55 protein-coding genes and 1 tRNA gene (1 of these 56 running past the window's edge) are annotated in these 57671 nt (G+C 66.5%); 24 read left to right on the top strand and 32 right to left on the bottom strand.

The window, feature by feature from the left end; all coding sequences use genetic code 11:
* The 4 genes in view from scpB to der are tightly spaced (at most 2 nt apart) and all read left to right on the top strand, a layout consistent with a single transcriptional unit that may run on beyond the window.
* Positions 1-339: the 3' portion of an SMC-Scp complex subunit ScpB gene (scpB, locus tag BN976_RS31465; protein ID WP_011780480.1), read on the top strand. Its footprint begins 387 nt before the window's first position; 339 of the gene's 726 nt are visible here — the last part of the coding sequence; its start codon lies beyond the left edge, outside the window; the stop codon is at positions 337-339.
* A 2-nt stretch (positions 340-341) separates the two neighbouring features.
* Positions 342-1085 carry a pseudouridine synthase gene (locus BN976_RS31460; RefSeq protein WP_036377632.1) on the top strand — a complete coding sequence of 248 codons (744 nt, stop codon included), beginning with the start codon at positions 342-344 and terminating at the stop codon, positions 1083-1085.
* The gene (cmk, locus tag BN976_RS31455) at positions 1082-1768 is read left to right on the top strand and encodes a (d)CMP kinase (RefSeq protein WP_036377629.1); all 687 of its coding nucleotides are present in this window, start codon (positions 1082-1084) and stop codon (positions 1766-1768) included. Before BN976_RS31460 ends, cmk begins: the two co-directional genes overlap by 4 nt.
* Positions 1765-3177: a ribosome biogenesis GTPase Der gene (gene der / locus BN976_RS31450; RefSeq protein WP_011780477.1), complete on the top strand. Its 1413-nt coding sequence runs from the start codon at positions 1765-1767 to the stop codon at positions 3175-3177. Before cmk ends, der begins: the two co-directional genes overlap by 4 nt.
* Positions 3178-3224: 47 nt before the next feature.
* Here der and BN976_RS31445 read toward each other — a convergent pair whose 3' ends face one another.
* Complete coding sequence (locus tag BN976_RS31445) at positions 3225-3539, bottom strand: spore germination protein GerW family protein (protein ID WP_011780476.1); 315 nt, start codon at positions 3537-3539, stop codon at positions 3225-3227.
* Between the two features lie 89 nt (positions 3540-3628).
* Here BN976_RS31445 and BN976_RS31440 point away from each other — a divergent pair, with 89 nt between their 5' ends.
* Both BN976_RS31440 and BN976_RS31435 read left to right on the top strand, forming a co-directional pair.
* Positions 3629-4411 (top strand): sulfite exporter TauE/SafE family protein, encoded by a 783-nt coding sequence (locus tag BN976_RS31440; RefSeq protein WP_011780475.1) that lies wholly within the window; start codon positions 3629-3631, stop codon positions 4409-4411.
* A gap of 210 nt (positions 4412-4621) precedes the next feature.
* The gene (locus BN976_RS31435) at positions 4622-5536 is read left to right on the top strand and encodes a sulfite exporter TauE/SafE family protein (RefSeq protein WP_011780474.1); all 915 of its coding nucleotides are present in this window, start codon (positions 4622-4624) and stop codon (positions 5534-5536) included.
* Here the strand turns inward: BN976_RS31435 and BN976_RS31430 are convergent.
* Entirely contained in the window at positions 5516-7000 is a 1485-nt protein-coding gene (locus tag BN976_RS31430; RefSeq protein ID WP_036377624.1) for a cryptochrome/photolyase family protein, read from the bottom strand. The genes BN976_RS31435 and BN976_RS31430 overlap by 21 nt on opposite strands.
* A 103-nt stretch (positions 7001-7103) precedes the next feature.
* On the opposite strand from BN976_RS31430, the gene BN976_RS31425 reads away from it, so the two are divergent.
* From BN976_RS31425 to BN976_RS32285, 4 genes are all read left to right on the top strand, one after another.
* A tRNA-Pro gene (locus tag BN976_RS31425) sits at positions 7104-7180 on the top strand.
* 121 nt (positions 7181-7301) lie between these two features.
* Positions 7302-8513, top strand: coding sequence for a tyrosine-type recombinase/integrase (locus BN976_RS31420; protein WP_051558687.1), 1212 nt, complete (start codon positions 7302-7304; stop codon positions 8511-8513).
* Between the two features lie 147 nt (positions 8514-8660).
* Positions 8661-8930: a helix-turn-helix domain-containing protein gene (locus BN976_RS31415; protein ID WP_036377694.1), complete on the top strand. Its 270-nt coding sequence runs from the start codon at positions 8661-8663 to the stop codon at positions 8928-8930.
* A 273-nt stretch (positions 8931-9203) separates the two neighbouring features.
* The gene (locus tag BN976_RS32285; RefSeq protein WP_158498066.1) at positions 9204-9809 is read left to right on the top strand and encodes a helix-turn-helix domain-containing protein; all 606 of its coding nucleotides are present in this window, start codon (positions 9204-9206) and stop codon (positions 9807-9809) included.
* A gap of 41 nt (positions 9810-9850) precedes the next feature.
* Here BN976_RS32285 and BN976_RS32280 read toward each other — a convergent pair whose 3' ends face one another.
* From BN976_RS32280 to BN976_RS31345, 13 genes are all read right to left on the bottom strand, one after another.
* Positions 9851-10489 (bottom strand): hypothetical protein, encoded by a 639-nt coding sequence (locus BN976_RS32280; protein ID WP_051558684.1) that lies wholly within the window; start codon positions 10487-10489, stop codon positions 9851-9853.
* A gap of 90 nt (positions 10490-10579) precedes the next feature.
* Positions 10580-11383 carry a hypothetical protein gene (locus BN976_RS31400; RefSeq protein ID WP_036377622.1) on the bottom strand — a complete coding sequence of 268 codons (804 nt, stop codon included), beginning with the start codon at positions 11381-11383 and terminating at the stop codon, positions 10580-10582.
* A gap of 77 nt (positions 11384-11460) precedes the next feature.
* Complete coding sequence (locus BN976_RS31395) at positions 11461-12600, bottom strand: hypothetical protein (protein WP_051558683.1); 1140 nt, start codon at positions 12598-12600, stop codon at positions 11461-11463.
* 132 nt (positions 12601-12732) lie between these two features.
* On the bottom strand, positions 12733-13113 hold the full coding sequence (locus BN976_RS31390; protein WP_145978022.1) for a hypothetical protein: 381 nt from the start codon (positions 13111-13113) through the stop codon (positions 12733-12735).
* Positions 13114-13234: 121 nt separating this feature from the next.
* Positions 13235-13990, bottom strand: a complete 756-nt coding sequence (locus BN976_RS31385; protein ID WP_036377618.1) for a S1 family peptidase — start codon at positions 13988-13990, stop codon at positions 13235-13237.
* A 107-nt stretch (positions 13991-14097) separates the two neighbouring features.
* Positions 14098-14574, bottom strand: a complete 477-nt coding sequence (locus BN976_RS33075) for a DUF3310 domain-containing protein (protein WP_036377615.1) — start codon at positions 14572-14574, stop codon at positions 14098-14100.
* On the bottom strand, positions 14571-14795 hold the full coding sequence (locus tag BN976_RS31375) for a hypothetical protein (protein WP_036377612.1): 225 nt from the start codon (positions 14793-14795) through the stop codon (positions 14571-14573). Before BN976_RS31375 ends, BN976_RS33075 begins: the two co-directional genes overlap by 4 nt.
* A 354-nt stretch (positions 14796-15149) precedes the next feature.
* Positions 15150-15515, bottom strand: a complete 366-nt coding sequence (locus BN976_RS31370; protein ID WP_235622208.1) for a hypothetical protein — start codon at positions 15513-15515, stop codon at positions 15150-15152.
* An 82-nt stretch (positions 15516-15597) separates the two neighbouring features.
* The gene (locus BN976_RS31365; RefSeq protein ID WP_036377609.1) at positions 15598-16725 is read right to left on the bottom strand and encodes a MinD/ParA family ATP-binding protein; all 1128 of its coding nucleotides are present in this window, start codon (positions 16723-16725) and stop codon (positions 15598-15600) included.
* An 82-nt stretch (positions 16726-16807) separates the two neighbouring features.
* Entirely contained in the window at positions 16808-19144 is a 2337-nt protein-coding gene (locus tag BN976_RS31360) for a hypothetical protein (protein ID WP_036377606.1), read from the bottom strand.
* 2 nt (positions 19145-19146) lie between these two features.
* The gene (locus tag BN976_RS31355; protein ID WP_036377603.1) at positions 19147-21864 is read right to left on the bottom strand and encodes a putative type IV secretion/conjugal transfer ATPase; all 2718 of its coding nucleotides are present in this window, start codon (positions 21862-21864) and stop codon (positions 19147-19149) included.
* 16 nt (positions 21865-21880) lie between these two features.
* On the bottom strand, positions 21881-22195 hold the full coding sequence (locus BN976_RS31350) for a hypothetical protein (protein WP_036377600.1): 315 nt from the start codon (positions 22193-22195) through the stop codon (positions 21881-21883).
* 76 nt (positions 22196-22271) lie between these two features.
* Positions 22272-22601 carry a hypothetical protein gene (locus tag BN976_RS31345; RefSeq protein WP_234811958.1) on the bottom strand — a complete coding sequence of 110 codons (330 nt, stop codon included), beginning with the start codon at positions 22599-22601 and terminating at the stop codon, positions 22272-22274.
* Between the two features lie 349 nt (positions 22602-22950).
* On the opposite strand from BN976_RS31345, the gene BN976_RS31340 reads away from it, so the two are divergent.
* A complete protein-coding gene (locus tag BN976_RS31340; protein ID WP_109489700.1) occupies positions 22951-23745 on the top strand; it encodes a hypothetical protein in 795 nt (264 codons plus the stop codon).
* Between the two features lie 26 nt (positions 23746-23771).
* Here the strand turns inward: BN976_RS31340 and BN976_RS31335 are convergent, their stop codons facing one another.
* From BN976_RS31335 to BN976_RS31325, 3 genes are all read right to left on the bottom strand, one after another.
* The gene (locus BN976_RS31335) at positions 23772-24386 is read right to left on the bottom strand and encodes a metallophosphoesterase family protein (RefSeq protein WP_235622207.1); all 615 of its coding nucleotides are present in this window, start codon (positions 24384-24386) and stop codon (positions 23772-23774) included.
* Positions 24387-24564: 178 nt separating this feature from the next.
* Positions 24565-24840, bottom strand: a complete 276-nt coding sequence (locus BN976_RS31330) for a hypothetical protein (protein WP_036377599.1) — start codon at positions 24838-24840, stop codon at positions 24565-24567.
* Positions 24841-24939: 99 nt separating this feature from the next.
* Complete coding sequence (locus BN976_RS31325) at positions 24940-25854, bottom strand: hypothetical protein (RefSeq protein ID WP_036377597.1); 915 nt, start codon at positions 25852-25854, stop codon at positions 24940-24942.
* Positions 25855-26013: 159 nt separating this feature from the next.
* Between BN976_RS31325 and BN976_RS31320 the strand changes: the two genes are divergently transcribed.
* The 4 genes from BN976_RS31320 (at position 26014) to BN976_RS31305 (ending at position 32431) form a co-directional block, all read left to right on the top strand.
* The gene (locus tag BN976_RS31320) at positions 26014-27636 is read left to right on the top strand and encodes a hypothetical protein (RefSeq protein ID WP_036377595.1); all 1623 of its coding nucleotides are present in this window, start codon (positions 26014-26016) and stop codon (positions 27634-27636) included.
* Between the two features lie 8 nt (positions 27637-27644).
* Positions 27645-27827: a hypothetical protein gene (locus BN976_RS31315; RefSeq protein ID WP_145978021.1), complete on the top strand. Its 183-nt coding sequence runs from the start codon at positions 27645-27647 to the stop codon at positions 27825-27827.
* A gap of 112 nt (positions 27828-27939) precedes the next feature.
* Positions 27940-29757, top strand: coding sequence for an AAA family ATPase (locus tag BN976_RS31310; protein ID WP_036377590.1), 1818 nt, complete (start codon positions 27940-27942; stop codon positions 29755-29757).
* A gap of 151 nt (positions 29758-29908) precedes the next feature.
* Positions 29909-32431: a zinc-ribbon domain-containing protein gene (locus tag BN976_RS31305; protein ID WP_084182490.1), complete on the top strand. Its 2523-nt coding sequence runs from the start codon at positions 29909-29911 to the stop codon at positions 32429-32431.
* 122 nt (positions 32432-32553) lie between these two features.
* On the opposite strand, the gene BN976_RS31300 is transcribed toward BN976_RS31305, so the two are convergent.
* Genes BN976_RS31300 through BN976_RS31285 form a run of 4 tightly spaced genes read right to left on the bottom strand, consistent with a single transcriptional unit; the run spans position 32554 to position 36176 of the window.
* Entirely contained in the window at positions 32554-33954 is a 1401-nt protein-coding gene (locus tag BN976_RS31300) for a cytochrome P450 (protein WP_084182488.1), read from the bottom strand.
* 22 nt (positions 33955-33976) lie between these two features.
* Positions 33977-35206, bottom strand: a complete 1230-nt coding sequence (locus BN976_RS31295; protein ID WP_051558680.1) for an MAB_1171c family putative transporter — start codon at positions 35204-35206, stop codon at positions 33977-33979.
* Positions 35203-35715: a hypothetical protein gene (locus BN976_RS31290; RefSeq protein ID WP_051558679.1), complete on the bottom strand. Its 513-nt coding sequence runs from the start codon at positions 35713-35715 to the stop codon at positions 35203-35205. Before BN976_RS31290 ends, BN976_RS31295 begins: the two co-directional genes overlap by 4 nt.
* Positions 35715-36176 carry a helix-turn-helix domain-containing protein gene (locus BN976_RS31285; protein WP_036377588.1) on the bottom strand — a complete coding sequence of 154 codons (462 nt, stop codon included), beginning with the start codon at positions 36174-36176 and terminating at the stop codon, positions 35715-35717. The genes BN976_RS31290 and BN976_RS31285 overlap by 1 nt, the downstream gene beginning before the upstream one ends.
* Positions 36177-36674: 498 nt before the next feature.
* On the opposite strand from BN976_RS31285, the gene BN976_RS31275 reads away from it, so the two are divergent.
* Complete coding sequence (locus BN976_RS31275; protein ID WP_131805449.1) at positions 36675-36962, top strand: hypothetical protein; 288 nt, start codon at positions 36675-36677, stop codon at positions 36960-36962.
* 91 nt (positions 36963-37053) lie between these two features.
* Here BN976_RS31275 and BN976_RS31270 read toward each other — a convergent pair whose 3' ends face one another.
* The 5 genes from BN976_RS31270 to BN976_RS31250 all read right to left on the bottom strand — a co-directional run bounded on the left by BN976_RS31270 (position 37054) and on the right by BN976_RS31250 (position 43082).
* Positions 37054-37476: a hypothetical protein gene (locus BN976_RS31270; protein WP_051558678.1), complete on the bottom strand. Its 423-nt coding sequence runs from the start codon at positions 37474-37476 to the stop codon at positions 37054-37056.
* A 142-nt stretch (positions 37477-37618) separates the two neighbouring features.
* A complete protein-coding gene (locus BN976_RS31265) occupies positions 37619-39574 on the bottom strand; it encodes a hypothetical protein (protein WP_199559040.1) in 1956 nt (651 codons plus the stop codon).
* Positions 39575-39767: 193 nt separating this feature from the next.
* The gene (locus BN976_RS31260; RefSeq protein WP_051558677.1) at positions 39768-40712 is read right to left on the bottom strand and encodes a helicase associated domain-containing protein; all 945 of its coding nucleotides are present in this window, start codon (positions 40710-40712) and stop codon (positions 39768-39770) included.
* A 179-nt stretch (positions 40713-40891) separates the two neighbouring features.
* On the bottom strand, positions 40892-42331 hold the full coding sequence (locus tag BN976_RS31255) for a hypothetical protein (RefSeq protein WP_235622205.1): 1440 nt from the start codon (positions 42329-42331) through the stop codon (positions 40892-40894).
* Between the two features lie 118 nt (positions 42332-42449).
* Positions 42450-43082, bottom strand: a complete 633-nt coding sequence (locus BN976_RS31250) for a RuvC family protein (RefSeq protein WP_235622201.1) — start codon at positions 43080-43082, stop codon at positions 42450-42452.
* 972 nt (positions 43083-44054) lie between these two features.
* Between BN976_RS31250 and BN976_RS33695 the strand changes: the two genes are divergently transcribed.
* From BN976_RS33695 to BN976_RS31245, 3 genes are all read left to right on the top strand, one after another.
* Positions 44055-44261 carry a hypothetical protein gene (locus BN976_RS33695; RefSeq protein ID WP_145978020.1) on the top strand — a complete coding sequence of 69 codons (207 nt, stop codon included), beginning with the start codon at positions 44055-44057 and terminating at the stop codon, positions 44259-44261.
* Between the two features lie 423 nt (positions 44262-44684).
* A complete protein-coding gene (locus BN976_RS33690) occupies positions 44685-45059 on the top strand; it encodes a hypothetical protein (RefSeq protein WP_145978019.1) in 375 nt (124 codons plus the stop codon).
* Between the two features lie 365 nt (positions 45060-45424).
* Positions 45425-47242 carry a hypothetical protein gene (locus BN976_RS31245; protein WP_145978018.1) on the top strand — a complete coding sequence of 606 codons (1818 nt, stop codon included), beginning with the start codon at positions 45425-45427 and terminating at the stop codon, positions 47240-47242.
* On the opposite strand, the gene BN976_RS31240 is transcribed toward BN976_RS31245, so the two are convergent.
* Together BN976_RS31240 and BN976_RS31235 are read right to left on the bottom strand one after the other, a co-directional pair.
* Entirely contained in the window at positions 47243-47635 is a 393-nt protein-coding gene (locus BN976_RS31240; protein ID WP_036377575.1) for a hypothetical protein, read from the bottom strand. It lies immediately after the preceding gene.
* On the bottom strand, positions 47632-48027 hold the full coding sequence (locus BN976_RS31235) for a hypothetical protein (protein ID WP_036377572.1): 396 nt from the start codon (positions 48025-48027) through the stop codon (positions 47632-47634). Before BN976_RS31235 ends, BN976_RS31240 begins: the two co-directional genes overlap by 4 nt.
* Positions 48028-48241: 214 nt before the next feature.
* Between BN976_RS31235 and BN976_RS31230 the strand changes: the two genes are divergently transcribed.
* Complete coding sequence (locus BN976_RS31230; RefSeq protein WP_036377569.1) at positions 48242-48580, top strand: histone-like nucleoid-structuring protein Lsr2; 339 nt, start codon at positions 48242-48244, stop codon at positions 48578-48580.
* Positions 48581-48612: 32 nt separating this feature from the next.
* On the opposite strand, the gene BN976_RS31225 is transcribed toward BN976_RS31230, so the two are convergent.
* A complete protein-coding gene (locus tag BN976_RS31225) occupies positions 48613-49347 on the bottom strand; it encodes a helix-turn-helix domain-containing protein (RefSeq protein ID WP_145978017.1) in 735 nt (244 codons plus the stop codon).
* Positions 49348-49572: 225 nt separating this feature from the next.
* Here BN976_RS31225 and eccD point away from each other — a divergent pair, with 225 nt between their 5' ends.
* From eccD to BN976_RS31205, 4 genes are read left to right on the top strand one after another with little or no spacing between them, the layout of a single operon-like run.
* Positions 49573-51060 (top strand): type VII secretion integral membrane protein EccD, encoded by a 1488-nt coding sequence (eccD, locus tag BN976_RS31220; protein ID WP_036377566.1) that lies wholly within the window; start codon positions 49573-49575, stop codon positions 51058-51060.
* On the top strand, positions 51057-52466 hold the full coding sequence (mycP, locus tag BN976_RS31215) for a type VII secretion-associated serine protease mycosin (protein ID WP_036377563.1): 1410 nt from the start codon (positions 51057-51059) through the stop codon (positions 52464-52466). The genes eccD and mycP overlap by 4 nt, the downstream gene beginning before the upstream one ends.
* On the top strand, positions 52466-54697 hold the full coding sequence (locus BN976_RS31210; protein WP_235622200.1) for a type VII secretion protein EccE: 2232 nt from the start codon (positions 52466-52468) through the stop codon (positions 54695-54697). The genes mycP and BN976_RS31210 overlap by 1 nt, the downstream gene beginning before the upstream one ends.
* A complete protein-coding gene (locus BN976_RS31205; protein ID WP_145978016.1) occupies positions 54694-56451 on the top strand; it encodes a type IV secretory system conjugative DNA transfer family protein in 1758 nt (585 codons plus the stop codon). The genes BN976_RS31210 and BN976_RS31205 overlap by 4 nt, the downstream gene beginning before the upstream one ends.
* Before the next feature lie 88 nt (positions 56452-56539).
* Here the strand turns inward: BN976_RS31205 and BN976_RS31200 are convergent, their stop codons facing one another.
* On the bottom strand, positions 56540-56860 hold the full coding sequence (locus BN976_RS31200; protein ID WP_036377557.1) for a hypothetical protein: 321 nt from the start codon (positions 56858-56860) through the stop codon (positions 56540-56542).
* An 11-nt stretch (positions 56861-56871) separates the two neighbouring features.
* Positions 56872-57671, bottom strand: an 800-nt coding sequence (locus BN976_RS31195; RefSeq protein ID WP_457920259.1) for an ATP-dependent DNA ligase, incomplete at its 5' end; no start/stop codon positions are given.

The raw sequence follows: 57671 nt of genomic DNA, 5'->3' as shown, positions 1-57671 counted from the left end.
ATCGCCTACCGGCAACCGGTCACCCGGGCACGTGTCAGCGCGGTCCGCGGCGTGAACGTCGACGCGGTGATCCGCACGCTGCTCGCCCGCGGGCTGATCACCGAAGCCGGCACCGACTCCGACTCCGGGGCGGTGACCTTCTCGACCACCGAGTTGTTCCTCGAGCGGCTCGGATTGACCTCGCTGACCGACCTTCCGGACATCGCGCCGCTGCTGCCCAACGTCGACGTCATCGACGACCTCAGCGAAACCCTCAGCGAGGAGCCGCGTTTCATGAAGCTCAACGGCACCTCGGGTCCCGGGGCAGCGCCGGCATCCTTCGACGTGGACAGAGACTGAGCATGACCGACAACGACGGAATCCGACTTCAGAAAGTGTTGTCGCAGGCGGGAATTGCGTCTCGGCGAGTCGCGGAGAAGATGATCCGGGACGGCCGGGTCGAGGTGGACGGCCGGATCGTCACCGAGCTGGGCACCCGGGTGGATCCGGCGGCCTCGGTGATCCGGGTGGACGGTGCCCGGATCACGGTCGACGACACCCTCGTGTACCTGGCCATCAACAAACCGCGCGGGATGCACTCGACGATGTCCGACGACCGCGGCCGGCCGTGTGTCGGCGACCTTGTGGAGCACCGGGTTCGCGGCAACAAGAAGCTGTTTCACGTCGGGCGCCTGGACGCAGACACCGAGGGGCTGCTGTTGCTGACCAACGACGGGGAATTGGCGCACCGGTTGATGCACCCGTCATTCGAGGTGCCCAAGTCCTACGTCGCGACCGTGCTCGGCTCGGTGCCCAAGGGGTTGGGCCGCAAGCTGCGTGAGGGAGTCGAGCTGGAGGACGGACCCGTCCAGGTCGACGATTTTGCCGTCGTCGACACGACGCCGGGCCGGACGCTGGTGCGGTTGACCCTGCACGAGGGCCGCAAACACATCGTGCGGCGGCTGCTGGCCGATGTCGGGTTCCCGGTGCAGGAATTGGTGCGCACCGACATCGGCACGGTGTCGTTGGGCGATCAGCGCCCCGGCAGCATCCGGGTGTTGACACAGAAGGAAATCGGCGAACTGTACAAGGCGGTGGGCCTGTGAGCCGTTCCCTGGTGATCGCGATCGACGGGCCGGCCGGCACCGGGAAGTCTTCGGTGGCAAGAGGTTTGGCGGTCGCAATGGGCGCGCGGTATCTGGACACCGGTGCGATGTACCGGATCGTCACGCTCGGCGTGCTGCGTGCGGGCGTCGACCCGGACGACGCGGCGGCGGTCGCCGCCGTGGCGGCGGAGGTGGAGCTGGCGGTCGGTCACGATCCGGGCGAGGACCGGTCCTACCTGGCAGGGGAGGACGTCTCGACCGAGATTCGCGGGGACGCGGTGACCAAGGCGGTGTCGGCGGTGTCGGCGGTGCCCGCCGTGCGGTCCCGGCTGGTCGCCTTGCAGCGCGAATTGGCCTCTGCCCCGGACAATGTCGTCGTCGAGGGCCGTGACATCGGCACCGTCGTGCTGCCGGCCGCGGACGTGAAGATCTTCCTCACGGCGTCGGCGGAGGAGCGCGCCCGCCGCCGCGACGCGCAGAACGTCGCCGCCGGACTGCCCGGCGACTATGAGGCGGTGCTGGCCGACGTCAGGCGCCGCGACCATCTCGATTCCACGCGGGCGGTGTCTCCGCTGCGGGCCGCCGAGGACGCGGTTGTGGTGGACACCAGCGACATGAACCAGGCCGAGGTCGTCGCGTATCTGACCGAACTGGTCGAACAGAAGGCGGGTGTGGCGCGATGACCGATGATGGCACCTGGTCGGACGAAAGCGACTGGGAACTCGGGCCCGACGACATCTCGGATGCGATCGAGGAGGTGTCGGCGCCACCTCCGGTGGTGGCCGTCGTGGGCCGGCCCAATGTCGGCAAGTCGACGCTGGTGAACCGGATCCTGGGCCGTCGCGAAGCCGTGGTGCAGGACGTTCCCGGCGTGACCCGGGACCGGGTCTCCTACGACGCGAGCTGGTCGGGTCAGCGGTTCATGGTCCAGGACACCGGCGGCTGGGAGCCCGACGCCAAGGGCCTGCAGCAGCTCGTCGCCGAGCAGGCTTCGGTGGCGATGCGCACCGCCGACGCGATCATCTTCGTCGTCGACTCCGTGGTGGGCGCCACCGCCGCCGACGAGGCCGCGGCAAAACTGTTGCAGCGCTCCGGAAAACCGGTGTTCCTGGCGGCCAACAAGGTCGACAACGAACGGGGCGAGGCGGACGCCGCGGCGCTGTGGTCGCTGGGGCTGGGGGAGCCGCACCCGATCAGCGCGATGCACGGACGCGGGGTCGCCGACCTGCTCGACGCCGTCGTCGACGCGCTGCCCACGATCTCCGAGGTTGCCGGTGCCGGAGGTGGCGGTCCCCGCCGGGTGGCGCTGGTGGGCAAGCCCAACGTGGGCAAGTCGTCCCTGCTGAACCGGCTCTCCGGTGACGAGCGGTCGGTGGTGCACGACGTCGCCGGGACGACGGTGGACCCGGTGGACTCGCTCATCGAGATGGACGGCAAGCTTTGGCGTTTCGTCGACACGGCGGGACTGCGCCGCAAGGTCGGGCAGGCCAGCGGTCACGAGTTCTACGCCTCGGTGCGCACCCACGGTGCGATCGACGCCGCCGAGGTGGCCATCGTGCTCGTCGACGCGTCACAGCCGTTGACCGAACAGGATCAGCGGGTGCTGTCGATGGTCGTCGAGGCCGGGCGGGCGCTGGTGTTGGCGTTCAACAAGTGGGACCTCGTGGACGAGGACCGCCGCTATCTGCTCGACCGCGAGATCGATCTGCAACTGGCGCAACTGCAGTGGGCGCCGCGGGTGAACATCTCGGCCAAGACGGGCCGGGCCGTGCAGAAGCTGGTGCCGGCGTTGGAGACGGCGCTGAAGTCGTGGGACACCCGGGTGTCCACCGGGCGGCTGAACACCTTCTTCAAGGAGATCGTCGCCGCGACACCGCCTCCGGTGCGCGGCGGCAAGCAGCCGCGGATCCTGTTCGCGACGCAGGCGACGGCCCGTCCGCCGACCTTCGTGCTGTTCACCACCGGGTTCCTGGAGGCCGGCTACCGCCGGTTCCTGGAGCGACGGCTGCGCGAGACGTTCGGCTTCGAGGGCAGCCCGATCCGGATCAACGTCCGCGTCCGGGAGAAGAGGGGGCCCAAGGCCCGTCGGTGAATTCGGCGCGCTGACGCGCCGCGGCTGTCGTGCCCGATCCGCCCCGGTCAGCGACTTCGGGTGACCAGCGCGGCGACGGCGACGACGCCGAGGACCGTGATCAGCCGGTTGACGTCGACCGCGGGCCGCCAACTGACCCGGCCCGCCTTGATGACATACGCACCGACGGGTTTGGCGCTGACGGCGAACCCGCCGCCGGAGCCTTCCCTGCCGTCGGTCTCGGTTCCCGACCCGCCACCACCGCCGCCGGACACGCGAGCCGCCGGGATGACGACGACCCCGTCGCGCTCGATCGGCTCGGCGTACACCCGGCGGGCGGTCATCGAATCTTTGACGGTGGTCAGGACTTCGGTCGGCTTCATCTGTGCCCCTCACGATGTGTCCGGATGCGGTCATGGGCAGTATTCGGCCCGATCCGCTCCGGCGGGACCACTTCGCTAGGGTGAGCCCAATGTCCGTCCTCGACATGGTCCTCATCGCGTTCGCCGGGGTCGGGGCAGGTGCCATCAACGCCCTCGTCGGCTCCGGCACGCTGATCACCTTTCCGACGCTGGTGACCCTCGGATTCCCGCCGGTGACGGCCACCATGTCGAACGCCGTCGGCCTCGTCGCCGGCGGTGTGTCGGGAACCTGGGGATACCGGCGCGAACTGCGCGGCCAGTGGGACCGGCTGCGGTGGCAGATCCCGGCCTCGTTCCTGGGCGCCGGGTGCGGCGCCTGGCTGCTGCTGCACCTGCCCGAGAAGGTGTTCACCCGCGTCGTTCCGGTGCTGCTCGTGCTGGCCCTGGCGCTGGTGGTGGTCGGCCCGAAAATCCAGACCTGGGCCAAGCGGCGGGCCGAGGCCGCCGGGCGTTCGGCCGACCACGTGTCGACGGCGCGGATGACCGCTTTGGTTGCGGCGACGTTCGCGGTCGGCGTGTACGGCGGCTACTTCACCGCGGCACAGGGCATCCTGCTGATCGCCGCGATGGGGGCGCTGCTGCCCGAGGACATGCAGCGGATGAACGCCGCCAAGAACCTGCTGTCGCTGATCGTCAACATCGTCGCCGCGGTGGCCTACACGGTGGTGGCCTTCGACCGGATCAGCTGGGCCGCGGCGGGCCTGATCGCGATCGGGTCGCTGATCGGCGGCTTCCTCGGGGCGCACTACGGACGCCGGCTGTCGCCGAACGTGCTGCGCGGCGTCATCGTCGTCGTGGGACTCATCGGGCTGTACCGGCTGTTGACCGTGTAACCTATGCGGAGCTTCGGCGTACGACTCGACGATGGGATCCTCGATGGCTGATCGCGTGCATTGCGCACCGGCCCCGTCTGAGGTGTCCGCGCTCGAGCCTTTCTGGCCGTCGCGTCGGCTAATGGCCTTCGACGAGTGGTGTTGTCCGCGTCCCTGACGCCCCCACCCGTCCGTCCGGTCACGCGGTGACCGCAGTTTCCGAAGGCAGCCATGCGTTCGCTTCTCATCTTCACGCTTGTCGGTGTCGGTGCCCAGCTGGTCGACGGTGCCCTGGGCATGGCCTTCGGCGTCACCGCGACGACGCTGCTGGTGCTTTCCGGGGTCGGCGCCGCCCAGGCCAGTGCCGCGGTGCACCTCGCCGAGGTGGGCACCACGTTCGCCTCGGGCCTGTCGCACTGGAAGTTCAAGAACATCGACTGGGCGCTGGTCGCCAAGCTCGGCGCTCCCGGCGCGGTCGGCGCGTTCCTCGGGGCCACCGTGCTGTCCTCGCTGTCGACCGAGCACGCGGCGCCGCTGATGGCCGCGATCCTGGTCGCGATCGGTGCCTATGTGCTGCTGCGGTTCTCGCTGCGCACACCGCTGACGTTGGTCCGGGGCAGTAGTCACAGCGTCAAGTTCCTCGCCCCGCTGGGTCTGTTCGGCGGATTCATCGACGCCTCCGGGGGAGGCGGCTGGGGCCCGGTGACCACCAGCACGTTGCTGTCGCAGGGCAAGACGGCGCCGCGCACGGTGATCGGTTCGGTCAGTGCCTCGGAGTTCCTGGTGGCGGCGTCGGCGTCGCTGGGCTTCCTGGTCGGGCTGCGTCAGGAGTTCCTGGAGAACTGGCCCGTCGTGGTCGGGCTCATGGTCGGCGGGGTGATCGCCGCACCGTTCGCCGCGTGGTTGGTCACCAAGGTCAGCCCGGCGCTGCTGGGCAGCGCGGTGGGTGGCGTCATCGTGCTGACCAACAGCCAGAAGCTGGTGCACTTCTTCGACATCCAGTGGCCGTGGTCGACGGGGATCTACTCGGTGATCGTCGTGGCATGGGCGGCGCTGGTGATCTACGCGTGGCGCACGTCCCGCGGCCCGAAGTTCGCGCCGGAGCCGGCCGCCGCCGAATCGGCGTCAGAACCGGTCGCGCGCTGACTCCTGTTCGAGGACCGCGTCGAGGTCGCCGAGCCGCTCCATCGACGAGACCGCGCGCCGGGTGCGCATGTTCTCGGCCAGCCGCTCGCGGTGGCGGTGGACGAAGGCCCAGTAGCCGGCGGTGAAGGGGCACGCGTCGTCGCCGAGGCGTTTCCTGGGGTCGTAGGCGCAGTCCCCGCAGTGGTCGCTCATCTTGTTGATGTAGGCGCCGCCGGAGGTGTACGGCTTGGTGGCCAGCAGCCCGCCGTCGGCGTGCTGACTCATGCCGATGACGTTGGTGGGCATCACCCAGCGGAAGCCGTCGACGTAGGCGGTGGCGAACCATTCGGTGAGTTCGTCGGGCCGGTAACCCCGTTGCAGCGCATGGCTGCCGAGGATCATGAGTCGTTGGATGTGGTGCGTCCAGCCGCGGTCCCGGACGCCTTTGAGCGCGTGGTGCAGGCACTGGGCGGTGACCGCATCGGCGTCGAGATCCGTCCACCATGTCGGCGGCGGCGTGTGGGCGGCGAGCTCATTCTTGGCGGCGTACTCCGGGCCGAAATGCCAGTACAGGTGCCACATGTACTCGCGCCAGCCGAGGATCTGCCGGATGAAGCCCTCGACGGCGGCCAGCGGTGCCTGCTGGTCGCGGTAGGCGCGCTCGGCCTCGTCGACGGCGTCGAGCGGATGTAGGACGCCGAGGTTGAGTGGCACCGACAGCAGTGAGTGCGCCATCGCCCAGTCCTCGGCCATCACGGCGTCCTCGTAGCGGCCGAAGCTGGGCAGCCGGTGCTCGATGAACCGGGCCAGCGCGCGCTTGGCCTCGGCCGGGGTGACGGCGAACAGGCGCGGGCCGTCCACACCCACGGTGTCGAGATCCATCGCGTCGAGGTCGCGGCGGACCTGCTCGTCGATGTCGTCTTCGCGCGGCTGATAGGGGGCGGGGACTCCGAGGGTGCGTTGTTTCTTCGGCGGCGGTTCGCGGTTGTCCTCGTCGTAGTTCCACCGGTTGCCGACCGGCTCGTCGCCGTCCATCAGCACGTCGAAACGACGACGCTGATGGCGGTAGAAGTCCTCCATCCGGAAGCGGGTGCGCTGGCCGGCCCATTGCTGGAAGTCCTTGCGGGACAGCGCGAATGTGGGGGTCGGCAGGACGTCGGCAACGAGTCCCTGCTTATGGAGCCGGTGCACGAAGGTCTCGGCGGCGTGCGAGGTGGGCTCGTGCACGAGGACGGGGCGCTTGAACTGTGTCAACGCGTCGGTGTAGGTGTCGGCCGTGATCAGGGTCGCACGCTCGCCGAGGTCGCGGTCGGCGTGGCGCAGGGCTGAGAGAACCAGGTGCAGCTTCTGCCGGTGGTAGCGACGCCTGCGCAGCGCGGAGGTGGCCTCGACCAGCAGCACTTCACGGTGGGCATGCTCGCCGCCGTGAACGGCCGGACCGAGTTGGTCGGCGAACAGCCACAGGGGAGTGTCGTCCGTTGTCACCGTGTTGAGGATGCCCCTCGGTCGCGGCGACCACGCGGTTGGGATTCCGGTGTCACGCTGATGTAAGCTTTCGACCGCCTACCGGCGATCCCGGGAGGCACTGCGGGCTGTGGCGCAGCTTGGTAGCGCACTTGACTGGGGGTCAAGTGGTCGCAGGTTCAAATCCTGTCAGCCCGACCAAGGAAAACCCCCTCTGACCTCGGTCGGAGGGGGTTTTCTTGTTTCCGTAGGATGTGCCAACTCGCTCCCTGATGACACGCGGTGACACTCAAGCCTCTGTTTCGGTCTACAGTTCCGTGTCATGGCGCGCATCCCGCACTACGTCAAGATCGTCACCACGAAGGGCGGCGAGGCCCGCTACCAGGTCCGCATCGAGACCGGCAAAGTCGACGGGAAGCGTCACCAGGGCAAGCGCACTTTCAAGAAGCTGCAGGACGCCATCGACGCATACAGCGAGGCACGCGGCGACCGATCCCGCGGCGTGCAGGTGACACCTTCAGGTGTCACGCTTCGTCAGGCCGCCGATGCCTACCTGGATGCGCTAAACGCCCGGCCCAACACCCGCACCGCCTACGCCGCGGTGCTGCGCCCAGCGATCGAACGATTGGGGGACCGTCCGGTGCAGGAGCTGCGCCGCGACGAGATCGAGAAACTTGTCACCGACATCTCGACCAAAGCGGTGCCGTCGGGGGACTGGCGCAAACCGTCGAAGTTGCCGGCGGGGGTGAAAGAGACGTGCGGGCCGTGGGCGCCGGGCAGCGTCAAGCACATGCTCTCGCGGCTCGGCGCGGTGTACGGGCGATTGATTGAGGATGGGACGGTGCTGCGGAGTCCGCTCGATCATGTGAAGGGCCCGGCACGGGTCAAGCGCGCCAAGGTGACACTGACTGTCGCTCAGTGCCAACACTTGTTCGACCATCTCGAGTCCACCCGCGACCGCCTGGAGCACATGCACCATCTGGCGCTGCAAGCCGGCATGCGCCGTGGCGAGCTGGCGGGATTGAAGTGGGATGACATCGATCTGGAGGCCGAAACGATGACGGTGGCGCGCCAGCGTGTACACAGCGAGGCTGGTGCCGTGGAGGCCGACACAAAAACCGACGCCGGCCGCCGCACGCTCCCGATCCCTTCGACACTGCTGCCCGTGCTCAAACGCGCCGCGCTGCGCTCGGAGGCAGAACAGAAATTGGTCGGTAACCGGTGGCAGGGCGATGGGACCGTCGTGTGCGACGAGTTGGGGCGCGCCTACTACCCCACGACCCTGAGCTATATGTGGCGCAATGCTCTCGCCGACGCCGGGCTACCTCACGTCCGGCTGCACGACGCGCGCCACACCTGTGGAACGTTGATGCATCTCAACGGGGTGCCGATCGCCGTGATCGCAGCGGTGCTGGGCCATACCGACGCCAGCTTCACTCAGCGGGTGTACGCGCACTCGCAGGAGGATGCGGTGACGCAGGGCATGGCGGTCTACGCGCGGGTGCTGGAAACCCGCGAGAAAGCCGCCACCTAGCGGTGCTGTCACGTCCCTGTCGGCAATGGCATGGCCAGGAGCGAGATGCATGTGCCGATGCATGGCAGCGATGCATTCATCTGTCTTCGGCGGCGTGTCGTGTGCTCGCACTGGACGTGGTGGCGTTGAGCGCAGACCATGGAGTGCATGGCGGGCAGTGAAGGTGGCAACGACGAACTGGTTCAAGCAGTAGTCACGCTTTTGCGCGCTGTCTCGACGGGGGCCACCAGCGCTCCGCCGCCACGAGCGCGCAAGCTGCTGCGGGTCGCCGAAGCTGCAGAACAGTTGGCCATCTCAGAAGCCCACGTGTACGCACTCATTCGCTCCGGGGAGATCCGCAGTGTGAAGCTCGGCAACGCACGCCGGATCGCCCCGAACGAGATCGACCGCATCATGGCCGCCAGTGAGGCCAGTTGACCCGGTGACGCCGGGCGACCGTGAGGGGGCTACAGCTGCATCAAGGAACGCCGGCACGCAGATGTCGCCGTGGGATTGCCGCTTGGCGCAGCCGATCTGGACCGCCGCTGAACCAGCGGAACACAGCGGCGGCGGCAGGGCTGCCGCCGCAACACACCGGTCCAACTGAAACGGCTGTGCCTGTAGGTCGTCAGAACTGCGGAAGTGCGTCGACGTCGGAGTGTCGGACTCCCGCACTGGCGCCTATCGCGAGATATGCGCACGATGGTGCACATGCAACTGGACACGCTTCTCGACGTGGTGGCCACCGCGCTCCGCGAGCGTGAGCAGCATCCGCAGGCGGAGCCCGACACGCTCACGCTCGCCGAAGCCGCAGAGTGGCTGGACGTGTCACGCTCGGCTCTGTGCGCAATGATGCGTCGCGGCGAACTCGCCAGCATCACTATCGGTTCGCGCAGGTTCATTCAGGCGTCGGCCGTTCACCGACTCTTCGACGCTGCTGCCGGCACCGCGCCGAAGCCGGAACCGGACAACAGCTACCAAACGCATGTACGGGCGCCCAAGAGGACAGCCGTCGCACCGTCGCCACCGTCGCCACCTCCGCTGCCGGAGCAAGCAGGCAAAGCGCGGGCCACGGGTGAACCGCGCCTATCGCGGCATCTTCGGGCGCTGCCCGCGCTGTCGCCCGCCTCGGCTGCCGAAGCCGAGGCGGCGCCGGTGACGGTGCACACCATGGATGAGGCAGCCGAGTTGCTGGCGTGTAGCAAGGGCAGGGTGCGTGCGATGCTGCGCGACGGCCGGCTGACGCCGGTCACCGTGGGTCGCCGCGTGTTCGTCTCAGCGCGAGAGGTCGAGCGCTTGATGGCGCCCACGTCGTAACCCCACGGCGGCTGGACGCGGACTTGGACATCGCCGTGGCGTTACCGGCGCACCAACGCGCGAGCACCGCGAGTCGGAGCTTTCCCGAACGATTCGACTGTGTAGTTGCCGCCACCGCCGACGTCACGGTCGTCGCGGGCGTACTCGTCGTTGCCGACGATGATTCCGCCGCTGCGGGATGTCCACTGAACCGCGTGGAGGTGGCGGAAAAGGGATGCGGCCAGTGGGTGTGCGTGTGCTCGCTCGGGGGCATGGTTGTTCTCGGAGACGTCCCAGGTGACGGTGTTGCCGGCCAGGGTGATGGTCGCGTCGAGGCCGCAGCGGAAGACGGTGTGGGTCTTGCCTGCGCCGTCTCTGTGGCGGGTGATCACTGACTCGCGGATCGCCTTCTGTGACGGCTTGCGCCAGCGGGTCGCCGACGTGTTGCCGCGGCGCTCCCAGTGGCACATCAGAAAGTGTGCCTGTTCGCTCAGCGTGCTCACGATGGGATCGTTGGCGATCCGGGAGTGGTCGGCCCGCTGTGCGGGGGTCATGGTGCGCAGTCGATTCCACGCGCGATCGGTCTCCGCGGTCAGCGCCGCGATCTGCGCATCAGCGGCACGCTGCAGGGCGGCGCGCAGCTGGGCGGGCTGGCCGGTCGGCAGCGTGATGGTTCCGTGTTCCCAGGCGTAGCGGCTCATAATTCCCCTTCGTTGTGTTCTCTAAAACAGAGAATAGACGAGAGGTGTGACAGGTCGCGGGCGGCCGTTCCGCGGTGACGGCGTGGTCACCTATTCGGTCGCGAAGAACACCGGGTCGGAGAACATGGCGATCGTCAACGCCCACAGGCCATCTGCGTCGGCAGGCACAGCCACGCAGGTGTTTGCTTCGGCAACCTCGCCGGTGTGCAGCTCACCAAAGCCGAGCAGCGAATCGGGAATGAAGCCACATTCGTCGCCATAGGTGCGGCTGTCTGAACCGACGAACTCCACCCAGATCTCGAGCGCCGGCCTCACGGGGTCGTCCCCGGTGTACGTCGCGCGCACCGGCACGATCCAGAACTCCATGCCCGGCGACGGTGCGGGATTGGACGGATCCGCGGCGGCCACCTCGGCGGTGGCCTCGCGCGGTGCGCCGAGCGTGACCGTCCACCCCGGCTCGGTGACCGTTTCCCCGATCAGCAGCGGGTTCTCCCGGCTGCCGGGTGGCGCACCGGCACCAGGGCCCTCGCTCGCACTGACGGATTCAGTGGGTGACGGCGGCTCAGCGCTGTCGAAAGCGTCATCGAAAACACCGCGCACCAGATCCATCAACGCGAAGCCGCTCACCACTGCACCGATCACAGCCACGACGACCGCGCCGGCGCTGGTCGCCTTCGGCCGCCCCGGCAGGCACAGCCCCACAACACCGAGAACGAGCGCGACTGGCAGCAACACTGCGCTGACCAGCAGCACAAACGGAGCGGCGATCAGCCCGAGGACCGCGACGGTCAGCGCGACCAACCCGACAGTGTTGCGGCGTTTGGCGTCCAGCTGCGCGAACGGATTCGGGTAGCCCGATGGCGGCGGGTAACCGCCAGGCGCAGGTGTCGTCATGGTGGCCCTTTCCGAGTTGAGGCGTCTTGCGTGCCTGCATCAAACCTGACGCGAATGCTGAGAGTGGTCGGTGGCGCCTACCCGCCCGCGGCGGGGGCTGGGTTGGCGGCCAGCCACAGCTCCAGTGCGGCGGGGCCGATTTCCTTACGGGTTTTCCTGTTGAGTCCGAGCTGGCGTGCCCGTTTCTGCACCTGGTTGATGAGGTCCGGCTCGGCGCTCCACGGCAGGGGTTTTCGGCTGTGCCGCGCCGCCCGCGCGGGCACTGCGAGCAGATCGGATTCGGGAAACATGGTGAGCAGCGCCAGCATCTGTTCGGGCTTGATCGCTGCTGCTTTGCCCTCGGTGAACCAGGTGAGAACTTCTGTCTCGCTTGCTTCGTCGACGATGCCCTTGTTATGGATGAAGTCGTTGCGGATTCGGCGGATGTCGCCGAACAGTGGCACACGAATGTCCCGCGCGTCCCACGGGTCTCCATCCGGCGCGGTGCCGTGCGCGGCAGCCACCCGTGCCCGGAACTGCTCGTCCCACAGCGAGTGCATGTAGGCGAACCACTGACCGTAGAGAAGCTGCTGGACCGGCGAGAACCGGTCGAAGCTGACGAACCCGGTCTGCGGCGTCAGCATGGTGACACCGCCGTGCGTCGCGATTTCGAGATCGCGCATGGCGATCCGGCCGGGGCCCGCTGCCTTCACGATCTGGAAGCGACTGACATCGAGATAGGCATCCGCCGGCACTCCTGCCCCCGCGGAGTACCACTCGTAGAGCTTGGTGACCACCGCGTACTGGCCGCTGAGCATCACCGCCAGCGACAGCGTGAACTCACTGCGCAGCTCTTCGACGATGGCTTCCAAAGTCTCCGGGGCAGCCGCGGGCGCGGTGAGCGCTGCGCGCATGGGCGCGATACCTGCGTAGATCGCATCGAGGGCCGGTACGAGTTCTCGTGCAGTCCATCGTTGACGGCGACCGGTCGTGGCGGCGCGGATCGCCTGTGCGAGCGCGGATGATGTTCGGCGCAATTGCAGGTCGTCGGCCGTGTCCAGCCGGGGGAGGTCGCGCAGATAGTGCCCAGGTGTGGTTTCGCGTAGCGCCTGCGACGGGTCACCGGCGATCCACTCGTCTTGACGCGGGTGATGCCGCATCGCATCGGCGAAGTTCTTGACGACCTGTTCGAGTTCGTCGAGCTGCTGAATCCAGTGCATGAGGTTGCCGCCTGCCATGCGCTCAGACTCCCACGCTGTCCGGCGATCATGCGCCAAGCTCGGGCACTCAGACGTATCGCGGCATCTGCGTCGACAGAACATCTCGACGCAGATGCCGGCGCCTCGGCGTCAGCGGGACCGCGAAATGGATCAGGCCAAGGGGCCCAGGTCGGGAAGATCGGGCGGGAAGGACCAGATCATGTCGCCTTCCTCGGTCAGCACGGTGAAGCCGTTGGCCCGAACCAGCCGGTCCTCGTCGTCGATCGTGCGGGGCCGGAACGCGAAGCCCGCAGCGCCGTCGATGCCCTGATCGGCGGGAATGTTTGGGTCGAACTCGATGACCACGTTCGCGTCCCGGAGCCGGGCGTGAAACGAGTGCACCCGTTCCAGGTCGGCGGTGTCCATGCCCCTGCCGCCTGTTGCGATGAAATCGCCGTGCAGCCGCATCAGCGCGTAGACGGGGCTGGGCTGCAACTCGAGGGGCACGTCCCATGGGAAGTGCAGTCGGGCAATCTCCAGGGGCGTGGGCACGCGGTGGACCTCCTAGACGACGCTTGCTCAACGTAGAAGCTAGCAGTCCGTGAAGGCTGCTCGTGCCCGCGCGTCGGGAATCTGCGAGGACGTGACAGTTCGATGTGCGGTACGGGATCGATCAGATGGTGAGTCCCCATCTGGTCATCCACGGTTGAATCAGCTCGGCGATGGTGGTGCCGCCGCAATCTTGAGCGCCGGTGTGGTCGACCTGGCAGTCAGCTTCGTCGTCGGGAGTGGCGCTGTTGACCGCGATCGCGGTCACCGTGCCATCACCGTTGTCGCGGTAGACCGGGCCGCCTGAATCACCGTGGCGGTTGAACGCCCCGAAGTGCACCTTGCTTGACGTCACTTTCGTGACCGTCCCGCACGAGATCCCCGTATAGGAGCCGATCTTGCACAGACGTTGTCCCACGCGCGGGCGCTCGACGGCGGTGATCGGCATGCGGTTCAGCAGGGCGATAGCCACGGGGACCGCCGTGGCGCTGAGCCCGACGAGGCCGATGTCGGGAAGAGTGGCGTTGAACGGCTCCCCGGGCGGGCTTTCGTAGCCGTTGCGGATGAACGACCCCAACGGCTCGAAGTCACCGGTTCCGCGGAAGTAGATCTCTAGCAGTCCACCCTCGTCGCAGTGGCCGGCGGTGAGCATCAGCGGGGTGCCGGCGCTGTCGTGCACGGTGAAGCCGGCGGTGCAGGCGCTGATGACGTTGCCGGAGGGATCAAGCGAAGACACGGGGTAGCCGGGGGCGATGACGTCCACCGGCGGGGGTTGGGAGTCCGCCGGTGGTGAGCTGGCGATGAGGGTGACCGCGGCTGCAAAGAGTGCCGCGAACGTGCGCGGCAGGTATGTCGCTGCGGATGAGTGGGTGTCAGGCACGGAATCAGTGTCGCAGCTGTGCGCGTCTGCGTGCGGGTTGCCGCGGCGAGGTGACGGTCCCCGTCAGCGGCGCCCGTCACGCAGCGATTTCCCACCCATGCCCTATGTCAGGCAGGAAACGCTGACCGCAGCCCGAGAACCGCGTCGCGGGCTCCGTCCCAGTCCATCGCAGCGACGGCGCGGTAGAAATCCGCGGCGGCCGGATCGGAATCGTGGTCGGCGACGCACTGCAACATCTCGGCTGCCGCTGGCGGGGTGTGGAGGCCGACCCCGCCGTGCGGAAGAGCCTCCCCACCGCCGAGCAGGTGCCGGGCAGCGCAGATGATCCGTCGCCACCGACCGGCAGCCGCAGCATCGATCAGCTGCTTGGCGGCGTCATCGAGATAGAACAGCGACTTGTCGAGATCCTGTGCGGCATTGCCCTTGTCACCTCGGCGCCAGACGTACTTGACGGCATTACCGAGATCGAAGCTCAGTAGTCGCGTGACCGTTATGCACTCGATCCCGCTGGGATGGCTGGTGTAGTGCGACGGATGGTTGACCGGATCGTGCTCTGTCGCGGCGACAGTGGCGTCGGCGGTCATGCGGGGGTCACCTCGACGGTGATCTGCGGCGACAGTAGGCGAAGGTCGACGGTGCTCGCGGTGTCGGGGCTGATCAGATCGGCGAGTTCGGCGGCCTTGATCATGACGACGCCGTGGGTGCTGGCGCGGGAGATCGCATCCGCCGACAAATCATCGGCGTCATCGAAAGTGCCTGTGTAGACGGGAGTATCGGATACGCGCAAGGTGTAGGTCAAAGACATGGGCGCACCGTAGGTTTGACAGTCGCGCGTCGGCGGGTGTGGCGCGTGCGCAGCCGGATACAGACGGTGTGCTCCGTGCCGAAGCGCCAACGAGGACGTGACAGCTGCGAGGCGGACGCGGATATGACACTGCCCCCGTCGCCGAGGACGCAACGGGGGCAGTGTCATAGAGCGCTAGGAGCTGTCCGGGTTCGGCGACCGAACCTCCAGCTCCCCGCTGCGGGCTACGCCACGAACTGCAAGGTCTGCTCACTGATGGTGATTGTGACCACGCTTGCGTTTTCCTCCTGGCGGTAATCCACACCGAGGGCATCGAGTGCGGCTATAGCAGCATTGATGTCCATCTCGGTTCGCTCAGCCCTTCTTCGGAACCCGAATGGTGGCCAGGCCGCGGCCGGCGAGCACCTTCGGAGTGGCCCACCCGGTGTCGATGAGGCGCGCGCTCTCCTCGTTGAACGCGGTCGCCGCCTCGATCACCACGTCGTTGAGCTTGGCGTTCTCAGCGTCGATCTCGGCCTGCAGCGCGGCGATGCGCTCACGGCCGTCGGCGCGGCCCTCCTCCAGATCACTGACCGCCTGCTCGTGGAAAGAGCGCAGCTCCTCCAGCCGGTTCAGGCCATCGGTCAGGATCGCGGCGGGGTCCTCGACAGCGGCGCTGTCGGTCGCCACGCCAGACGAGGTGAAGGAGTCGGTGCTGTTGTCGGTGTAGGTGTCGGTCACGGTATTTCCTCTCGGTTCGATTGTCGGCCCCACCGGCGGTGGGATCTAGTCGTCATGTGCCGGGGATCGCGCCGGCGTCGCATCAATCAGGCAGCTTGCTCATCACCTCTGCGGTCAGCCACACGTACGGCAGCTGAGTGGTGCGGTCTACAAGGTCCAGGCTCATCGGCCCGCCCTCGCTGATGTGGGCGTCCCACGGAATGGTCACGACCGGAGTCGAATACGCATCCACGACGCGGGTCCGCTCGGCTGCCACGTCGATGTGGCCCTTGCCCGGGTGGGTCTGCACGAACACCACCACTGCGTTGTGCAGCAGGTCGATGTACTTGCCGCCGAACCGTTTCAGCGTGTTGATCAACACGTGCAGCTCGTCGATCGAGTCGGCGGTGGTCGCAGCGGTCAGCACCAGCTGATCAGCCAGTGCCAGCCCTGTATGAAACACCGGTGAGTCGATGTTGAGGCCGAAGTCGATCAGGGTGATGTTGAAGTAGTCGCGCAATACCGCCACTGCGCGCTCCAATTTCTCAGGTGTCAGGAACCCTGCGCTGTCCGCGCTGGAAGCGCCGAGCACACGCAGCCCAGAACGGTCGGTGAGCAGATAGCTGCTGACATCGGAGTCGCGGTGCAGGTTGGGATCTGAGGCCAGTGACACCACCGAACGCGCCGGCTGGCTGTTCACGCCCCTGGTGCGGTCGGTGATGTTGCCCAGCGGGTCGATCGAGGCCGCGACGATCTTGAGCCCACGCTGATGAGTGGCCATGGTGGCGCCCATGTTCAGCGTGGTGGTCGTCTTACCCCCGGCGCCCTTACCGGAGAGGACCGCGATCGTCTTCGGGCCACGCAGCGTGCGCTGGATCTGTGCTACGCACCGGTCGTAGTGAATCTCGTCGGCGCCCTTGGACAGATTGAGGCCGAAGCGGTTGGCCACCGCGCGCCACCCCTGCTGCGGGCCCTCGGTACGTACGCCGATGCGGGCGCTGCGGTTGCTGTCGTTGGGACCGGTGCTGGCGGTACGGGTGTCAGCCGGCGCGCTGAACGTCTCACCGCGCGGTGCCGGCTGCCACTGCGGCGCTGGCGGTGCCGGCGGCTGCGGTAGGGGAACGTCGTCGAACCGCGGCGCAGCAGCGGCGGGGCGGTCGATCAGCTCGGCGGGTGCGTTCTGGTACTTCTCGCGCAGCCGCCGTGCCACGTCGTCGTCCTGCACGTTCATTGGTTCACTCCTCGATGTCTGCGGGTGGGCACATGCTGGCAGCGCCAGCGCGTGTTCGCCTGGGGCGGCGCGAGTGCCGCGCTTAGAACGGATCGCCGAATCCCATGCCGTTGGCGCGCACCACTCGGTGGTCCGGGTCGCTACTCAGCCGCAGAGCCAGGCGATTGTCCTCGGGTGGGAGGGTGATCCGTACCGGGTGACCCGCGGCGGCCATTGTGACGCCTACCTCTTCGATCTCGGCTTCGATCGCTGCTGACGCCAGAAAATCCGCCGGCGGGGCAATGTAGGACGCCGGGTTGCGGTTGATACCCGGACGCAAACCCGACGCCGAGCGGCCCTCCTGAACCTCCGCAACGGGGGACGTGACAGCCTGCGATCCACCGCGCGCCCGTTGCAAGTGCTTGCGCCACCCGCGATTCCACGTGGCCTGGTCATTGACCGCCACGGTCTCGGCGACCGCACCGGGTTCGGTCTCGGCGGAGTGGGCCGTGGCAGCTAATGCATCGGTGAGCACCAGCGCGTTGCCGTGCACCGGCGTTGGCGTGCCGAACGGCACCGGGTCCAGCGGGGCGCCGGGCCTGAACAGCCGCAACATGTCGCGCAGTGTGCGCGGCGCCGGCGGCGGCCGGCCCGTCGACACGAATGTCGCACCAACCATGCGGGCCGCCGCGTCCAGCGCAGGATCGGCGAACTCGTTGCCCTGTACCGCTGTTGTCGGCATTGTGAACGTCATTGCCAGCGTTTGGGACCCGGCCAGCATGGAGCGGCGATCACTGTCTCCGTCGGAGCCGGAGGCAGCCGCACCAGCCGGACTGTCCGCGTTGGTCGCAGATTCGCCTGAAACGCCATCGCTCTCCTCATCGGTGACGATCGCGCGATCGTCACCGTCGACCTCGAAGGCCTGGGCACTGTGATCGGTGAAGTGACCGCGTGTATCGAGCACCGCACCGGCAGCGGCACCAAGCTCGGTCGGGTCAGCATCGGCGGGCTCTGCACGTGACTCAGCGCTACCTGCGACGGTGACGTCGGTGGGAGTCGTCGGCGCGGCGGCCGTCTCGGCCGACGCCATGGCGGGTGCGGTCAAAGCCGCCACCGCCGCGGCATCAGCCGCACTGACTTTCTCGGGCACGGTGTCGGTTCCTTTCTTCGCCGCATCGCGCGGTGCGGGAAGGGGTTTGGAGGCAGCCGATTTAGCCTCCTCATCGCGTGCCCACTCCCACGTCTTGAACTGCTTGAACACGGCGTTCATCGACGCCGCCGGGGCGACGCCCAGCGTCTTCTCCAACGTGATGTTGGCGTCCGCCTTGAGCAGACGCACCAGTGCCCCGGTCTTCGCCGTGATCTTCACGATGGCCCACGCCGCCGCCGCAAAACCGATACCGAGCCCGATCATCAGGGCGAACGCCTGTCCCGCTGCGTTCTCGATGTTGAGCAGGCCCAGCACGTTGGACGCGAAACCCGAGACCATGGCAGGCAGGCCCACCGCGACCATCGAGGTAACCACGGCCATCACCAGATGCCCGACCGCGCGAGCGAACATCTCCGAGAGCGACTCGAATCCGCGCCGGCGCGGCACCGCGGCTGCAGCCACCCACGCAGTGGCCACCACCGACAACACAGACAGCGACAGGTGCAGCACGTACTTCCAGGCAGCCACCGCCGCGAACACCAGCATTGGCAGTGCCGGGAAGATCAGCATCAGCAATGCAGTGAACAGCGTGTCCGGGCCTGCGCGGTTCTGCCCCTCAGCGAAGCAACCCGACGCGGCTGACAGCTCCTGTCCCGACATCATCGCCGTCGACCAAGCCGCGCTGCAGCTGTCGTTGAACGCCGCACCGTAATTCAGCGCCAGGGTCGGGGTGCGAATCGAGTTGTCCACCAGGGCCTGTCCGGCGGTCAGCGTGGTGTCAGCTCCGCTGCCGGTGACCGCCGCGGCGATGCTCACCGAGAATCCGTTGGCCAGCTCCATCGTCTTGGTGATGAGCATGAACGGGTCGTGGGTGAGCACGACGACGCCCACCACGAGCGCCAGGGCCACACCGATGCGGTCCAACGTCTCGCTGTTGAACAGTCCGCTCGTGGTCGCCGCGGGGCGCGACCGCATCGCGGAGACCGCGACGATGCCCAGGCCCATGCAGGCAATCGCCCACGGCGGGACCACCGCGTACAACGGCGCCGTGATCTGCTGATACAGCTCCGAGAGCGGGTCCAGCCAGGACGCCGAGGACAGCACGAGGCCCATCAGTCCGTTGGCGATCACCGCCACGGCTTTGAACGCCGCGTAGACCATCGCAGTGGCCATTCCGAAGATCCACGAGTCGTGGTTGGACATCGCGCTGCCCAGGTAGTGGAGCTGATAGCTGCTCGCCGGTGCGCCGTCGGAGTCGTCGGCGGTGAACAGATCGAGGAACGTCGCCATGCTCAGCGCCCCTGACCCGGCTCAGCTGCGTGACGACCGTTAAGTGGCGGTGCGGGCACCGCCGACCGCAGGTCACCCGCCGCGGTGAGGTCACTTTCACGGATCATTCGCGAACTCGTCGTGTCCGCGAAGCGGGCCAACGAATCGGACAGGATCGGCAGGTACTGCACCCGTACGGTGTTGTTGTTTCCGTCGTTCCACCAGCCCTCGCCGTAGCGGCCTGCGCGAGTGAGGTTGTTGTTCTCCGGATCCGGTGGGCTGGTCTTGTTGACCATCATGTCCACCAATGAGTCGAGAACAGGCATGTCCATGAGTTCGAGCGCTGCGGCGGCATTGTTCTTGTTCTTCTGACGCAGCGCCGCTTTCTTCTCGATCATCGCGTAGTTGTGGTCGAAGTCGTCGGCGTGCTGAGACGCGGCGACGATGAAGTTGGCGTCTTTGCGGCCGGTGCGGTCAGGTGATCGGATCAGCAGCTCCACCACATCCTCGTTGCCTTTCAGGAAGCTGATCTCGTCACCGAAGAACACACAGGTGCCGCGGATCTGACCGAACCGGTGGGCTGTCATCCGCGCGATCGATCCGTAGACCGAGGCTGCCCATTTGTTCAGGTCGGAGGCAGCAGCGGGGTTCTCTCCGCGGTACACCGGCAACTCATGGGTGCGAAATACCGTGGCGTGGGGGACCTTGCCCGACTCCATACGCGCGGCGAGGTCGGCGATGTCGTCGAACGGCGCGGCGCCCTGGTCGCCGGAGGCGCGTGCCGGCGGATCGATGAACGCCGCGGTGAACGGAAGAGCTGCCCAGTGCTCGAAGTGACGCAGCAGGGTTCGTGCTTCCGGATCACCGGTGGTCGTCAGCCACTCCATCAGCCGGCGAGTGCTGGTGATGCCGCGAACCGCGCGGAAGTCGGGGTGCAGGATCTTGGCCAGGAAAGCCGCTTCGGCAGACTTCGTGTCGATCTCGAACAGCGGCAGGTAGTGCGCCATCATCACCGTCTCGGCGACAGGGGAGGGCAGGCACTTGAGGAAGTCCATCGACACCCGACCGCTCGGAGTTTCGCCGGTAGCTGCGTTGACGACCTGCACCCGGGCGATCCGCCGCGCGTAGACCGCCCACTCGCCGTGCTTGGAGTGATCGATGGCGGTGGCATAACGGTTGAGCGCCGTGACAAACAGGAAGATCAGCTTCATCAGATGCGATTTGCCGCCTCCCTGCGCGCCGGTGAGTGCGATAGAGGCGTTGCCTTTGTCGGTGGCGTTGAGCAAATCGAGCAAGATGATCTGACCGTTGGCGTTCTCTTTGTTGACCGCGATCGGCATGCCCACCGCATCACCGGCGAAGCTGCGCCGCACCGGCATGGCGCCAGAGAACCAGTACGCCGTCGAGGTCTGCAGCAGATCGTCACCGAGCCGGGTGCGCCGCGACCCCGGCATCATCATCGTCCACAGCTCCTTCTGCCCGCCAACAGGCAGCAGCGGGGTGTAGTTGTTGGAACGGAACTGCTGGGACACCGCAGAGATCCGGTTCTGCAGGTAATCCAGGTCGTTGGATCCGAATGCAAAGATCGCGGCCACCTGCATGCCGCGGGGTCCGGACTTGGCGCGGATCGCTTCGTGGAAGCGCCGCAACTCACCGCGGCGGTTGTCGTAGTCGTAGGCCTCGAATTCGTCGTCGGCGTTGGCCGTGCCTTCGGAGACGAGGTCACGTTCGGTGTTCGACATCGCCTTGGTGTCGACGAGATCCTGCGAGAAGCGCATCCGGAGAGTGAAATCCGCGTCGCCACCGACGGCCTGGTCGACCAGGTAGGTGAAGCTCGACACGGCGTCGGTGTAGCTGCTGGGGTAGCGTGCGATCCCGAACAGCGACTGGTAGGACACGGGACCGTCCGGCATCTCCGCGGTGCGCTTGCCCGGATGCGCGATCGACATAATCTTGCCGGCCGACAGTGTGCGAAACCTCCTGAACAGTGACAATTTCCGGTCTGCCTTGGACAGACTCTTGGTGTAGTCGCGGCCGTTGTCGAGGTCGCGCAGGAACGTCGAGTAGAGCGCACTGGCCTCGGCCGTTTCGTCGAAGACCACCTCGGGGTAGGCGTTCTCGGTCGGTGTGGCCGCCGGGGGAGCAAGCCCTGGCATCAGTGGCACGGCCAGTCCCCGCGTAGTGGCGCGATCGAAAGCCCAGTCGACCGCCGCGGGAGTGGTGCGCCGCGGCTTGAACTCGGCGGGGATCGCCGCGAAACAGCGCTTCTCGAACTCTCCGAGGTCGGCCCAGTCGAGGCCTTCGTGGGGGTCGGTCTCCACCACGGTCGAGACAAGCCGCTCCGACATCCGCCGCCGTGATGGCTGGCTGATCGCGAGCCAGTACACCCGGTCGAACTCGACGAACTCACCGGTCACCATGCGCCGGTACAGATCGTTGAGAAGACCCTCCAGGTACCGGTAGCGCTGCGGATCCCAATCGGGGATGCCGCCGGTGATGGCGTTCATCGTCTCCAGCGGATCGCGGCGGACACGGAACCCGGTCAGCATGATGTCGTCGGACGGGATGTCCGACAGCGCCGCGTAGAGCAGTTCGTGGCTGTCCTGCGCCGAGGCGGCGGTCTCGGGGCGGTAACTGTTGACGTTGAGTCCGCGCAACAGGTAGTTACACCAGACGCTGCCGTCCTCGGAGAAGATCAGATTGTCGCGACGGGTGCGCAGTTTGGGCACATGTGATCCCACGAGTTGGTCCCTTTCTCTACAGACCCGGAAGGTCGAAGTTGGCGCTGCGGCGATGTTTGAGTCCCCGGCGCAGCAGCACCAGCTGAGTGCGTTCGGAAAGTGCTTCGGTGTCGTCGAGTCGGGCCAGCACCGTCGCGTAGACGGCCACGGCGACGAACCCGGCGAGGAACACGGCACCGGCGATCAGTGGTCCTGCGACTGCGGAGACGATCAGGCACAGGGTCATCAGCGCCAGGACGGACAACTGCCCGAGGGGGCCGAGCCGTATGCCGGCGAGCTTCCAGATGACGCGTACACGACTGACGCCGTTGAAGACTCGGAACGGTCGCATCAGTTACTGCCCGAGAAGCTGTCACGTCCCTGCCGAAGCGGGTGCGCGGGTGAGGTGTTCGACGACGCGGCGGGCATCAGGTCAGGCTGTCGACGATGCCGGAGCCGTAGTTGGCGATGAACATGATGCCGCCGAGGAACGCCTCGATTACCAAGACGCCGAAAGCCACATCGCGGATGGCTTTGACCGAGCTGGCGCCACCCTTGGCGTCAGACCAGGCTTTGAACGCGTACCAGCCACCGACGAGGGCGACGATGACCATGAGTGCGGACAGGCCGATGTTGACGAGGTTGATCAAGATGCCATCACTGGTCGGGTCGGTGATGTCGGCGAGGTAGGTGACGCCCTGAGCAGCGCCAGCCGAAGCGGTGTCGATCAGTGCGGCGGGAAGCTGTGCGAGGTTCACGAGAATGGGTACCTTCCGGTGGCGGACCGCCGCGGTTGTGCGCGGTGGATTTACGGGGTCAGCCGTGAGCCTGAATCACGCCCTACAGTCGCGGCGAGTGCGACACGTCCCGGCCGGCGCAGGCAGCGGGGTGGTGACTGGGCGCGAGGTGCGCGTACGCGCGGGCGCGCACACCGGAGTCCCGCCGTCATATGGGCGCTCAGTCGCGTGCTCAGTCAACCGCTCAATACCTCGCTCAAAGAGCAGATCAATTCGAAGATCAAACTCAAGCTCAAAACAGCGATACACCACTTCGTCGTGTCGTGGCGCGCACGCGGGAATGCCGCTACGGGCGCTACTGTCCCGCGCCATGAGTCAGTCAACCGGCGTCACCGTGCACGCTTTCATTCGTCCCGGCACCCCGGCGTCGGCCGGGCCGTCGGTAGTGACACAGATCGTCGATCTCTACGAATTCGGAGTCCTCGGGCCCGGCAGCGAAGTCTGGGCCAACCTCGATGTACCCAACGCGCTCTGGGTGCTCTCGGACACCTCAACGTTCCTGCGCGTGGTCGATGTGCCCTCGGCTGGATGGGTTCGCCTGACACGCAACTCCGTGGTCTGGGGACGGGTGTCCAACGACACCAGCCGCTCACCCAGCCACGGCTTCTCGGTCAACGACATGCCGCTTCCGGTCCAGGAACACGACACGGTGACCGTCGTTTTCCGCAACACCGACCCTGCGCGCATGCGGGCACAGTTCGGTGCCGCGCATCATGCGATGCACGACTATCAGATCGAGCACGGGATGATGCGGGCCGTCGACCTGAAACTCAACGGGCAGCAGCGCCAGCCGGTGGCACACGATGCGAGTCAGTTCTCCCGCAACCACGCCGGCGTCCGCGGTCTGGACCTGATGGCGTGCACGACGGGCCCGGCGATGCACAAGGTGATTCGCGAGAACCTGGAAGCATTCACGACCTCCATCGACATCGCGGAGTTCGGCCGGATCAGGGCTGCCCAGCAGCGCATCTCGCAGATCGCCGAGGTGATCACCGATCCGATCGTGCAGCGGATCGCCGCGCTGCGTGACATCGGGCCGTTCATGGCTGACCACGAAGGTGAAGACGCTGACGACGCACTTGACGCAGTGCCGGGAAAGCACTAGGCGGGACCGTTAACGCACGCCCACACTCAGCTGGGCAGAGTGATCAGCGCGTGACCGTGGACGTAGTGCACGTCAGTGTCGCCGTGGCGCGACACCTCGGGGTTGTCGTATGTGTGGCCGTGGATCAGCCAGCGCGGACGGTAACGGTCCACCCACCGCCTCAACGCGTCTATGCCCATGTGAGCCGGGTCTTCGGCATCGTTGACGCCGGCCGGCGGGCAGTGCGTGATGACAAGCTCAGCGGGGCCCAGCGAGTCGATCGCCGCGGCGTACTCCGCCTGCGTGAAGAGGACGTCGTCGACATCCGGCTTGTAGCGCACACAGCCCTGCACCGCCAGCGTCGAGACGGCGTGGTGGCCGGTAAGGCGAAGTGTTCCTCGACTCGCCGGCGACGTGCGATCGCCGATCAAGTCCACTATCCCGTTGCTCGGCATATAGTCCTGGGTGCAGTGATTGCCGTACACCCCGGCGGTGAACGGTGCACCCGCGTGCGCCATGACAGTGGCATGCACCGCTGAGAAGTCACCGAGCGTGATGAGTGCGTCGGGACGAAACGTCTGGACCAGCGACTGGAGGGTGTATCTGCCCTCGGTGTCTTGCGGCCACGTGTGAGCCGAATCTGCAACGACGAGAAGCTTCACATCGCCATTGTGGTGTCGATTCCCACGATGAGGTGATGCGGCGCGGCGGGACCCGCGACCGGCGGTGAGTCGGTATGCGCCCGTCCACGATGCCGCCGACCGATGTTCGCCGCGGCGTGCAGGCGATGTGGTCGGTCCGGCGGCGGCCACCGGCAAGGAAACGGCGGCCGCCGCGGACTCACAGGCTGTGGCGGTTCTGCTGAGCCCGGGCCTGCTCGATGGTCATGGTGTGCCAATCGAAATCGAGCACCACCACTCCGTCGACAGCGCAGACGGTCATGCGCCCGGTCTCGGGGCTACCGGTGATCGCGAACGATCCTCCCACCGTGTGCCCGTGACGCACGAGCGCATCGTCGATGCGCGCCTGGTACTGACCGAGCCAGACGTCGGGGGTGTAGGTGATCCACTCGCCGGTTGTGAGATCGCGCAAGTAGGTGCGCAGTTCGGTGTCCATCTGGTGTGCGCCCCTTTCCTGAGCGATGCGTAGAAACTTAACTACAACTAGTGTAGTGAAGTTTTCGGGCTTCGGCAACAATTCCTGTGTTCGGCCACATCACCGCTCGGTGATGGCACCCCATCCGATTGGTGCGTCGATGCCGTCGACAAGCCACACGTTGTTGGCTCCCAGCGACACCCGCAACGCCAGCTGCATCACCGACCAGGTTTCGATCGCCGCGGAAGCTTTCACGGTCACCAGAACTTTCAGCTCGGTTCCCGGTTCTGGCTTGGCCGGCATCGGCGTATCCGCAGAAGCCTTGATCGACTGGATCTCCGCGCGGCTGTACGGGCTGTCGCTGATTGCCGATCCCACGAACTTGGCAGAGACGTATTGTCCCATCGACGTGGACCCGTCCTCCGACGCCAGGTATGCGGACACAAAACGGTCCAGAGACTGACCAAGCGGCCCACTGGAGTCCACCGGATTCGTGTACTTGGTAGCCACCTTGAACGGTTGAGTGTCGACGTTGACGATTGACGGCCAGATGAGCAACTGGTAGTCCCCGTCACGATCGAGCACCGTCACCATGTACCGGCTGATCTGCGCGCTGCTGGAACCGGGGGACACGAACGTGACCGCGAACGTTGCCTGCCACAGCACCGCGTCATAGCCCTGCCAGCGCACAATGTCAGACGCGTCGATGGACCGCACTTCGAACGGAACCGGTGACAGTTCGATGTTCTGCGCAGCTGAGGAACGGGCCATCAGCGGCGTCTGTGCCTGCGTGGATCCACCCATCCACAGCAGGAGCGAGTTTCGCGCGTAGTTCTGCACCCGTGTGACGTCGGTGATCGCGTCGAACGTATCGACGGGCTTGGGTAGGCGCGTCAGGATCACTGCCGTCAGCACCACCGTCGCCATCACCATCAGCAGCGCCAGCGGGCCGCTGATCATCGTGAACACCAGTGCGCGTTCGCGCGCCTTCGGCTTCCACTGTGAGGGGCGGGTCAGCTTCCCCAGACTCGACATCTCGCTCCTCGTTTCTGTCCGGTGCGACAGCCCACCGTGGGCCGCGCCGTGCCCGTCTGACGCGATCGGGACGCGGATAAGGTAGCCGCGCCCCGGCAGGGTCGGCGCTTCGCGGCGCGGCCCGCCACCAGGCAGGACAGAACACAACGGAGGTCGATCGTGGGCATCGTCGAGACACTTATCGCCAGTCAGCGCCGGCCGGATGCCGAAGCGCTGCGCATCTCCACAGCTGCGCGAGAATCCATTCCGTCGGCCACAGCGGGGCTCGATGGTGATGTGGCCGCAGCCGTCGGCGCGTGGGCCGAGGTCGCCTCAGCCGCCGCCGAGGACGCCAACGTCGCGATCGCCGAGGAGAAAAGGCCGCCGCGCGCACCCGCGGCGCCCGCGCACCTGCAGCAGTTCCTCGACGCCGACACCGACACTTCGTTCACCGGATTCGACGATGACGCAGGAATTCCCGTCGAATCCGCGACCCACCGCACTGACTCCCGGTTCCTGCTCACCGACGAGGAGGACCACGCGCCAGATCCAACTCCGGCGACACCCGTGCCCCCCTGGGTCGTCGACCCTCCCGCAGATCACCCCGGCACCGTAGTGCCGGCCGGCGACAACACCTCCGTCGACGATCGTGTACCTGCATCCGATCAGGCACCGGTGGGCTATGTCTATGACGAACCCGCCGATCCGGCGGTGGTCAACGCCGACGGGCTCGACGATCTCGGCTGGCCGGGTGACGGTGACATCCCCGGCAGCGACGAAGAATTCGACGATCCCGGTGACGCCGGCGCCGCGGGTGCATGCGACGGCCCGCAGCATCCGCGACCTGCGCGGTGGGAGCGCGATCCGGTCCCGGCATCCCCGTGGGGTGACGCGCCGGAGGTCGTCGCCGAAGAGGACCCGCACTCAGCGGCGGACGACGCCGACTATCGCCCGCTCCATTCACCCCCGCAGGTCGACGACGACACCGAACCTGCGCCGTCCCAGCATGCGACGGCCCCGCCCGACCATTTCGACGCACCGGAGCCGCAGCCGCGTGCCTCGGTGTTCGCGCGGATCGGTGACGTGCTGTCCCCGCAGCGGGTGCGCGACTGGTTCGGCGGCCGACCACTCAGGATCGCAGTCATCGCGGCGGGCGCAGTCCTGCTCGTGGTCGCCATCGTCGCGTCGTTCATGGTGACCGGCCGCGGCCGTCCGCCGGAGCCGGCGGTGCAGGTGGCCCCGCCGCCGGCGGCCAATGACGTTCCGCCGCCGACGGCGAAAGAGGCCGTGCTGATCCCGGCGCAAGTCAGCGCGTCGTGCGGGAACGACAGTGACGCCGTGGCCCCCTTCAGCGGCGACCGGACCAGGGCATGGGTGTGCATGCGCATCAACGGATTAGATCTCAACGTCTTGAACATCAGCTTCGCCTGCCCCGTAGTGATCACCTCGATCACGGTCGTGCCGGGGTGGAATTTCGTGGCGCCGGACGGCCGTGACGAGTGGGTGCGCCATCGTCTCGTGGCATCAATATCGTGGCGGCTGGGCGGCGCCGTGTACCCCCAGGCGCCGATCGTGCCGACGCGCACCGGCGTCACGATGAAAGTTCCGAACGTCATCACCCAGGAGATGTCGGCCACCATCACAAGCTCGATGCGGCCGCCGATGGGCGAGAGCAAGTCTGACGACTTCGGGTCGAAAGCGGACGAGTCGGCCAAGGTCGACGAATTCACGGCCATCGGCTCGATCAAAATCATGGGCTACCCGGTCGATCCGGGCAGCGGCCTGTGCGGCCCGACCGGATAGCAACCCCGGTGCGTCTGCTGTGGAGGCTGTTCACACCGCGCGGTTTACGGCGCGGCTCTCTCATCTTGCTGCTCGTCTGGACGATGATCGCGTGCGCCGATCATCTCGGTGTCTTCGCCGCGCTCGCGAGCTTGTCGGGAACGGTAACTTCACCCGATCAGCTGCTGCCCGTACAGGTGTTCGCGCCGTAGCCTCTGCGGCGGTTTCGCGCCGCGCACGCCGGCTGGTCGCACCGACCAACATCATGTCGGCGACCCCGCTTCACCTGCCTCCGGTGCCTGTTCTCGAAAGGACATCTCCGCCGTGATCCCCACCCAATCCAAGCAGTACCTCGAAAGTGCCATCAGCGCGCTGGTCAACCGGAACTACGTCGTGGCCGACCGCGATCTGCAGTATGCAACCGAGGAATGGCCCGATCAGTGCGACCTGCACCGCGCATTGTCGTTCTCGCGCGTCAGCGCGAAAGGCGGACACAGCAGCGTTGCCGAAATCACCCGGATCCGCGATGCGCTGGGCAGCTTCGACGAGATGGTCACTGCGATCGATGCGACCCAGGTAGAGGACTGGTTCACCACCACATGGCAGATGCCGCTGGTGCCCGTCGTGTTGCCGTTGGTCACCCGGGGACAGGTCCGTGCCGCCTATGCCAGCGTGTTGGTCGAGGGCGGTCACTACGACCTGGCGCGTCACGAACTCGACGCCGCCGGCCGCGAACGCGTTACCCGCAGCGCAAACACGTCGGTCACCACCAAAGAGATCGCCGCGGTGGAATGCCTGCTGTACTACCGCACACAGCGCTGGGAGGACTTGATCTCCTCCAGCGCAGCGCTGACCACCGCGGCCGGCACGGATGAACTGGAGCAGGTGCTGGCCGCACTGGGCAACGCGCTGGGTGGAGCGGCGCTGGCGCACCTGGGCTCCCACGACGCTGGCCAGGCCAAGCTCAAGTACGCGTTGGCGGCCAACTTCTCAGCTGTGTCGGCCTGGGCGAGCCTGCAGCTGGGTCTGTCCTATCGCACCGACGGCGACGAGGAGTCCGCGCAGAAGGCGCTCGCCGGAGGAATGCAATACGCCACGCTGCCCGGACTCCAGGATGCGATCCGCAACAAGAGCGTGCGCATGCGCGTCTCGGCGCCGGACGTGATCGCCGCGCGTACCAGCTTCTGGGACCCCGACACTGAACCCGACATCGCTGACTTTCAGCGCCAGGCATCACAGTCCGACCGCCAGGAAGTGCTCAACGGTGCACTCGCCGAGCTGGAAGACATGGACGGCATGGACGGCATCAAAGAGCAGATGCGCACCCTCAGTTCGGAGATCATGTTCGAGAACGAACAGCGCCGCCGCGGGATGAGCGTCAAAGCCAAGACTCGACACCTGATCTTCAAAGGCCCGCCGGGAACGGGCAAGACCACCATCGCCAACCTGATCGTGCGCCTCTACTACGGCCTGGGCGTCATCCGCACCCACACGCTGGTCTCAGCCAACCGCGCCGCGATGATTGGTGCCGTAGAGGGCGAGTCGGCGAAGAAAACTCTGGCCAAGCTCACGGAAGCGCGCGGCGGAGTCATCTTCATCGACGAGGCCTACGAGCTGGTACAGGATCGCGGCGGGCAGGCTGACCCGTTTGGTTCCGAGGCGCTGACGACGCTATTGGAGTACATGGACAACCATCGCGATGATCTGATTGTTATCATCGCTGGCTATGAGGCGCCGATCGAGCGGTTCCTGGGCGAGAACCCCGGTCTCAAGTCACGGTTCGCATACTCGCTGTCCTTTGCCACCTACAGCCCGGAGGAGATGTGGCGCATTCTGACCGGGATGGCACGCAGGGAGGGCCGCACCGTCGACCAAGCGGTCGAAGGCAGGTTCAAGCAGATCATCGACGTGATGTGGGGGACCGATCAGCGCGGTCAGCGGGTGCTCGACGTGGCCGGCAACGGGCGCTTCGCTCGCAACGTTTTCGAGCAGGCGCAGGGTCTGTCATCACGTCGCCTCATGGGCGGCGGAGCCGATCTTTCATCCCTGACCGACGAACAGTTCCTGGAACTGACCTCCGACGACATTCTCGGTGCGTGCGCCAACATCCTGAAAGGTTTCGGGATTACGCACGTGGCCTGATCTTGACCGCCCAGCGTTTGCCGGGCACCCGCTCGAGAGCGGCGGCGGCGCCGACCCACACCTTTTGGCGCCGCCGTGGCGGCCACAAGTGCTTCGGCAGCTCCCGGTGCAGGTGCAGTTTGCTGCGTCCTGAAAGGTTCGGGGCACGCTGATGGCGGGAACACGGACAACAAAGACACTCGCGCAGTCGCACCCTGTGCTGGCGGCGCAGTGGCACCCGGGCAACGACCGGACCGTTGACGCGATCACCGCGGGGAGCCGATACGTGGCCACCTGGCAGTGCCCGACCCACGCCAGCCACGTATGGAGCGCGCGTGTCGACAGTCGGGCACGCGGGAACGGCTGCCCGTACTGCGCGGGGAAGCGGGTACTCGCGGGTTTCAACGACCTGTTCACCACACACCCGCAGCTGGAGGCGATATGGGACGACACCAACGCGGTTGACCCGACCACACTCACCCGGCATTCCGCGGTGCGCGCACAGTGGGTGTGCTCGTCCGGACACCGGTGGACAGCAACGGTCAGCCACGTCGCAGCGGGCGGGAGGTGTCGCCAGTGTCCCACCGAAAGTCTGGCGGACTGCGTGCACGACATCGCTGAACTCGCGGCGCAGTGGCACCCCGCCAACGCCGCCGACCCCCGCACGGTGACCGCGCGGAGCACGTTGGCGGTACGTTGGCGCTGCGCGCTCGGCCATGACTGGACCGCGCCGGTACATCGCGTCGCTGCGGGCTCTGGCTGCCCGTACTGCGCCCACCGCCGGCTGCTCGCCGGTTTCAACGATCTGGCAACGCTGCGGCCAGATCTCGCCGCGCAATGGAGCTCGCACAACCGCGAAGACCCATCAGCGTTCATGCCCGGCAGTCGCGCACAGGTGCTGTGGGACTGCCCGGCACATCCCGGGCAACCGTGGATGGCCCGCATCTATGCGCGGACCGCGGGAGGCAGCGGCTGTCCGCACTGCTCGGGCAACCGATTCCTGCCCGGTGAAAGCGACCTGGCCACCATCCGGCCGGACATCGCTACGCAGTGGCACCCCGACAACAGGTGTACAGCCGGCGAAGTTTCGTCGCGATCAAGCACGCGCGCGATATGGCGATGCGAACACGACCACCGGTGGGAAGACACCGTGGCCCGGGTGGTCAGCAGTAACGGCCGCTGCCCGGTGTGTGCCGGAGATCGTCTCGTGGTCGGAACCAACGACCTCGCCACGATGCATCCGGAGCTGGCACAGCAGTGGTCTCCGGCCAATGGCGTCGGCCCGACAGCGGTGGGGACGCGCGGTAACCGGCGCTACGCGTGGGTGTGCGAGCACGGACATGTGTGGCACGCCACGATCCGGGACCGGATCGTCGGCGCGGAATGCCGTGTGTGCTCTGGGCGCGAACTTCTCATCGGCGTCAACGATCTGGCCACCCTGCAACCGGACCTCGCCGCGCAGTGGGCACCCGGAAACGCCGGTGCGCCCTCCGCGGTGACGTGCGGCAGCAATCGCGTCGCCACATGGCTCTGCGACCGGTGCACCAATCAATGGTCTATGCGCGTCGCCGACCGGGCACTCGGAGGTCAAGGGTGCCCGTACTGCGCCGGCAAGCGTGTCCAGGTGGGCTTCAACGATCTGGCGTCTCGGCGGCCTGACATCGCCGCCCAGTGGGGCCCCGACAATGACCTGTCGCCCCAGGAAGTGACGGTGAGCAGCAAGCGACGCGTCACCTGGGTGTGCTCCCGGGGACACGCATGGAGTGTCGCCGTTTCGGAAAGAACACGCGGTCGCGGCTGCCCGCAGTGTGTCGCCCCGACCTTCTCATCGGCAGCCGAGACCGCGCTTGCTGACTTCATCCGCAGCTGCGTTCCCGGAGCGATAGTGGATACGGGCGTGCGCACCATCGCCGGGATTCACGAGCTGGACGTGGTGGTGCCCGGGCACGGGGTCGCTTTCGAGTTCAACGGCCTGTATTGGCACAGTGACGCAGCGGGTAAAACCGCGGGCTATCACCTGCAGAAGACTGAGGATGCGCGGGCCGCCGGACTGCGACTGATTCATGTGTGGGAAGACGACTGGGCCCTGCGGCGCGAGATCGTGCAGCGGCAGATCAGCAGCGTGCTCGGCGTCGACCGTACGCCGCGGATCGGCGCGCGACAGTGCACAGCGGCGCCGGTGCCATGGGCGCAGGCAGCTGAGTTTCTGGACGCCAATCACCTCTTGGGGGCGGTCAGGGGGACGTATCACGACGGCCTCATCGCCCCCGACGGGGCGCTTGTCGCGCTCCTGACCACGACCCGCAGTGGCGACAGATTCCGGATCGACAGGTACGCGACGTCGTGCAGGGTGCCAGGCGGATTCGGCAAGCTTGCTGCGCACCTGCGTGCACGTGTTGGCGCCTGCGGCGGAGGACGCATCGTCACGTTCTCCGACACGGCCTACAGTGACGGAGACGTCTACCAGCGCACAGGATTCCGCCTCGACGCCGAACTTCCTCCGGACTACTGCTATGTCGTGGGGGCCGAGCGCCAGCACAAGTTCGGATACCGGCGCGATCGCTTCCGTCGCGACCCCGCGCTGTCTTTCAACCCGGCGATGTCTGAGCGTGAGCTGGCAGCCGCCAACGGCTTGCACCGGATCTACGACTGCGGCAAGCGCCGCTGGGTAGTCGATGTGCCGGGAGCGCCGTGAGAGCGCGACGCGGGAGGCGGCGCGCTTGAGTCTAGGTCTCGCACGTCGCTGTCTGTCCCGGCTGCGCAGGAATCCCACAACACACGCACACTGCATGTGCCACGGTGATCTACACGCGAATGTCAGCGTGGGCGCATCTCCAGCCGTAGTCCGACCGGCTTGAGAGTCAGTGCCTCGGACACCTCGAGGCGGTAACCCTGCTCCGGCTCGAAATCGAAGCTGCGCAGGATCGCGGCGAGTGTCAGCATGATTTCGTGCAGCGCGAACTGCCGGCCGATGCAAGCCCGCGCTCCGGTGCCGAACGGTTTGTAGATCCGAGGCGGTAGCGCGCGCAGATTCTCTGGAATGAACCGGTCGGGGCGGAACTCCCCAGCGTCTGGACCCCATGTGTCTGTGTCGCGCTGGGCGGCCACCAACAGTACGAACACCCACCCTCCGGCCGGGATCGGATACTTGCCGCCGAGAACGGTGTCGATCTTGGCCTGGCGGAAGTATCCCGGCGCCACCGGCCACAGCCGAAGCGACTCGTCGACGATGCGGCGCAGACAGCGCAGCGGGGCCACATCGTCGAAGACAATCTCGTCCAGCGATCGGTCTCCCCATCGCTCATCGATCTCAGCGCGCGCCTCGGCGGTGACATCCGGGTTCTGTGCCAGGTAGTGCAGCGCGAAGCTGATGGCGTTGGCTGACGTTTCGCTACCGGCGACGAGCAGGGTCAGGATCTGGTTGGCGATGTTCGCGTCGTCCAGCTTCTCACCGGTGTCTGGGTCGGCGCAGTCAAGCATCCTGTCCAGCATGTTCGGTGTGCCGGACTGCGGTCCCTGCTCGCGCCGAGCGGCGACGATGTCGGCGATCTGCGCACGCAACCACGCTTTGTCTCGGACGTGGCGTCGGCGCTGAGCTTTCCCGAACAGCTGGTCGTAGAACGGGATCGCGTCGGTGCGGCGGTTGGCGTAGCGCATCTCACGCAGCACGGTTGCAGTGAACTCGTCCTCGCCCGTCGCGTCCAGTGTGGTGAACGAGTGCCCGATACCTGCGCGGGCGACAATCTCGGTCGTGAGTCGGTTGGCAGTGGTAGGGATGTCGATCCACGCGGGTCCACTTGCGGCCCAGGTATTCATGAGTTCGGAGACGGTGTCGACCATCGGCCGGTGATAGGCCTCCATCGCGGCCTTCGTGAACGCCGGCATCAGGATGTTGTGGGCTTTCGACCAGTTCGGCTCGCCGTTGAACGCGGTGAACAATCCGTCGCCGGCGACCGGTCGCAGCTTGCGCAGCGAGTGCCCGACATGCTTCTCCCACACCGCTTCGTCGTTGACTTCGTTGATCAAATCAACGCGGGATATACACACGACGGGGAAGTCGAAAATGCGCTGTTCGACGATCCCGCCGTGGCGCACAATTTCTCGCGTGAGTCCCTGCGATGGTTTGGCCATGTCGATGGTGAGCAGGTCACCGAGGAGCGGTAGACGCCAGCGCGGGTGGGGCAAAGTCGCGGGGGGAGGTGCCGCTGTCGTGGTCATCGGACGCTCATCTCGTCTCTTCTCATGTCGTTGGTTCGGCATCAGCAGCGTGGGTAGCGGGAACGTTGTCAGGCTGGCCGATGCTGGCGGCGTGCTCGGCGTGGTTCCACCATCGCGCCAGGCGCAGCAACTCGGCGGTCTCGTCTTCAAGTGTGTTGGCCCGCGACTTGAGGACGGCGCCGCTGTCAACAGGTACCGCCGCGGCTCCGGCGGCCTTGGCGCGTAGAGCATCAGCTAACTGCAGTGCCGCTAGGGCGGGTTCGCGTTGTGCTACAGGGACGCGGTGTTCTGACACGAACAACGCACTGCGGATGTCGCTGACATCTCGGAAGTACCCGCGCAGCTGCAGGATGGCGTCGCGGATCTGCACGACCGTCTGGTGAAGATCCATGGGCGCTTTGCGGCGACCCGATGGGCGCGGCGCGCTGATGTCGAATGCAATTGCGGGAACGGCTTCGAGCATCCGGTCGCGCAGCGGCTGCAGCTGGCGCCAGTGCCGACTTGTCGCGTCCAGTCCTGCCCGGGAAGCCACGCCGACCAGGAACGGCGAAAAGGCCAGGAGATTCGCGCCGACGGACTCAGCGAAGAAGATGAAGCCGTGCAGCATGGTGCGGTAGTCGCGGCTGTAGAGCAGGCCGAACTCTTCGAGCGCAGCCAAAACGGGCGCCTCGATGCTGCTGATCCAGATAGACAGCCCGATGGAGAATCCGCCAAGCGCCAACATGCGTTCGTGGCGTTTAGCTCTCGGCTGCATCAGTTCCTTGGTGCACATCCACATCAGCTGTGTGCCAAGCGTGACAAGTATCGACACGTAGATGCTCCAAGCGGCGACGCTCCACCAACCGCCGTGGTCTTCCAGTGTCTGGCCGGCATTGCGCGCGGGTGTTGCAGCGACGAAGAACCCCGCCGCGAGGACCAGCGCGGCGATGCGGTGATACCGCTGGCGGATGCGTGCCTGCTGCGGGGAAAGTCGGGTGTAGACAGTGATGAACCCCATGAATTCCGCGGCGCAGAAAATCATCATTGCCAGCGACACCTGTTGGGCAGCAGTAATGGACAGAATTCCGGCATCACTCAGCGCGATCTCCACACGGTGTTCACGCAAGAGGTTCGAGGCCAGCATGAAAGCCAGGGTGTGGTTGAGGTAACGCTCCCACTGGCTGTGGTTGAAGAACAGGTAGCGCAGGAGCGTCACCGTCGCCATGAATGCCAGCAGCGGCCATGCGAAGTTCTCTGGGACGCTGGAGGTCATCGTCGGCGGAAGAACACGCCGCGCATCATGGACTGCTCGTCGGCCGCGGCAGCCGCTGCAACCATCAGCACGTTGGCGAACATTTCGGCGTCGCGTTCCTGTTCGCTGTTGTAGTGGCTGCGCAGTAGGAGGCTGTGAATGGACTCCAGATCGAGAGTGGGGAGCACGTCCTGCAGCGCGGCGATCTGCTCAGCACGCAGTTGGTCGGGGTGTTCGGTGACGGGTCTCCGGTGGCCGAGAAGCATGTGGCCGACTTCGTGGAGGCAGATCTGGTCGATGTGATATTCGGATGTGCCCATTTCGTGGACGATTACGTCATCGTGCTCGCGCATCAGCCACACCCCGCACGGGCTGTTGGTCAGTTCCTCTGATGCTGTGTCGATGGGAAGCAGAGTGATCGGGCGACCGCGCATCTCAGCCACGCTGCGGATGAAAGCCTGCCGGTCCCACGGCACGGGGATAGGTAAAGAACGCGCGAGCTCGAGCAGTTCAGCAGCCGGAATAGCCATCACTGCTGCCTTTTCGGCGAGGTGACCGGCGGCAAGTGCTCGATCCGGCGCGCTTGGTCGATCATTGCGCGCAGACTCTTGATCGACTCGGGTGTGAGACCTGATGCGCGCATGGCGAGGTCGAGAACACCGGCATCGCGCATGGACTGCAGCAGCTCCAGTTGCGCGTCGACTTTGGGATCTACGCCCGGGTTGATGAGGTAGGACGGCGGCACCCCGAAGAACTCCGCGATCGCTTGTAGATGCGTCACGGTGGGGTTGGTCTTGCGCCCTGCACGTAGCTGCCATATGTAGGCGGCGCTGATGGGCACGCCCGTCTTTTTCGTGATCTGCTCGGCTGCCGCTGCGTTGGACAGCGGGGCGTCGTCTTTGCGGTGCATCGTTTCGAACAGCCGGTTGATCTTGCGCGCCAGGGCAGGAAATTCGGCGTCGTCTGCACCGTTGGTTCGGCTGGTGGGCAATGTACGTCCGTCTCTGTTTGGGGGACCGTCGTGTACTGAGATTACTGGATGCTTCTCCGGGCGGTTATCGGGGCCCGTTGGTATCCGTGTGGCGAGGTTCCTTTGCCGTTTACGTGAGTACATGTTGCGTCTTGTCGGTGGTGTTGTCTATAAATGGAATTCGACGGCGATGTCAAAAAATTGGTGCGGGGGGATGGATCTGTTGGGCGGCATAATTTTTGACAGCGTGGCGGAGACTCTCGCGGCCTCGGCTGATGCGGGTGTGCGCCACCTTGGCGAGCGTGGCGCTCCCCGCAACAGGTGCCGCTACGTCACCAGAGTGACCGTCAGTGCGTTTGCTGGCAAAGTCCGCGGGTTGCTTTCGGGCGACCAGGGCGTGCCAGCGACGCCACTGCACGAGGCGCAGCGATGAGCACGTCACAGCGTCGCGCCGGTCAGTCGCCCAGGGCAATGCCGCAGACTCACCAGTTTTCTTCTAGCAGCAGGAGAACCGCCACCATGACGCCAACGTCGACAGCTACCGAGGTGACAGCCAATCGCCGGTGGAGCCCTATCGGCACCCCACAACGGCACTATCGGCTCGATCAGCACGTCACCGCCGATGACGGCGAGCGCTATCACGACGTGGTGATCATCGACGGGTTCGGCATCACCTACGCCTACGCCGCGTACCCCGATGGTGAGGTCGCGTCGTGGTGGACGCTGGCCGAACTCGACGGCAGCGACACAGCGGTGCTGTCCGCGATCGGATTCCGCATCGGCGAACGTGCTCAGATTTCGGCCTGAGATACACCCACTGCCGGGATCGGAGATCGAGACCAGGCAGCGTGCCGATGGCCGTTAGGTCGGTCCTTCGGTGCGGCAGCCGAGCTGGTGCTTACCTGCCGGGGACTGCGGCCGGTGCCGGTGCCGGCTGTGCGCATCCGGTGCGCAGCATCTCAGCTGCGGCCTGAGCCACTTCGGGATCGGACGCGGAATCGGTGAAGTCCTCCCACGCCAGTTCCATGTCGGGGTCCATCGTGTCGAGGATTCGGACGCCGGCCGGGATGATCGTGCCGTCGGCCACCGCCGCGGAGACCGCCCCCACCAACGCGAAGACCTCGCCCATCTGCACGGCACGCAGTTCGTCGTCGGGATCCTCCTCCAGCTCCGGGTGAACGATCCCGCGGCTGATGCAGGCGGCGATTACGGTTTCTGCGATGTCCTCGGCGGTCTCGGTCCGAAGCGCCGCGGAGATCTCGTCGAAGAACCCTTCTGGTACCGGAAAGTCGGGTGATGCGTCGGATGTCGTCGTAGTCATCGGTTCTTCGCTCCAAAGTCGTCGGTGTGCCGGGACAGGCAGCGGCAACCCGGCCGGTTGAGTTTTGAAGCTATCGACGTGCAATGGTGGCACCTCGCGGCACGAGACGACACGCCGACAACCGGGCGGGACCGTCGCACGGTCAGTTGTTCGCGGCGGTGTACTGCTGCTGGACCCGCGCAGCGACCTGCTCGGCGACCGCACGGACCTCTACGGTGCCGTCGGATGCCACCTCACTGGAAACCACGCGGAAAGTCGCACCGGATTCGATGACATCACCACCGCTGACAGGCATGCCGTCGCTGGTCAGGTACCGCACACGCACGCGCCCTGCACCGCCGCGCACGGCGCCGTCGCTGCGGGCCATCGTGTAACCCTTCGTGCTGAACGTCGCCCCGGCTGGAAACACTTCTCCTGCGAACGCCGCTTCGCGGCCCCGGTAGGTCGCCGGAACTGGGTGTGCGGCTGTCAGAACGCGCACCGAGTGATCGCGCGACCGTGCCATCTTGAAAATGGCGAACGCCTCGCCCAACTTGGCGTCGGCGATGAGTGCCTGCGCCGAGACCAGCTCAGGATTGCGACCATGCCGGGCGACCTGATTGGCTGCGGTGACCATCCGCGCACCTTCGGCCCGCACATCCATGTGCTCAGGCGATAGTGCCTTTCCCCCCGGGGTAGCCGACACCGGCGAGGCGGTCTCCCACTTCACCGTGCTCAACGCCGCACGCACCGCCGGATAGTCGGTGTCGAGAGTGTGGGAGGGGTGGCGGACCTGGAATCCCGACCGTGCCACCGCCGCGCGGTCGTCGGTGCTGATCGGGCCGGCATAGCGCTTGAAACTGACCTCCTCGGCGCGAGGGGCGATCAGTGCGGAGGGAATGCTCGCCAGGAACTGCTGACGCGCAGCGCGTGCGTAGCGCAAGTTGCGTGCGACGTCGAAGCCCTCGATACGCGCAGTCTGGGCTTCCGTGTCAGCGCGGTGGCGCGAACTGTGCGGGCGAGAGGAAAGCCGCTCAGCTGTGTGTGCGGCAGCCTTGCCGGCCAGCAGCTGAGCCCGGCCATCGGCGCCCACGGCGTAGCTCATCGCCGTGTCGCCGTAGAAGGTCCGTTCGATGATGCGGCGCTTGGCGGCCAACCGCATCGACTGCGCACGTGGGCTTTTACCCACCATCATCGACTGGACCACAGTGTTCAGGCCCGAGGCGTTACCGCCAGCCGGGACTCGGGTGAACTGGTCGAAATCGACAGCCGGGATGCGTGCGAGCAGATCACTGACACGCGTGTCGTTGTCGACGGGCAGGCGCAGTCCGTCCACGAGCACCGACAGCGCACCGTTGTCGCCGCGGGCCAACAGAACCCCTTCGGCAATCTGCACCGGCGCGCCGTTGCCCGCCTTCGACAGCAGTGCGCCGGCGGTAAGCACGTGGGCCTGGTCGCCGCCGATCGCGACAATGATCGGATCCGGCCGCCGCGGAGAGGCGGCCACCTGCGCCTGAACTGTCACGTCCTCGAACAACCTGTCCGACAGACGCTGTGACACGGCGGTCAGCGCCGTCACATCGTCGATGGTGTGCCGGCGGTAGAACTGCTGAGCCTTGGGAGGCAGCTCCTCAAACGCGGTGCCCGGCGGCGGAGCAACGATCGCGCCACTGGCGATCGCATCGATCCGGGTCTCGATACGGTCCAGCTCCGCGGCTGCTTCCAGCGGATCGACGATGGCGCCGCGCTCGATGAGCCCCCGTTCGCACAGTGCCGAGGCGAGTTGGATCTGGGTCACCGCACGCGGATCGTCCTTGCCGCCGTTGATCTTCGCCGAGGCAGGGTTGGAGTCCTCGCGGACCTCGGTGAAAACGTTGTTGTGCATGCCCGGCACGCGGCGCAGGGCTCCAGAGGGGGAGCGCAGCAGGTCGGCGCCGATACCGGGGGAGACCGCTTCCAGGCTCACCACCAGGTTGCTCAGCATCGACGGAGCCAGCGTCCCGACTGCGGATGCACTGGCCGGCCCGAACATCGCACCCGCGTTGGCGCGGACGAAACGCATGGTGGCGCGGTTCTCCTGGCGCGAGGCGGCGGCGGCTGCCCGGGTGTGCGCACTCACGGAGCAGCGGCGGTGGGCACGGTTTGTCGATCCGAACTCATTGACCGAAACGCACACGGTGGTCCTCACATTTCAGGGGCGGCGACTGTCACGTCCTTCTGGTCAATGCATTGTGACATGCACGTGCATCAAAACCGGCACGCGACGACGTGTCCGCGCACAAATCCAGACGCGCCAGTAGCCTTCGCCCGCGTCACGCCGCCGAAGTCAACCGTTCGCCAAGCAGATTCAGCTCCCGCAGTGCCGAAATCTGCTCGGGGCGCAGCCGTCCGTCCCGATGGCGCCGCCGCTGAGCAACGACCCACGTGTAGAGCGGGTGGTTGGGGCCGATCGAGCCGGATCTCGACATCTCTGCTCGCAGCTGGGCGTAGCGCTCGTCCCACGCGGCGTCGCGTGCGGACCACCGCCAACCGGGTAGCGCCGATAGGGCCTGGATCCGGTAAGGAGCCAGTCCGTCGCGGCGGACCTGATCGCGCTGGGCGGTCACCCACCGGGCAAGGCTGACCTCGGCGGGATCGGCAGACTCTGTGCTCGGGTAGCGGCCAACGCGCTCCAGAAACACCCTCAGCTGCTCGCACTGGCGCTCCCACGGTTGCCGTGACCGTGTCGAGGACATCGCAGCTGACCACCCGGGCAGCCCGGTCAGCGCCTGGACCCGGTCATAGCGCAGTCGGTCAGAACGCAGCGCGAGCCTCTGTGTGGCAAGCCAGTTCGACATCCGCACGTCGTCCGCGCGGTTGGGGATGCGGCCGTGTTCATCGGCGAAGCTGGCCACCTTGGCAAACGTCTCCTCCCACTGGGCGTCACCGGGCGCCCAATCGAATCCACGCAACCGGTCCAGCAGCGTCACTTTGCCGTGATCCAACGTGCCTTGGGCGCGGGCGCGACGCTGGCGGGTCAACCACTGTGTCCGCCACTGTCCGGCCAGTGTGAGGCCCGACATATCGCGCAGGGCGATCTGACGAAATCGCCGCTCCCACGGCCCTTCTGCCACATTGCGCAGCGGGGATTCCAGCTTGCCGAGCATCTGCTGCTGATCCACGTTCAGATGGCCGGCGCGGCGCTGGGCGTGCGCCCACACCAACCAGACATAGGTCTCGGTGTCCAGCGCCGTGTCGCCACGGCGGTCGGCCAGCACCGCCGCACGTTCTGCCCATCGCCGTCCGCGGTGGTTGACAGGGGTGTGTCGAGTCTCAACATCAACGTTCACAGGGTCCACGGGTCTTCCTTTCCGGCAGCGGTGTGCGGCATCGTAGCCAGCCCAGCTGTGGATGAAGGTGCGCAGCGCGAGCCGGCGAACCGGTGACCGCCGCTTCCTCAGACCATGGAGGCTGCTTCGGACAGCGTTACCGGATCACCGGCAGCCCAGGCGATCAACTCGTCGCCGGGCGTGCGCAGCTCGCCAGTGCTTGCCACGCGGCGAGAGGTTTCGTGGATGCCCTGTACGCGCGTTGCGATGTCGACCAGCTCGGCGCCCAGTGCCAGATCGACGTAGTAGATCCGGGCGACTGGCGACGGCTCGTCTTTGGGCACCGACACAACCGCCGCATAGACCTTGGACACCTCGGGCATCTGTTCCCAGAACGACCCGTCCCAGGACAGCATCATGATTGCGTGCGCGTACTGCGCCAACTGAACGCCGATCGCCAGCCACGAGTAGTCGATGGAACTGGAGGTTTTCAGGTCGCCGATGATCAACTCGCCGTGCGGGGTGAGGAACAGAAAGTCGAAGGTGCCGACCATGCCGGTGGCCGGAATGAACACCGTCCGTTCGGTCATGCCGCGCACGAAGTTCAGCCCGTGGCGGCGAACTGCGGCGAAGAGCACGCGGACATAGGGCTTGAACAGTTCCGGCACCTCATCGAACGGGATCACCCCCTCGATGAGGGCTTCCACATAGCCGTGCAGCTTGGTCCCGAAGTCGCTGCCATCGTCACCACCGGCGCGGCGCATCGCTGCGTTGCCGACGGAACTGAGCGCGAGCTTGGAGCCGAAGGTCAGCTCGTTGACGTGATCGGCGCCGCCCAGGTCCAGCCCGTCGAGCAGTTCTGGGTTGCGGGCCAGGCCCAATACGGTGCCACGCAACTGCCACTTCGTCAGTGCAGTGCTGTCGTCGAGCACCTTGGCGTGCGTGGTGGCACGCACAAACGTCTCGGTGCTGCGCAGCCCGTCCAGCCCGGGCACCACGTACTTGCTCATGTCGCGGGTGTACTTCGCCACCCACTTGCCAGGAGGAGGGGGAGCGTCCGGGATCGCGGCTGTCGGCGGCGCGTAGGGGACGCGTGCGACCGCCGGCGGGTCCTCCATGCGGTCGAGCTGCTGGGAGGGTGTGAGTGCTACCGATCCGATGGCGGGCGGGGCAGGCAGGGCAACTGCGGCGGTTCCAATGTTCGCCTGGGCCGAGGGGCCGACGGTTCCGATGGCGTGCGGCGGTGCAGGAACGGGGGATGCAACTGTGCCGATGGGTGGTGCCGGGATGGCGACCGCTGCGGTGTCGGCCTGCGTGGTGACCGCGACGGTGCCGATCGCCGGCGCTGCGGAAGCGACCGGGTGAGGCGCGGGTGCGGGCATCGGCGCAGCGGCTGCCGGCGCGGCGGTCGCTGGAGGTGGGACCAGTGTCAGCGCGGGCGGTGTCGCGCCTGGAAAGACGGGGGTGACTGGCGCAGGACGCGGGGTCAGCACCACGGCGGCAGCTGCTGCGGCCAGCGATGCCGGATCCATTGCCGGTGCACCGGCAAGTGCATGTGGTGACGTCATGGCGCCAAGGTAACGATCACCACCGACGTGTTCGGAGGCCCGAGTTCGACACGCCGACGCGTGCGCTGCGCGGAGAACCAGCAATCGTGCACGAGCGCCCGTTGAGGGCGAACGGATCTCAGGCCGCGACCGAATGGCCGATGCGGGGTGGGATCGTCGAAGCGCCGACGGCGTGAACAGCCTTACGCTGCTTGACGGTGAGTCTGAACGGCAGTACGTCACAGTCGATTCGAGCTGCACCCAGCGCGGCTGCGAAAGCTGCGTCGGCGCGGTCCTGGAGATTCTTCCCACGAACCGCGTCGGGCCAGGCGACCGCGTACGCCGCTGCCACCTCGGACTTGCTGGCGTTTCCCTTGCCCGTGGCCAGCTGCTTGATCAGCTGCGGCGCCACACGGACCACCGGCGCCCCGCCGCGGCACAGCCCTTCCACCACGGCCCACCAGAGGAATCCGCGCCGGGTCAGCGAGCTGTCTTTCTCTTTGACCGAGAACTGCAAGTCTTCGATCACCACGAGCACAGGGTCTGAGTCCAGCACCTGGTTGACGATCCCGTCGGTCAGGTTGCGGTGGCGGTTGACGTGGGCGCCCAGTGCATCGTCCGCGGGGGTTGGGGAGGCGTGCACTGCGGTGAGCAACGCACCGGTGCGAACGTCGAGTGCGGCGATGCCGGTACCGGTGAGCGAAACGTCGAGCCCGATGATGTACCGGCCCCGAGCGGTCGGGTCCAACACGGGCGGCAGGGGCGCGGACATGGCGGCAGTGTGCCACCTGCTCCCCGCTGGGATTGAGCGCGACTCGACTCGGGCGCAGGGCATATCAGCAGCGCGACGGGCGGTTAGCTGAGTCACGGTGTGGCAGCTGACGGTTGTAGCAGGGCCAGAATGTGAGTGACCCAGCTCACAGGATTTCGTAGACAGTTGTCGGACGCCAAACCGATGGCGCAGAACGCATGAACATTTTCGGTTGACGCACCGCTGACCAGCGGAAACTGTCAGCACGGCGTGCAATCACGGCGCTACCTGCAGCGCAGCATCCATGTCGCGAGAAGGGGGAGGGGGTCGTCAATCATGAAGAAATTCACTGAAACACTTTTCGCTACAAAAACGGCATTATTGTCGGATGCGTAAAAGTAGGATTGCCTGATTAATACATATAACTAGATACACTAACTAAAAACATAAACGAGTAAGAGAAACTGCCACTATTCACCGCTCCGATAAACCGCTGTGAGCCACGCCACAGGCCACCGTATAAAGACGGTTACCGTCAGACCCCCTCCCCCCTCTGGCGACATCAACGCAACCGCCCAGCTCACGCCGAGATCACCGAAAACTCTGACACTTTCCGCAGGTCAACGGTGCGCCAACCGGAGAAGTTAGTGCGATCTGCGCCAGTGGAGTGAGCCGATGTCGGCGTTCCGGTGCACTGATCGGCACCGCCCGCGGCGGACTCAAACGTTTGCGCGGGCTGCGATATTCACGCGACGGCCGCGGCTTCGTCGGCGTTCGCAGCAGAGGTGTGTCGGTGTGTTCTCGGCGTGGCGTGCGCAGGACTCGCCTCCGTGCTGCGCGGGTGCGTAGACATTCCCGTGACCAGCGGCGCGGAGATCAGCCGCGCCGGCGCCAGTGAACGGAGAAGTCGATGCCAACTGCTGACCATAAGCAAGTCGTGCGCGCATCCCAGGGTGCGTCGGGGACGCGGAAGCCCCTGCGGTGAGCGCGCTATTGACCGCCCACTGGAACACCGTTACCGGCTCGCTCTGGGTGAAATGCACCAGCAGCGGTGATGTCATCGCCGACGTCAACGGCGTTGTCGATGAGCTGGGCGCGTACGACGCCCTGACTTCGGCGGGATTCTCCCGCCGCGCGAACTGGCTGATCGTTCCGGGGGCGCCGCACCTTCGCAGCCTCGATGTCACTCGCACGGCCTGATCGCCACCTGCCAATCCGCCATATGAACTACTGCAAAGGATTTCGATCATGAGCACGACGCACCGTCAAGCCTCTGGCAGCCGCCGCACGGACGTGTATCCCATCGCAGGTGGGGAAGCCGTCTCTTACTCGCACTGTGAAGTCGATGAAGTTGACCGGGAGGGCTGCCTGCGTATCGCCACCTACGGGGACCCGCCGGCAGGGGAAGGGACGCCGGTATACGTCGTCTGGGCGCCGGGGAGCTGGCAGCGGGCGGAGACGGTCGCCGTCTCTGACGTTTCATCCAAAGCGTCTGACACTTCGAACTGAGGCGCCACTTGGCGAGTGGCAGCACCGGTGCGACACGCCAGTGCTGTCGCTGACAGTGATTGATCTCGCCGTGATCTATTCTCTAAAATAGAGAATCACGAAAGGGTTGCGCCGATGTCACAATCTCCCAACAGACAGTCGTTTGTTGCAGCTGCCTCCAACCGCCGGCTCAATCACCTGCTCCTCTGGGACGCACTGGCTCACCCGCTGACACCCGTGCCGCCCTGGCGCATCGGCGCGGCAGCCGACCAGGAGCGGGTCGAGCACTTCGCCGAGCTGGTTGCCGAATGGGGCTCGAAGGGCAAGCTGTCGTGCGAATGCTGCGGTGAGCGCGACGAAAGCGTCGGGTATACCGGTCACGTGCGAAACGCCGCCGTGCTGTGTGCGTTGTGCGCGTTTGGCGTGGAATGCCAGCGCGGCGTGTGTGCGGACGCCCCGCGGATGGGGGAGCGTCGTGCTCCTGCCCGCCGCCCCCGATTTCGCCGCTAGGTGCTGCGCTGCCGAAAGCAGAACGGTCCGGTCGCCTTCGCAGGCTTCCGGACCGTTCACCGCTGACATCTCAACCGACTCAAGGAGCGAGTCGTCAGTGAGCTTACCCATGGATGCGTGTCGAATTCCAGTGATGTCACGTCCCTGACCTGGTCCGGCTTCTTCGGCGCCGCCTGTTGGCGGCGCATGCGTATTGCGTCGCGCTGTCGGTGCAGGCGGGTAGGGCCGCCACATCGCTTGGGTTCCCGCATCCGGTATCGGCCGTACAGACGCGTCGCGCGACCTGGTTGATCTTCTACTCACCTACCGTCGCGATCCTCGACCGGGGACGACGAAACGGGAGGTCAAGGCCAATGTGCCGTTCGATGTCGGAGGGCGGGCGACGGTGCCCATGCGCCAGCGGTGAACGCCGCCGTGCCTATGCACGTTCGCGGTACGCAGCGCGCAACGCGCAAGCTGCCCGTCGCGCAGCCAATACCGCGGAGTTCACCCGCCGCTTCGTCGAGGTCCAGGAGCAGATGCAGGCCGCGCTTGCTGAGGGTGAGCAAGACCTCGCTGGCGCAGCGGCATTGGATCTGGATCCCGCGGCTGCACCCGCACCCGAAGTAGAGCCCGATCCCGAACCGCCACCGCCGCTGGGCACCGTCGTCGATGCGTTGATCGAGGACCGCTACGGCCGTCCGATAGCCGAGATGTCGGATGAGGACTGCGAACAGGTGCGCGCCTACGCCACCGTCCGTGCACAGTTGTCAGCCGAGGAGACTCGCACGGCCTACGCCGCCATGGCCGGGCTGTCCCCGTACAGCGACAGCCCGCAGCGGCGCGCTTATGAGGCTGCGCTGCAAGAGGAGGGTCGCCATCTCGCTGCGGTCGCCGACGTCACGTTGCACGAGCATTTGCGCCGTGCATTGCCCGACCCCGACGACCGCGACGCTGTCGGGTCCCCGGCTTGGGTCGCGCGCGTAGTCGTGGACGCAGATTTCGCCCACCAGGACGGCACGGTGATGACTGCTCGCGACGTGTACACGCGCATCCGCGATGGGCGCCTCGACCGCGAAGCAGCGGGGCGATTCCAGGCCATGACCCGCACCCTGCTCGACGCACAACAGCTGGTGCGCACCCAGCGGTCCAAGGCGCACGCCGCGGCACTGCGGTCCACGTTGGAGCAGGCGAACCCCGATCTGAGTTTCGGGACAACGGACCTCAGCGAGGGTGCGCAGCCCGTGGTGTGGGGAACCGGGATGACCAAGGCCAAACAGGCGCAGTTCGTCGACTCTGTCCACTCCGCCTACCCGGACCAGCTCGTCGAACGAGCCCGTGACAATGGCCGCCCGCTGCGTGTGCGTGTCACGTCCTCGCGGGCGCATTACCAGCCCAGCGGAGCGCACGAGCGAGTGCCGGCCGCGCACTACCTGGACGCGAGCGACCTAATCGCCGCGGCACGCGCCGTCGATCACGAGACCGATGACGAGACCGATGCTGAGACGCGATCCAGCAGGATTCAGCTGAACGCCGGCTATGCGTCCCGGTATACCGAAGCCCGCTCCGCCCCTCCGTCGCGCGGCGGGGTGCCCGACACCGCCGCCAATCGCGCGGCACTCGAAGCCGCGTTCGCCGCATGGTCGCCATCGCACAATCCATACATGGACAAACGATTTGCCGCCAAGATGGGATCAAGTCCCGAGATCCGGGCGGTCGACGGAATGCTCTTCGTGGTTAGTAAGAAGCGGGTGCCGCCGCTATCGGGGAACCCGGTCGCGGAACTGACCACCAACGGGGCCGACAACGTCACCGTTCACGAGATGGCCCACCGCATCGAGGAGCAGGCACCGGCGATCGCCACTGCGTGCCATGCGTTTCTGGCGCGGCGCACCGCGGGACTGGATCCCACGGTCTACAACACCGGTGTCCGGCGCGGGCGCCGCGCAGTCGAGACGGTGCGCGAGGACTCCTTCGTCGATCCCTACATCGGTCGGGACTACGGGCCCAATCAGCCTCACACCGAGGTCTTTTCGGTGGGAATGGAGGCACTGGCAACCGGGCGTTTCGGAGGTCTGACCGACAACCCGGAATCAGGTTGGGCCGAACAGCAGCGCCGTGCAGATCCCGAGCACCGCCAACTGGTGCTGGCGCTTCTGGCATCGGCGCCGAGGCTGCTGGATTCGCGCGAAGCCGCTCGCTGATCAGCGTATGGCGCCGTCTGGCACCACTTCGGTTTCCAGGATGTCCCAGACCGCAGCTGCGACACTGCCCTGCGGCATCGCCAGGAGCATGGCGACTAGCACTGCCTCGGCGCAGTCGCGGTCTGCCGGCATCTGCGCCCAGACGCCGTAACGGATTTCGTGCTCACCCTTGCGCGCGGTGTCGAGTGTCTGGCGCACGGCGGACACCAGCTCTGCGGGGCCGAACAGCCACCCACCGGCAACGGTCGCGGTGTCCGCGGGCGCGGGGGCGGCACGGCGCCCGCGCCGCGGGACGGACCGAGTCCACGCTGCGGTGCCACGGTCGTCGGTGACGGTGTACACCGCTGTCGCGCTGTGGCGGTTACGGCGTCGTCCGTGGTTGTCGTCACTCATCGTGTCTCCTTGCTGGGCCGTTTCACACGCCGGGCCAAGGTTTCGTCATCACTTGGGGGTGAGGCTCCTGAACTCTTGCGTCGCCGTTTGCGTGGTGTCGGCGTTGGACGATCCTTGGCCGGGGTCTTGGGCGGTCGCCCGCCGCCGGCTCCGCGGCCGGGGCGGTGGTCGAACCAGTCGCGGACGGCGAGGGCGTCGAAGACAGGGGAGTTGCCGACGCGATCAATTGGGGCGGGGAAGTCGTGGGCTTTGGCGGTGCCGTTGCGTCTGGCGATGGCTGCCTGGCCGTTATAGGTGCGCACCGTCGATGTGCTGAGTCCGTAGAGAGCCGCGATGTCGGCCAGTGACAGGCGGTCGTGCTGTGCGAGCGTCGCGTGCATCGGCTCCTGCACGGCTGGACTCCTCTCGCGCACTAAAACATGACTACAACTATTGTAGCGAAGTTTTGCGAGCGCTGCCTGCAGCTGCGGGTTCCGGCCGGTAGCGAAGCGTCACCGGTGGCGTAGGCGCGGAAGTGTCGCGTGCGGCGTTACCGTTAACTGCGACATATCTTCCCGGGGTGTTTATCCAGAGATTATCGGTCGGAAAAGCGGAGGGATATTCCACGTGAGTCGCAGAATGCGGGAAGAACTTATTGACGACCTCGACGACACCCTGCCGGCAGACGAGACCGTGGAGTTCGCGATGGACGGGATCGCCTACCAGATCGATCTTGCGGCGCCCAACGCAGCGACCATGCGCGAGCAGATGGCGATCTACATCAGAGCTGGCCGACGCGCGGTGGCCCGGCGCCCGCGCAACGTCGTTGACCCGTCACTGGTGCGGGCGTGGGCGCGGGCGCGGGGAATACCTGTCGGCAGTCGCGGCCGCGTGCCCGCCGCGGTGATCGTGCAGTACCTGGCCGAGGAACGCGGGTCTCGGATCAACGGCGCTACGTCACAGTGATTTTGGTCAGGCCCCGGCTGACCGTCGCGGCCTCAGTCGCCGATGTCTGAATCGGCGGACCGTTGCCTACGCCCTACCCGCCGCGGTACCGGTCCGCGGTGTGCGGCGATGTGGCGCTTGCTGTACAGGTCGGCGATGTGTTTCGGGGTGTTGGGGAGGTCGCCGGCCAGCCACCGCACGTAGTCGCCGGTGCCATCAGTCGGTGCGAAAGTGTCAAGCAGCGTGAGAATCGCCTCGTAGTGTGGCCGCACTGCGGGATTGAGTGTTTTGCCGGGAAGGCAGTTGTCTTCGACCATGCGTGTGAGGTAAGGCAGGCACAAGGGTAGCGCTGTGGCTGCCAGGTCCATGGTTTTCGCGCCAGGGGGCCGCTTGCCGGGAGTGCCGGATCGACCTGCAATTTCGAGGAGCATGGTGATGAGTCGTTCAGCGTCGTCGACCTCGACCAGGTATGGATTGCGGTCCTGATGGACCTGTCTGAAAAGGAGATTCGAGGGCCCCGCCTTCTTGGGCGGGGTGAAGCGCTCATTGGAAACCACCTGGACCGCGGTACCGGACGGCCAACCGAGAACAGACTCAACTTTGGCCAGCGTCTCCAGCTTGTAGTTGGTGCGTTTGCCGGTCTCGAGGTCGGAGACCACCCGCAGCGCCACACCGCATTGCGCGGCGAACCGATCGGCATTGGCGAAACCTTGCTCGATGCGGGTTGCGCGGATCAGTGTTCCCAGTCTTTTCCAGCCGTCTAAAGCCGTTTTGGCTGATTTAACCATGGTTTATGTCCACTTTCTGCGGCTGTTTTTCCTCCCCGACCGATAAAGAAACCTACGGCATCGAAAACACGAACGCAGCACCTTAGCCCCTAATGGCATGTCCGCTCCGCGTGCTAAGGAGCAGCTGAAACGAGGACGGACGGCGACGGCTGCTCCTGGCGCCTCCATCAATGCGCACGCGCCGCGAACCGGCACCGCACTCGGCGTCGGGTAGATCCTCCAGACATGACACAGCCGACCTCGGTTCTCAGCGACACCACGTTCGTCGCGGTGAATGTGCACGCCCGCGACACCGCCTTTCAGTGCAAACTCCATGCCCACACTCCGGTGGTGGCACTACTGCCGCAGCTGCGCGACAAGTTGCGTGACATCGTCAAGACCGGACCCAGTGCCGACTACCTGACAGACACGCGCGTCGAGTGGGCACTGGAGGCCGGGCCGATCCGCGACCGACTCGACCCGGAAGCAACCCTGGACCAGGCCGGGATCGTCCCCGGCTCAGACCTGTACCTGACCCGCCGCACACGTACCGAGTCATACCCCGTTCTGCGCGACGACCTCGCCGACGGGACCGCCGAGGTGTCCAAGCGAATGTTCGCCGTCCTCGACGGGCGTGACACACGCCGACTCGGGGTGTTCACCCTCCCGCTGGCCGTCGCCGCGGTGTCGGTGATCGGGATCTGTGACGTGCTCACGTCGGGGGAAAGCGCCCGTTGGATCGTCTGTGCCGCACTGGCCGCACTGGTGGCGATGTGCGCCTCGGTCGCCGCGGTGCTCACCCACACCCGAACCACCTACGGCGATGTCTCCGCGGGGTTGTGTGTCGCCGCCTACATCGCAGCGGGTTCGTCGGCCCTGCTGGCGGTTCCGCGGGATCTCGGTATCTGGCACCTCACGACAGTCGCTGCTGCCCTCGGGACGCTGGCGGTGCTGCTGTCCTCGATCACCGGAAACCGTCCGGCCGGGCTGCATGTCGGGGTTGGCGCCGTCGCGCTCTATGCGGTCCTGGTCGGCCTCCTGCACATGGTGTTGGCGGTGTCCCCGCAGGCTGTGGCCGCGCAGTTGGCGTTCACCAGCCTTCTGGTGATCCTGTGGTGCACCCAGACGTCGCGGCTGGTGGGTCGGGTGCGGGTGAACTACCTCCCGACGACCGGCGAGCCGCTGCTGCGCCGCAACGACATGTCGGTGGCTGCGGTCTCGCGGCGGTCCACCTCGGCCTCGGCGATCGAATCGATGCTCAATCAGGAGGCACGAGTCATCGAGACGCTGAACGCGCTGATCGGCATGGTCAGCGCCGCCGGTTTGTCGCTGGTCGCCGCCGCGGCGGCGGGCGGCTACTTCACCGCGAGTTACGAGTGGCACATGTTCGCGCTGGTGGCTACCGCATCTGTCGTGGTGGTCGCGGTGGGGCGTGGCCTGGTGGTGCGCGCAGCGGCGCTGCCGTTGATGATCACTGGTCCGTTGGCCTGGACCGCATATCTGATCGGCCGTTCGCTGTCGGCCACGCCGGCCGACACCGCCGTGCTGCTGGCCGGCTCGATCCCGTTGTTGGTAGGCCTGCTGTTCTCGGCGATCTGGGCGATCCGCGCTCAGACACTGCACTCGCCGCTGAGCAAGCGACGACTGGAGATTCTGGCCACGCTGGCGGTGGTGACGGTGTTCCCGCTGCTGGTGCTCATCATGGACGGCTGGTCGAAGGTGCGGAACCGATGAGCGCCCGCATCTTCGGGATCGGTCGGCGGGTGCTGCACGCAGCGGCGGTTGCGTCCATCGTCGCCTTGCTGACACCCGTCCCGCCGGCCTCGGCGTTGGCGCCCTACGTCTATGACCCGGCTGTCGACATCGCCCCTGCCGATACGCCGCCCGGCCCCGAGTTTCCGATGAAGCAGACCGCACTGTGCGCGACATCGGGACGGCTGGAAGGCAGCCAGTTCGACTCCGTGCCGCTCAACACGGTGTGGGGTGTCAAGAAATTGCACGGCTTCGCCACCGGCAAAGGGCAGACAGTCGCGGTGATCGACTCGGGAGTCAACCGCAACGACCGGTTGCCGCAGCTGCTCGGCGGCGGCGACTACATCGAGGGACGTGATGGACTGTTCGACTGCGACCACCACGGAACGCTGATCGCCGGGCTCATCGCGGCTCGGCCGTCGCCGGATGACGGGTTCGTGGGCCTGGCGCCCGATGCCACCATCGTCTCGATCCGCCAGACTTCGGCGGCGTATCAAGTCGACGCCGCGCGCACCGGAAACGCACGCGAAGCCCAGGCGGCATCCAACCTGACCACGCTGGCCCGTTCGATCGTGCACGCCGCCAACCTCAACGCCGACGTCATCAACATCTCGGTGACCGCATGTGTCAAACCCAATGACCCGGTGGATCTCCACCCATTGGCCGGCGCGCTGTACTACGCCGCGGTGGTCAAGGACGTCGTGATCGTCACCGCGGCGGGCAACGTCGGTGGTGACTGCGCCGCCAACCCCGACGCCTCACCGGCTGATCCGGCCGATACCCGCGGGTGGGGCCAGGTCGAGTCGATCTCGCTGCCGTCGCTGTTTGAGCAGTTCGTGCTCAGCGTTGGCGGCACGACCCTGACCGGTGACCCGTATGTGCGGTCCATGTCGGGGCCGTGGGTGAGCGTGGCAGCCCCGGCGATCAACGTGGTCAGCCTCGATCCGGCCAAGATCGACGGTTCGCTGATCAACGCACAGCAGACCGAGAAGGGAATCGAGCCGATAGCCGGGACCAGCTTCGCCTCGGCCTACGTGGCAGGTCTGGCCGCGCTGATCCGTGAGCGCCATCCCGAGCTGACCTCCCACCAGGTCATCGAGCGCATCAAGCGCACCGCCCACTCCCCGTCGCAGGCGATGAGTTCGCTGATGGGAGCGGGCGTTGTCGATCCCAATGCTGCGCTGACGGCCCCGATCGACGATCAGATCCCGATGGTGGCCGATGGTGTTCCGCCCATCGCGGCGATTCCCGGTGCGCCCCCGCCGCCGGCGGACAACCTGGGCCGTGACATCGCGCTGGCCGCGATGTGTGTTCTCGGCGGGGTCATCTTCGTCGTCGTGGTGGTCGCCCTGGCACGTGGCGGAAACCGCCGAGAGGAGAACCGGTGATGGCACTGCGACGTAGACATGGGCGCGCCGAGGAATCCGGCGCTGTGGCCAGCGTGCCGCAGCGGACGACGCGCACTGCCGAACCGGCGCGTGAGCTGCTGACGTTGACCCCACGTACCGGGCTGATGGCCTCGGCGGCGTCGACGGCCGCCGTCCTGGGCACCGCGGGAATGCATCCGGGAATTGGTGCGGCAGCTGCCGCAGCGATCGTAGCGGCGATCGGCGGCAAGGTGCGTGGTCGCACCGTGGGTCAGTGGACGGCGATGCGTCTGTCGCAGCGTCGGCTACCCGATCAGGCGGCGCTGTTTTCCCGCGACGGCGTGGGAGTCGTCTTCGACGGGCGCACGGCCACTGCGCTGGTGGAGATCACCCCGCGTCCGTGGCAGGTCACCGATGTCAGCGCCACCGGCGTGAGCAAGGCGCCGATGATCTCGGCGGATGTGCTGCGCCGTCAGCTTCGCCAGTTCGACATCGGTCTGTCCCGCATCGACGTGATTTGCGTGGGGTACAAGTTCGCCGACCGCGATACGGCCGCGGGGGTGCTCGACACCCTTATCGGTCCGGTATCGGTGCCGCTGGGCGGGACCACGGTGATCGCCGTGTCACTCGACCTTGACGCCGACATCCTGGGCCCGGCGTACTCGCGGGCGCGGCGGGCCTCGTTGCCCGACGGTCTGTGCCAGACGCTGACCATCGCCAGCACCCGTGTCTGTCACTCGCTGGCTGAGCAGGGTTTCGGCGGCCGGCTGATGAGCGCTCAGCAGGTGCGCGACTTCCACGACACGGTGCTGGCCCAGGTGTCACGTCCCCTCGCGGAACCGAAGTGGCGCAACTGCGGGCCCACATCGGGGGTTCACACGCGCACCTTCGTTCCCGCTCGCGGGCACTGGAACGCTGAGTCGGCCGGCAGTTGGAACCATCTGCAGGCACACCGCCAGTACACGACGCTGACACTGACCCCACAGGGCTCCGGTCTCGCCAAAGCTCAGCCACTGGTCAGTTACCTGGTGCGTGGCGGTGATGCGCTGTCCAAAGCGGAGAGCTACGGATTGCGGGTGGCCGGCGGCCAGCAGGTTCCCGGCGTGAGTCGCGCGCTGCCGTGCGCAACGCAGACGCCGCTGCGCTCGACGGGGGTTCTCATCGACGATCACCGGCTCCTGGGCTTCGGCATCCCGGCCGGCGGGGCTGGCTTGTTCGTCGGAACCCGTGCCGACAAGACACGGGTGTTCGTCGCGGTCTCCCCGGCCGACGAGCCGCTGTGGTTGGCCGGCCCGACACTGTTCGCACTGCAGATGGTGGGTCGGTTGTCGACACAGGAGCACCGCATCGCGGTGATGATCGACGATCCGCAGTGGCAGCGGATGGTGACCCACCGAGCTACATCGACGTTGTCGTTCGGCGATGTGGAGACCGCACCGGCCGATGTGGTTGTGTGCACCCCCGAGTGGTGGGAGCGCCACCGCAGTCTGGCCGCGGGCAAGGCAGTGCTGTTGGTGACCGCCGGCGCCGCCGGGCGCGGTGCAACCAACAGCCTGACCGTGGACACCTCGGCTGGTCGCTCCGAGGTGATCGTGACTGCCGACGCGCAGACCTCGCGGGTGTTGTGGGAGCTGACACCGATCGAGCGGCGGACGTTGATCGGTGAGGACGTCAACGCCGATGGCACCGTGGCGGCCCCGATCGAGGGTGTCGACCTGCGACTGGGCGAAGTGGTCGCCCTGCCGGGGCGGGCCGCCGGGGCTCCGAAGGTGCGTCAGGCGCCCGCTCCAGCCGTGGCGACGCCAGGCTTGGCCACTCCCGACACCACCGCAGCGCCCGCAGCGGTGCCGCGCCGACCCGCTGTCGCGCAGGTGACACCGCTGCGTCCGCCGACGGCGAACCCGCAGCTGCCGCCGATGGACCCCGTGCCGCCGACGGCGAACCCGCAGCTGCCGCCGATGGACCCCGTGCCGCCGACTCGTCCTGGCCCAGGCCCGCGGCGGTCCGGGCCCGCGTCGTCTCCGGTGGCGCCGCTACAGGTTCCGCAGAGGGGACGGCAGGCCAACTTGCCTCCGCGGGCGGTCCTGGGACCACCTCCGGAGCCGCAGCCCCAGCCCCCGCGCCGGCAGAAGTCGCGACCTGACCGTCCGCCGGCTGCGCCGCCGCAGCCGTTACCGCAGGTCGAGATTCCCAGCGAGGACGTGACACCGCCCGGACGCCACCACCGCCGCGACGATGGCAATCGTCGATGACCCCCGAATCCGACCGGGACACCAGCGGTTTCGCTCGAGCCTCGCATCAGTCCCAGGCGCTGTGCCTGGGATGTCTGGCAGCGGCGGGACTACTCGCTCCGGTGGCCACCCTGGGCTTCGGCGCCGACGCCCCTGTGCGAACCGCGGTGAGCTGGGTGGCCGCAGTTGGTGGTCTGGGACTGATGTACCGCGCTCGGCGGCATTGGAAAGCCCATGAGCGTATGCGCGCCGCTGCAGGAGGCGCGGTCGACGTCTTTGCCGGCCTGGCAATGGACGCCGGCCACGGACGCGAGGCGTTCACCGGACCCGGACTGGACACGTCGAATCCGTCGGTCATGCGGCTGCTGCGGATCGCCCACTCGATCAGCGAGACGTTGGTGCCAGTCGTCGGCGAGTTCGCTTTCGAGGGCGACGACCCTGCTCGCGGCGAGTTGACGGCCTACGGGCTGCGCTCACTGCAGCCGGGCTTTTTCGCGACTGAGGCGACCAAGAGCCGCATCAACGACGCGCTGGCCACCCCGTTCGGCGATGGTTGGCGTATCGACTTCGACAGCCAGCTCGACACTCTGGTCGCAACCAGGGGCGCTGCGGTCCCGTCGTTGGTGATGCCTGAGATGTGGCCGGTCGTGCAGACCCGTGAAGAGGCTGCGCGAAACTTCCCCCGACTGTCGATCGCCATCGGGATGGGGGAGAACGGCCCGATCAGGATCAAACCCAAAGACGTTCCACACCGCGAAGTGGTCGGCGCAACCGGCGGCGGCAAGTCCGTGGCGGTCAGAGCCGAGCTGATGCAGTATTTCGCAGCCGGGTACCGGGTGTTCGCTGTCGATGGGAAAGGCACGGACTACAGCCCGTTTATGAAGTTCCCCAACGTCTCTGCGGTGTCGTCGAACCTCCACGAGCACGTCCTGGTGATTCACCTTGTGTGGCTGATTCTCAAGCAGCGGCAGCGCCGCGGAACGGAGATGAGCAAGCGCGGCGACACGTCCTGGCGGGAGACGATGACGCCGATCCTGCTGGTACTCGACGAGTTCGCGTCGGTGCGCGCCAATATGAAAGCGCTGTTCAAGCCCAGGGAAATTCAGCTCATCGAACGTGACATGGTGGATCTGCTCAAAGTGGGCCGGGAGTTCCGGGTCAACGCCATTCTTGCTACCCAGGACATGAAAGCCGACACCGTGCCGAGCGACTGGCTCGACATGTTCAAGGTGGTGCAGTCGCTCGGTAAGCCGGGGCCGATGGTGGTGCGCAAAGCATTTCCTGAGCAGATTCAAGGTGAGGTGGCGCGCTTGGGTGGGACCATCTCTCCCAAGACCCCGGGCCGGGCACTGGTGACTGTGGCCGACGACTCCGGCAGGGTTTCCGCTCAGATCTACCAGTCGTACTGGTCGTACTCGCCAGCTGAAACGATCTCAGACAACCTCCCTCCGGGCGTCCGCCCGAACTGGGAGCAGTTCAAACGGGAAGTGTCCGACCGGATTCCGCGGCTCTACCCGCGGCTGTGGGCCTCGCTGGAGTACCCGATGCCGGTGGACCCCGCGGAGAAAGACCCCTACGAGGAGTACCGCGATGACGGCTGGGTCGACCTGGCCAAGATGGCGGTTGCCGACATTCACCGGCTCACGCCGATCAACCTCGAGGACGCCGCCACGCTGAACTACATCCCGGCGAACGCGGCCAACGACCCGTTGTCCGAGACCTACCGCGGGGTAGAGCCAATGGGTGGGTCCTCAACGGTGATCTCGGACTGGTGATCTCGGGCTGCGGCTGACTGCCAGAGCAGCGCCTGGATGGCCACCACGTTGAAAAGGGCCGCCGGTGTGCGGACGCCCGGTGCAGCTCTCAGCTCGTGATCGTGAGGACCAGCCGGCCGATCTGCGTCGCGGAGCCTGGATTGCGACGTGCAATCTCGACGAACACGATGAGGTCAGAGAACGTTCGGTTCTCTCTGTCAAGTGCCAGGTCCGGTTCTTTGGTGTGAATCCACGAGGCGATGTCGGCCGTCGACGTCCCCTCGGGGAAGTGTTCGAGGTGGTCGGCCCTAAAATTCTTCGAGTTGGCGCCACGCCAAAGCTGTACAAGTTCAGACACGGCCGAAGCATCCCATCCAGGCAGCTGAGTGCCGAATCCGGCGAGGGCCGCGGCTGCGTCCTTCGGCAGCATCCTCGCCGGGGTCACCGGTCGATACCGCTCTTGAATTTCACCTGCGCCATCACGCACTCCGCGGGCAGGATGTCGTCGCGTACACCGAGGTAGACGGGCTGGTACAGCGCCGGGGCGGCGTAGAGGTAGCGGACCTCGACGACGGCGCCGACCGGCGGCACGTTGTGGTTGGCGGGGATGGTGACGTTGCCGACGAAGGTCAGGCCGTCGTTGCCGTGCAGGCTCAGGCCCACGCTGCGCTGGGTGTTGACCGCGGTCACCAGGGCGCTCAGCGTCTCGACGAACTTGAACTTGAGCTGCGGGCCGCCGCTGTTGGGCCGCCCCGGCGAATACGGTGCATCCAGGCGCTTGAACACCACGCCCTCGGCCTTGGCGTCCCGCAGCTCGGCCAGCTTCCGGCGCTTGTCACTCTGGGAGGTCCAGTTGTGGGTCGGCGCGATCGCGTCATCGCGGTTCAGGGCGATCAGATCGAGCAGGATGCGGTAGCGCTCGCGGTAGGGCTTGTCGCGCAGGTCATTGCCTGCGTACTCGAACATGTCGAAGGCGTACAGCACATCGCCGATGATCTCCCCGTCAAGGATGAAGTCACCGTCGATGGACCCAGCTGCACGGGCCACCGCTGCGGACACCCCTACCACCAGGCCCAACTTGTTGATGGCCTCGACGGTGTCGCCGGTCTTGCGAATCATCATGCGGCTAGTTGACTGAACTTCGGCGAGCCTCTCGAACCGAACGGGGGCGCGGACGGAGGATCGCGCTGTGACGGTGTTGGGGCGAGTCGAGGTGGCGCCGAGCGGGTCGCCGTGGCGGG

The sequence above is a fragment of the Mycolicibacterium austroafricanum genome (assembly GCF_000612725.1).
Lineage (GTDB): Bacteria > Actinomycetota > Actinomycetes > Mycobacteriales > Mycobacteriaceae > Mycobacterium > Mycobacterium austroafricanum.
This window is presented reverse-complemented; position numbering and strand designations above follow the sequence as displayed.

Bases quoted from the DNA above. Each gene is read 5' to 3' on its own strand.
- BN976_RS31460 (WP_036377632.1), top strand. From the start codon at position 342: ATGACCGACAACGACGGAATCCGACTTCAGAAAGTGTTGTCGCAGGCG.
- der (WP_011780477.1), top strand. From the start codon at position 1,765: ATGACCGATGATGGCACCTGGTCGGACGAAAGCGACTGGGAACTCGGG.
- BN976_RS31445 (WP_011780476.1), bottom strand. From the start codon at position 3,539: ATGAAGCCGACCGAAGTCCTGACCACCGTCAAAGATTCGATGACCGCC.
- BN976_RS31440 (WP_011780475.1), top strand. From the start codon at position 3,629: ATGTCCGTCCTCGACATGGTCCTCATCGCGTTCGCCGGGGTCGGGGCA.
- BN976_RS31435 (WP_011780474.1), top strand. From the start codon at position 4,622: ATGCGTTCGCTTCTCATCTTCACGCTTGTCGGTGTCGGTGCCCAGCTG.
- BN976_RS31420 (WP_051558687.1), top strand. From the start codon at position 7,302: ATGGCGCGCATCCCGCACTACGTCAAGATCGTCACCACGAAGGGCGGC.
- BN976_RS31415 (WP_036377694.1), top strand. From the start codon at position 8,661: ATGGCGGGCAGTGAAGGTGGCAACGACGAACTGGTTCAAGCAGTAGTC.
- BN976_RS32285 (WP_158498066.1), top strand. From the start codon at position 9,204: ATGCAACTGGACACGCTTCTCGACGTGGTGGCCACCGCGCTCCGCGAG.
- BN976_RS32280 (WP_051558684.1), bottom strand. From the start codon at position 10,489: ATGAGCCGCTACGCCTGGGAACACGGAACCATCACGCTGCCGACCGGC.
- BN976_RS31400 (WP_036377622.1), bottom strand. From the start codon at position 11,383: ATGACGACACCTGCGCCTGGCGGTTACCCGCCGCCATCGGGCTACCCG.
- BN976_RS31395 (WP_051558683.1), bottom strand. From the start codon at position 12,600: ATGGCAGGCGGCAACCTCATGCACTGGATTCAGCAGCTCGACGAACTC.
- BN976_RS33075 (WP_036377615.1), bottom strand. From the start codon at position 14,574: ATGACCGCCGACGCCACTGTCGCCGCGACAGAGCACGATCCGGTCAAC.
- BN976_RS31375 (WP_036377612.1), bottom strand. From the start codon at position 14,795: ATGTCTTTGACCTACACCTTGCGCGTATCCGATACTCCCGTCTACACA.
- BN976_RS31365 (WP_036377609.1), bottom strand. From the start codon at position 16,725: ATGAACGTGCAGGACGACGACGTGGCACGGCGGCTGCGCGAGAAGTAC.
- BN976_RS31360 (WP_036377606.1), bottom strand. From the start codon at position 19,144: ATGGCGACGTTCCTCGATCTGTTCACCGCCGACGACTCCGACGGCGCA.
- BN976_RS31350 (WP_036377600.1), bottom strand. From the start codon at position 22,195: ATGCGACCGTTCCGAGTCTTCAACGGCGTCAGTCGTGTACGCGTCATC.
- BN976_RS31340 (WP_109489700.1), top strand. From the start codon at position 22,951: ATGAGTCAGTCAACCGGCGTCACCGTGCACGCTTTCATTCGTCCCGGC.
- BN976_RS31330 (WP_036377599.1), bottom strand. From the start codon at position 24,840: ATGGACACCGAACTGCGCACCTACTTGCGCGATCTCACAACCGGCGAG.
- BN976_RS31325 (WP_036377597.1), bottom strand. From the start codon at position 25,854: ATGTCGAGTCTGGGGAAGCTGACCCGCCCCTCACAGTGGAAGCCGAAG.
- BN976_RS31305 (WP_084182490.1), top strand. From the start codon at position 29,909: ATGGCGGGAACACGGACAACAAAGACACTCGCGCAGTCGCACCCTGTG.
- BN976_RS31300 (WP_084182488.1), bottom strand. From the start codon at position 33,954: ATGACCACGACAGCGGCACCTCCCCCCGCGACTTTGCCCCACCCGCGC.
- BN976_RS31295 (WP_051558680.1), bottom strand. From the start codon at position 35,206: ATGACCTCCAGCGTCCCAGAGAACTTCGCATGGCCGCTGCTGGCATTC.
- BN976_RS31290 (WP_051558679.1), bottom strand. From the start codon at position 35,715: ATGGCTATTCCGGCTGCTGAACTGCTCGAGCTCGCGCGTTCTTTACCT.
- BN976_RS31275 (WP_131805449.1), top strand. From the start codon at position 36,675: ATGACGCCAACGTCGACAGCTACCGAGGTGACAGCCAATCGCCGGTGG.
- BN976_RS31270 (WP_051558678.1), bottom strand. From the start codon at position 37,476: ATGACTACGACGACATCCGACGCATCACCCGACTTTCCGGTACCAGAA.
- BN976_RS31255 (WP_235622205.1), bottom strand. From the start codon at position 42,331: ATGACGTCACCACATGCACTTGCCGGTGCACCGGCAATGGATCCGGCA.
- BN976_RS31250 (WP_235622201.1), bottom strand. From the start codon at position 43,082: ATGTCCGCGCCCCTGCCGCCCGTGTTGGACCCGACCGCTCGGGGCCGG.
- BN976_RS33690 (WP_145978019.1), top strand. From the start codon at position 44,685: ATGTCACAATCTCCCAACAGACAGTCGTTTGTTGCAGCTGCCTCCAAC.
- BN976_RS31245 (WP_145978018.1), top strand. From the start codon at position 45,425: ATGTCGGAGGGCGGGCGACGGTGCCCATGCGCCAGCGGTGAACGCCGC.
- BN976_RS31240 (WP_036377575.1), bottom strand. From the start codon at position 47,635: ATGAGTGACGACAACCACGGACGACGCCGTAACCGCCACAGCGCGACA.
- BN976_RS31225 (WP_145978017.1), bottom strand. From the start codon at position 49,347: ATGGTTAAATCAGCCAAAACGGCTTTAGACGGCTGGAAAAGACTGGGA.
- eccD (WP_036377566.1), top strand. From the start codon at position 49,573: ATGACACAGCCGACCTCGGTTCTCAGCGACACCACGTTCGTCGCGGTG.
- mycP (WP_036377563.1), top strand. From the start codon at position 51,057: ATGAGCGCCCGCATCTTCGGGATCGGTCGGCGGGTGCTGCACGCAGCG.
- BN976_RS31210 (WP_235622200.1), top strand. From the start codon at position 52,466: ATGGCACTGCGACGTAGACATGGGCGCGCCGAGGAATCCGGCGCTGTG.
- BN976_RS31205 (WP_145978016.1), top strand. From the start codon at position 54,694: ATGACCCCCGAATCCGACCGGGACACCAGCGGTTTCGCTCGAGCCTCG.
- BN976_RS31200 (WP_036377557.1), bottom strand. From the start codon at position 56,860: ATGCTGCCGAAGGACGCAGCCGCGGCCCTCGCCGGATTCGGCACTCAG.